Raw genomic sequence first — 49,887 nt, 5'->3', positions numbered from 1 at the left:
CAACGGCCCGGTGGTGAATGCGCCGATGCCTTATCCGGGCACGCCCGAAAGGTTGGATAACCTGTTGGTGCATCCGATTCCTTTGGGGCAGGAGACGGGGATTACGCACTATCCGGGAAGGGATGCTGAGGACGTTACCTGGCAGGATACGATCATCACGTTTCCTGCTGATTCGGGTGTGTCGCCGTTGTATTTGGTGTTTGCCAAGCCGGCGGTGAAGCCGTTGGAGGTAGATACTTACGGTGCATTCAGTGGGCGGCCCCGTAACGGATTGCATGTGGATCATATGCCTTCACAAGCAGCCATCAGACGGTATCTGATAAATAACTCGCTAGTGCTTATGGATGATGAGATCAATGAGTTACTCATGCAGGTCGCCAGTATTGCCATTCCTGCCCAGGTTCATCAGAGGTACAGCGAAACGTACGGCGGGCGCAACACCAAGGTCAAGCAGCTCCTTGATGCTGGGAACCTTCGTTCGGCGGTAGACAGCAACTATGATGTGATCCGGCCTTACTTGATTGAAGAGGGCTTCGTCACGGGGGACCTCGAAGAAGCACTCGCCAAGATGCATGAGATCAACCAGAAGCAGGGGTGGTACTGATGGATGTTGCAATGATCAATAATTTGGTTGCAGGGCTTGGTTGTACCTACAACAAACTTCTGGTTAGTGGTGCGATTTCGAATATCCCTCTAGAACCCTCTATAAAAGGAGGTGACAACGAGTATCTGATACAGAGACCTGAGCCGGGTGTTGAGCTATGGTTTTGGGCAGAAACAGCAACCCTTGAAAGAGTGCTCTTTTCGCTGATCAGGATGGTCGATGGTGCATCTGTTTATACCGGAGAGTTGCCCTCTCCATTCATGCATAACATGCATCGCCTAGGGGTTAAGGCGATGCTTGGAGAACCTTTTGAGTCGAAAGAGCCGATAAAGATACTGCGGTCCAGGGGGTATGGTGTTGGGGAAGCCTATCGTCTGACGTCTGCGCACTTAGTGAATACGAAAGTGGGCTTTCAATACCGTAATGACGATAAGGTTTGCTCCATGGGATTTTCGCTGATTAATTCTGGCCACTGACGTCAAAGAGCGCACATTTACTTGTGACGTGCAATGAAGCCTTACATGCTTGAAGAGGGTTTCTCTGAGGCAGACCTTGAGGCGGTACGGGCCAAGATGCATAAGATCAATACAGAACAGGGCTGGTATTGATGGACGCCCAAACCATTACACATTGGGTGAAGAATCTTGGTCGCCACTACGAGATCTTAGTGACTGAAGGAGCCATACCTGACGCCCCCTTAAGTGAGCTCTATACCGGGCGAGACTGGCTGACCCTTAAACCGGGAAAGGGGCTTGAGCTGCTTTTTTGGGCGCAGACCAAACGCTTGGAAACGCTCAATGTCGTCTTGCTTACGACGATGGAAGGCATGACATCTTACGAGGGCGAATTACCGGAGCCCTTTTTGCCTGTGATGGATCAATCAAGTGTGCGAGCGGCTTTTGGGCCTCCGATGGCTTCGAAGGGCTTTACGAGGCTCCCACTCAACACCGCTATCGGCGGTTGGGATGCCTACCTGCTTGACCCCGGCATGGCCCCTAATACCAAGTTGATACTTACTTATGCAGACACTATGCAGGTGAAAACACTGACATTCACCTTGGTCGATAGGGGGCATGACTGATTTGATCGTTCCCACGCTCCGCGTGGGAACGATCTTGGGTTAGGCCTTACGCGGATGCAGGCATTCAATGGAGCGGTCGACGGTGGTCCTGGCAATTTCCAGCAAGTGCCAAACCGCCAGGATCTTCGCCCGCTGTGGACTCTCCAGCAGTTCGCCGCAATCAAGCGCAGTGGCCGAGGCGCTGCTGAGCAGGCTGGCGGTGTAGAGCAGGGAATCTTCGAAGCTCAGGTCTTCGTTGATGGTGTGGAAACCTTGCGAGGGCAGGTAGTGTTCGAGGGCGCGATTGAAGGCGGCGCGGTCGTTGAGGAGGTCGCTGGGTGGGTCGGGAACAGGCTTATGCATGGTGTAACTCCACTAGTAGGTAAGGAGCTGACACCCGCGCGACTAAACGAGGGTGGCGGCTGTACGCAGGTTAGTCGACCGGCTAGTGGAACCCGGCGCACCCGAAGGTGCCCTGCGCACAGCCGCCATGAAGCATGGCGACAACTTGCGCTCACTAATTCCGGGCGACTAAACCCGATCACTGATAGGCAGTGAAGGAGCGAAGACTAGCCACCGGTCCGGGCAGGCACAAGGCTGAAAGATTGTCTCGGAAACGTCCCTCAAATTAAAGGGATTTGCCTTGCTGGCCCTTTATTAATGCACCACCCAACTGAGCACCCAGAGCCCGAGCATCAACCAGATAATCCCCATGATGATCGAAGCCCGCATAAAGGCGCGCACCGCCGAGTACAACAGCATCAAGCCGATAATCAGCATGAGGATGCTGATGATCGAGGTGTCCATCCCTAAGGATCTGGACAGCCCGTCGACAAAGTCGCCGCCCGCGTGGGACAGGGTGTTGAACAGCCCGGTGAACAACTCGACGATAAAGTGGATGATCTGGCCGATCTTGAGACCCAGCCATCCGAAAAAGTCTGTTTGCATGTGTGTGTCCTGATAAGACGGTGGGCGTAGCTGCCGAACCTGAGCCTTTGTTCGTTATTGGCCCAAGCTAGTTCCCTTCTAGCATAGAGGTTTACGGGCCGCAGGGATTCACTTGCCTTCGCGCCGCTTGCGCCCGAAGCTATACACCTTCAGGAGCGCCCCATGAATCTCGACCACCTCACCGAACGCCTGCACCGCATCCGCGATACCAACGACTGGAAGCAATTCCACAGCCCCAAGAACCTGGCGATGGCCGCCAGCGTTGAAATGGCCGAGCTGGTGGAGATATTCCAGTGGTTGAGCGAAGACCAGTCGCGCCAGTTGCCCGCCGACACACTCGCCCATGCCGGCCAGGAAGTGGGCGACATTGTGCTGTACCTGCTGCTGTTGTGCAGCGAATTGGGGTTGGACATGGATCAGGTGGTACAGGCCAAACTGGCCGACAGCGAACGGCGGTTTGCCAAATGAGTGACCGTCATTTCGACCAGTTGGCCACCCGTTTCGCCGAGAAGATCTACGGCGGTGCCAAGGGCGCGATTCGCCTGGCGGTGCTCCAGGCCGATTTGATCGAAGCGCTGCCGGATCGCCCATTGCGGGTACTGGATATCGGTGCCGGCCTGGGCCATATGTCACTGTGGCTGGCCGAGCGCGGCCACGACGTGACCCTGGCGGAACCCGCTGAGCCGATGCTCGAAGGCGCCCGCCAGCGTTTTGCCGAAGCCGGGCAGACCGCCACCTTCATTCAGGCCCCCTGGCAAGACCTGCTCGGCCAGCTCACCGAACCCTACGACCTGGTGCTGTGCCACGCCGTGCTGGAATGGCTGGCCGAACCCCACGCGATCCTGCCGGTGCTGCACCAGTTGACCGCGCCCGGTGGCTGGCTGTCCCTGGCCTTCTACAATCGCGATGCCTTGATTTACCGCAACCTGCTCAAAGGTCACTTCCGCAAAATGCGCAAGAACGACATGGCCGGTGAAAAGCAGAGCCTCACGCCGCAACAACCCCTGGACCCACGGGAGTTGGCGACGCAACTAGAGGGCCTGTGGCAGGTCGAAACCCAAAGTGGCGTGCGGGTGTTCCACGACTATATGCCGGTGGAATTCCAGGCCCGCGCCGAGTTGCAGGATGTGTTGGAGATGGAGCTCGCACACCGTCGTCACCCAAGCTTTGCCGGACTTGGGCGTTATTTGCACTGGATCTGCCGTCCGGTTTAAGCGGCCCAGTCTGCGGAGGTCGAAATGAAGCGCTGTCTTGGACTGATCCTGCTGGGCCTGGGCCTGGCGGGTTGCCAAAGCCCCAACCCGTATGTGGCGGCATCTGCCCCGATGCCGCCGGCCCCTGCCCAGGCGGCCAACACCTTTGATGCCAGCGCCTACCCGGCGCCGGTGCGCGACTATGGCGCCTATCGCAGTTGGGCCTGGCTCAACAACCAACTGCCGGCGGGTTCGGCCTGGGCCGATTCGGCGCAGATTGCCGAGGCCGTCAGCGGCGCCCTCGACCAGCGCGGCCTGCGCCCTTTGCATGACAACCGCGCCCCCGACCTGCTGGTGAGCGCCGATGTGCGCCTGGAAAAACGCCTGCGCCAGGTCCAGGACGACTATGGCTACGGCTACGGCGGCTATAACCGCTACGGCAACGGCTACGGCATGTACAACAGCGTGCCGGTGGTACGCACCTATGAAGTGACGGTGGCGGTGGCGCGCATCAGCCTGTTCGATGCCCGTACCCGCCAGCCGGTCTGGAGCACCAGCGCCGAAACCACGAGCCAGGGCAGCCTCAGCGAACGCGCCGACTCCCTGCGTGAGGCGATGCAAAAGGCAATGACTGCCTACCCACCCAGTTAGCCGCTATTCTCATCTCAGGCCCGGATCGTCTTTTGGAGAACAACCATGCTTCGTCGTATTGCTGCACTTGCTGTTGTTGTGTTGCTGGGCGGTTGCCAGACCAGCCAGGTCAACCATGATTTCGACGCCAGCCGGGACTTTGGCGCCTACCGCAGCTGGAGCTGGAAAGAGCCCGCATTGCAATACCGCCCGGATGACCCGCGGATCAAGAGTGACCTCACCGAACAGCGCATCCGCCAGGCCGTGGGCGAGCAGCTCGACCAGCGTGGTCTGCGCCCTGCGGCGCCGGGTACCAAGGCTGACCTGAATGTGCAGACCTACCTGATCGTCGAAGACCGCCAGCAGCAAGTCACCACCAACTACGGCGGCGCCTGGGGCGGCCCATGGAATGGCTACTGGGGCGCGCCGATGTATAACGAAACCCGCAACATTACCTACAAGGTCGCCACCATCCAGATCGACTTGCTCGACGGCAAGGACGGCAAACTGGTGTGGCGTGGCAGCGATGAGCAAATCCTCGCCAGCTCGCCTGACCCTCAAGACCGTAGCGCGGCGATTCGTGCAACGGTGACCAAGGTGCTGTCCAACTACCCGCCGCATTGATTCGTTAATCCGCCCTCCGCCAGTCGCCTGCCCATGGCGACTGGCCTGCAGCCCCCGCCGCTCTTGACTACACTCCCAGGCAACACAGGAGAGTAAGCGCTCGGCAGTGTGCCGGCAAAGGAGTGCTCGATGTCTCTTCGACTTCGTTCCGGTCGCCAGGGCGGGCCTGCAAGGCAACGCGGTGCGATTGGCCTGATGGCGGCCCTGACCCTGGGGATGGCCTTGCTATTCCTGTTGCTGGTCATCGACAGCAGCCGCCTGTACGTGGAAAAGCGCAAGTTGCAGTCCGTGGCCGATACGGCAGCCCTGGAAGCTGCCAATCGGGGCGGGCAATGCGCATCGAGCACCACGGCCAACGATTACGCCACGCAAAACGCCACGCGCAATGGCTTCACGATAGTCGCCAACACCCGGGCACTGGTGGTCACCTGCGGCACGTTGGTGACCAATGCCAGCAATCAGCGGGTGTTCAGCGCCAACGCCAGCCAAAACGATGCGATCCAGGTGGTGGCCTCCGAGACTGTGGCGACCAGCGTTGCCGGCGGCATATGGAATATGGTCAACGGTACCGCGGTGGCCGCACAGACGACGGTGAGTGCAGTGGCGGTCGCCGCATTGGGACCACCGCTGGCGTCATTGACCATTCGTAGCACGGCGTTGGTGGTGGATACGAATAACGCGCCCCTGCTTAACGCGCTGACCGGCGGATTGTTGGGTGGCGCTGTGAACCTCTCGGTGGCGGGCTGGAACGGCCTGATCAACACCAACATTTCTTTGCTGAGTTACCTGAACCAACTGAAGCTCGACCTGGGGCTGACGGCCGGTGGTTATACACAGGTACTGGGCAACACCATCGCGGTTGGCCAACTGATTCAGTCGGCAATCAATGTGCTGGACCCCACGCATACATTGTCGGCCACCGCGACCATTGCCAGCCTGCAGGCCCTTAAAGTCGCAGCGGGGGCGACCACGGTGGTGCTGGGCAATGTGCTGTCGGTGGAGAGTGGTGCCAGCGTCGCCGCCCTGGCGGTCAACATGCGGGTATTCGATCTGATTCAGGGGGTCGTGCAATTGGCCAACAAGCAAAACGGCCTGGTGGCCAGTTTTCCCATCAACTTGCCGGGGGTGGCGCAAATCACCGCCAGCGTCCAGGTGTTGCAGCCGCCACAACTGTCGGCCATCGGTAACCCGGCGCTTGCCACGGCGCCTGGGCAGAATCCTATGACCGGCCCAAACCGGATTTACGTCCAAACGGCTCAGTTACGCACGAAGCTGTCGGTTAACCTGCCGATACTCAACACCGTCTCCACGCTGACGAACGCGGTGAACGGGTTGGCGAGCCCGTTGCTGGGCACCCTGGATGCGCTGCTCAGCCTGAACCTGGTCGGGGTGATCAATTCGTTGACCTGCGCGGTCTCGTGTACGTCGCCGGTGTTGCAAGTGCTGCCGCCGCCGGTGGGTATCGATATCGAGCTGGATGCGGCAAGTGCCGCCAGTTGGGTCACCGGTTACAGCTGCGCCAGCCCGACCAGTAAAACCCTGACCACGGCCACCAACACATCACTGGTCAATCTGCGGATGGGCCAGATTGCCAGCAGCAGCGTTTTCGGCACTGGCCCTACACCCCCTACGGTGGTGGTGACGCCGTTGAAGATCGTCGATATCGGTACGAAGACCTGCACGTTAATTGTGTTCTGCAATCCGGTGGTCACGGGCGTAGGCGGTGGTTTGGGATTGTCGGCCAATATTCAGGTAGGCGGTACTTACAACATTCCCTACACCTACCAATCGCCGAATTTGCCGGAGATTTCCCAGCCGCCGTATTACTCCAGCTACAGCACGAGCAATATCGTCAGCGGCCTGACCGATCCGGTGAACGGCGTGACGGCCGGGCTTAACCTGAATATGTACGGGCCTACCCCCGGCAACGCGAACGTGCTGGGCAACCTGATCGGTGGGCTAGGATCCGTGTTGAGTGGTGTGACCACGCTGCTGCTCAACGTGTTGAATGCCACGCTGATACCCTTGATCAATTCGTTGGTGAATACCCTGTTGCTGGGGCTGGGAGTCGACCTTAACCAGGTCGGCGTGGGCGCCAACCTCAGTTGCCACTCGGGTAATGCGTACCTGGTGATCTAAACCTCGCTCACCACCGGCAACTCCACACAAAACTTCGCCCCATGTTCACTGTTGGCGACGCTCAACCGGCCGCCCATGTTCTCGACAATGCCATAGCTCACCGATAACCCCAGGCCGGTGCCCACGCCAATCGGCTTGGTGGTGAAGAACGGTTCGAAAATCCGCTCCAGCAGCCGTGGGTCAATCCCGCCGCCGTTGTCCTCGACCCAGATGCGCACATGACGGCTGTCGTGTTCGATCTGCACCGAGATCCACGGCCGCAGGTCGCGGTCGTGTTCGCGCTTGCTCAGCAGGGCATCGCGGGCGTTGACCATCAGGTTGATCAGCACCTGCTCCAGCTGGTCGACGTAGCCTTTGACCTGCACCGCAATGTCCTTCTGCGTCACCCGCAGTTCTATGCCTTTGCCACGCAGGCCTTCCGTGAGCAGCGACAAGGTGCCTTCCACCGCCTGCGCCGGGTTGAAGGGCTGTTGTTCGACTTCAGAGCGGCGGCCGAACACGCGCATATGGTCCACCACGCGGGCGGCTCGCTGGACCTGGGAATCGATGCGCTGGAGTTTTTCCGTCAGGTAGTCGATCTGTGCATCACCGTTGCTCAAGCGCTTGAGCACGTTGACGATGGCCATGCGCATCACATTCAGCGGCTGGTTGATCTCGTGGGCCAGGCCGGTGGCCATTTCGCCGAGGGTGGCCATTTTGGCGCTTTGGGTCAGTTGCTGCTGGGAGCGACGCACTTCGGTGTTGTCCCGGCCCACGGCCTGCACTTCCTGCAACTGGCCCTGTTCGTCGAATACGCCCCGGTCCGACCACACCCACCAGGCATGTGTGCGCCCCGGCAGTTGCAGGCTGATTTCGGCGGTGCTCACGGGGAACTCCGGGGTCAACTGCCGGATGCGCTGCACAAATGCCTCGCGTTGTTCTTCGGACAACCACTGGCTGAGGTTCATGCCCGGCAGTTGTTCAGGCAAGCACTCCATGTAATTGGCCAAGGGAGTATTGCCGAAGGTCAGGGTCAGGTCCGGGCGGTAACGGCAGATCATCGCTGGGGAGTCTTCCACCAGGATTCGATAGCGTTCCTCGCTCTCCTTGACCCGTTGCGCCGCCAGGGTGGTCTCGGTCACATCCAGCCACAGGCCCACGGCTTCCACGGGCAAGCCCAAGTCGTCGCGTAGCAGCCGGGCTTCATCCAGCAGCCAGTGGTAATCGCCCTGTTTGTCGAGCACCCGGTAGCGGCTGCGCACGCTGCCTTCGCGCAGCAGTCGGCGGGTACGGTCGAAGTAGAGGTCGCGGTCTTCGGGGTGGATCCATTGGTTCAGCGTCGCCGGGGTGAAGTCGGCCAGGGTGCGGCCAAGCAGCGGCAGCAGGCTGTCGCTGAAGAACACCGGTTGCAGCGTGCCTTCGACGTAGCGCTGCACGTAGATCACGGCCGGGGAGCTGGCGATCAGGTTGTCCAGGCGTGCGTGGGCGGCGGCGGCCTGTTGTGCCTGGTTTTTTATATCGCTGATGTCGAGCATGAAGCCCACCAGGCGGCGGTGCCCGCCCGAGCCCAGCGCTTGCCCCTGTACGCGGTACCAGATGGGGTTTTGCGTCGGGTCGGTGGGTTGCAGGCGAACGCTGGTGGACAGCGGCTTGCCCAGGGTCTTGAGGTCTTGCAGGCGGCTGGCGAGTTCTTCCCGGTCGGCCGGGTGAATCAGCTTGAGCCACATCGGCAACGAGAGCCGTGTGGTGGACTCGCCGTGGTTGAGGGTGTGCAGCAACTGCGGGGCGAGTTCAATGTCCTCACTGTGTGGGGGCAGTTCCCACCAGCCGGTGCCGAGCAGTCCTTGCAGGGCGTCGAGGCGCTCCAGTTGCTGCTGATGGTGCTGTTCGCGCAGGCGGCCGAGCAACGGTGCGGCGAGGGCGGCGGTCAGTTGCAGCCAGTCACGGTCGCTGGTGGGTTCCTGGCGGCTATAAAGGCCGCACAGCAACCATGCACCCACGCCATGACCATCGTGATAGGGCACCAGAAAACCATCGGTATTGCCAAACAGCCCTTGCAGGCGCGGGTGGTCACTGTGGCCTCGGTTTACCCCCAGGCTCACCGGCGCTGTACCGCCCAGGCTGTCGAGGCTGGCGCCCAGGGCTTGCCCGTTGCTCCAGAGTGCCGGAGCGTCGTGGGATGTGTAGCAGCCCTGGATGCACCACTCCTGGCCCTGCTCGTCCAGCAAGGCAATCGCAGTGCAGGGGATGTGCCAGTGCTGGGAGATGGTCTGGAGAGTGTCTTGCAGCACCTCGGGCAGGCGCGTCAGGCTGCAGACCCGCAGTTGCTCGCTGATCTGGTCGTTGACGCGCTGATTGTGTTCGCGTCGCTGAGTCAGTTGGCGATGGGCAATCAGGTCGCCAATGTCCAGCAATTGCAGGAGCCAAGCCTTGCCCTCGGGTTGAACCCAGCCGCGGGTATGCAGGGTTTGCCCGGCAAGCCCTTTGAACGCCAGGTCCAGGCTTTGCCCCTGCCAGTCGCCCGGCGTGCCTTCGATCACCAGGCTGCTCATCGGCGTGAGGTAGTCGAGCAGCAAGGCAGGCTGGTGCGGTTGCGCGGCGGGTTGTTCCAGTCGATGGCGCAGCGGGCCGTGGATGTCCAGCACCCGGCCCTGGCCGTCCAGGTAGAACAACAAGGCGGCGGTGGGGGGCAGCGCTGCGGGTGCGTCCGCATCCAGGTGGTTGCCACGGCCGAGCAGGCGGCCGAACAATTTATCCCCTGAGGTCAAAACTGCATGCTCGATTGGGCCGAAAGCGTGGGAGGCAGGGCGGGGACGGTCCCAAAGCCTGGCAGTATCAGAAACGGCAACACGTTCTGAAGGCTGGACGTTGGATAGTTGATTTGCACTGTCAGCAGCGAGCTCGCGCTATAGGTTGCCGTGACATACGTGGGCAGGAATTTGAACTGAGAAGGGATCCAGGACAATTGTGCCTGGGCCGCCGTGACGGCCTGCTGGGGCAGTGCCGTTGTGTAGCTTGGCGTGGAGGGATCCAGCGCGACGCTACGCCTTACGCCTTCAGCGGCGGCTTGGGTAAAGGACTGCATCAGCAGTAACGGCAGGCTGTAGCTGACCAGACCATAAAACACGGCAAAAAAAATCATAAAGACCATCGCGAACTCCAGCGCGGCGGCACCTTTTTGCTTTCTAGGGAGGCCTTTTTTCATGACTCGTCTACCCTGACTACCACTACCTGATATCAGCATAGAATCAATCAGCAAAAAGGGATTTTTTTTACGTGATTCAAAGCCTCGTCCTATTCGTTTGGCTGGCGCTGTGCGCTGTGCAAGATATCCGTCTACGTCAGATCTCCAACCGCTTGACCCTCGGCGCCGGCCTGCTGGCGCTGGTTTACCTGCTCTGGAGCGGTACCACCTGGCTCGGCGCACCTGCTGCCGAGGGTGGCGGGGCATTTGCCCTGGCGCTGTTGTTTACCCTGCCGGGGTACGCGCTGGGCCGTCTGGGGGCCGGTGACGTGAAGTTGATCGCGGCATTGGGGCTGGCGACCAATTACCTCTACGTATTGGGCACTTTTATCGGTGCAGGCCTCGCCAGCGCGGCTTGGCTGCTGCTGGCCCCGAGGCTGTGGCCGCTGATGAATCAAGGGCTTAAGAACACCTTGCAGTACCTGCACCCGGAACGCTCGGCCAGACAGCCGTTCGTGCCGTTTTTATGGGTCGGGTTTTGCCTGGCCTGGCTTTGGATCCCATTAGTCGCCACGTAGGCTATCGCTATGTACATAGTAGGAAAGTACGTCTACGTTTATGAGTATGTTGTATAGGAAAGTGGTCGGAATGGATTGGTCGGTCTTTGGCTTGCCCAGGCATGGAGTAGCGCGTGAACAAGCTTATATCTGAAGTGAAAGTGCTCGTTGTCGATGATCAGCCCCTGATCGTGGAAGAGCTTTGCGAATTTCTTGAAAGCAACGGTTACCGTTGCGTCCCTTGTGCCTCCAGCCAGCAAGCCATCGAGCGTTTTCGCGACGATGCCGAGATCGGCCTGGTGCTGTGCGATCTGCATATGCCGGACATGGATGGCATCGAACTGGTCCAGGCCCTGCAACGTCTGGCCGGCAAGCAACGGGTGTTTGAGGCCATCATGTTGACGGGGCGTGCGGACAAGCAAGACGTGATCAAGGCCCTGCGTGCCGGGATTGCCGATTACTACCAGAAGCCCATCAATCTGGGCGAACTGCTTGAAGGGTTGCAACGCCAGGTTGTGGCGCTGCAAGACCGGCAGAAAAACCTCGACCTCGGGCATCTGAACCAGAAGCTGCAGTTTCTCTCAGCGTCCATCGACGATCTTTATCATGACCTCGACAAGGTGCGCAGCAGCCCGCAATCGACCCTGTCGAATGAAGCCGATGGCGAAGTCAGCGACATTGACCGCGTTGAAATACCGGCGATCTTCAATCAGTTGTCCCCACGCCAACTGGATGTCGCCAGGCTGGTAGGCAAGGGCCAGACCAACTATCAGATTGCCTGTGAGCTGGGCATCACCGAAAACACGGTGAAACTCTACGTGTCCCAGGTGTTGCGCCTGACCCATATGCACAACCGCACCCAGTTGGCGCTGGCGCTATCGCCGAATAACTCACCGGCGCGCCAGCGCGTGACGGCCCACTAGTTACTGCTGCCGCCGCCAGGGTTGCTGCCACCCTGTTTCTGGTCGTAATACTCAGGAATAGGGTGTTTGTAACTCTCCAGCAGGCGTTGCATGGTCAGGTCGCGTTCAGCGGGCGTGGCCTTTTGCAGGAGGGTGGATGCCCGTTCGCCGCTGACCTGCATTTGCAGCCAGCCTTCGGTCTGTTTTTGCTGTGGCGAGGAAGGCCCAGGTTCAATAGCCAGCGCCGTCAACGGCAGGCTGGCGAACAGCAGAGTGGCGAGCCGTGTGAGTTTCATCCTGTGTACTCCCTTCAAACCTATTTGACCGGCGCTTGCAGTGCGTCGCTGACGGTTGCGACCTGATCTTTTGGCGGTGTCGTCGTTGAGGCCGGCGCCTTGAGTTGCTGCGCCCGGGCCTGGGCTTGCGTCACTTGTTCCGGGCTCAGGCCCATGCGGCTGGCCACTTGTGCGGCCTGTTCCCAGTTGTCCTGGTAGATCATCAGCGTCACCAGGTTGATGGCTGCCAATTGATCACTCTGCTTGAGCTCCATGGCTGTGAGGAATTCAAAGCGTGCGTCTTCCAGGCGTCGCTGATTGAGGTACACCACGCCCAGGTCGTTACGGATTTTCTCGTCGGTGGGCGACATCCTGGCCGCGCGTTGCAAGTGCGCCATGGCTTGGCCGTTGTCACCCCTGGCAGCTGCCAGCTGGCCAAGGCCGTGCTCGCCTTCGGCGGCCATGCAGGTGCCGAGCAGGCTGCGGTACAGCGGTTCGGCTTCGCTGCGGCCCAGCAGGCGGTACACCTTGGCCTGGCGCTGGCGCACCTGGGGCAGGTTGTCCGGCAGGTTTTGCAGGTTGGCCAGGCTGGCGTGAAGCTTGCCCTCGTTGGCCATGTCGTCGGCCAGGTTCAGTGACAACTCCTGATTGGAATTGGGCTTGGCACAACTGCCTTGCGCGCTGAAGCCCGCCCACGGCAGTTGCCCGTTGCTGGCACAACCGCCTAACAACAACAGGCTGCAGGCGATCATCAATCTCTTCATTGCATGTCCTCTCAAGGCGCGAAGGCCTTGGCAATGGCGATAAAGCCAGGGCCGGCCAATACGATCAGTAACGCGGGAAACAGGAACAGCATCATCACGACGGACATCTTGGCGGACATCTTGGAGATGTATTCCTGCAAGCGGGTCAGGCGCCGGTCATCCAGCAGTTGCTTGAGCGACTGCAGCGACTTCATCGCACCACCGCCCTGATGCAGCAGTTGCTGGAGGATCAGGCACGTGTCGCTGAGCTCATCGACGGCCAGCATCTCGCTGGCCTTGTTCAGTTCCTCGCCCAACTCCAACCCGGAATCGACGCGCGCCAGCACCAGGCGCAGTTCGGCGGTGAGCACCGGCAGCAGTTTCTGCGCGTCGTAGGCCATGACCCTGAGCGCCTGCTCTACGGCCATGCCTGACTCAAACAGAATGCGCACCAGGGGAATGAAGGTTGCCACTTCCCGGGCGATTTTGTCCTGGCGCCGTTTGGCGAGTGAAACCAGGATTCGCTTGGGCAGCAGGTAGCCGATGATCAGGGCCAGCAGGGGGATCACCCACCCATGCTCGGTGCCGGAAAAAAACAGCTCCAGTGCCAGCGCGGTCAGGCCCATCAGAAGTATCGGTGAAGTGATCTGGCAGGCGGCGAACATCGAACGCTGGCTGGCCTTTCTCCAGCCCATGCGGTTGAGCAGGGCTTGGGTTTCATTATCGAGGCTGACGGTGCGCTGGCCGATCCGGGTGCTGCCCAGCTGGTGCAGCCACTCACTCATTTTGTCGTTACGGCTTGGCTCGCCTTGCAGCCGTTGAGTGACCAGGCGTTGCTGACGACGACTGCTCAAGATATTGGCCACCAGCAGCAGTAGCGCGGCAAGAAACAATACGGCACTGATCACTATCGCCATCTCAGATACTCCGCAACATGCGCCACAGCGCCACGCAGCCGATGACTTGCAAGGCGAACGCACCGAGCATCAGGCGTTGGCCGCTGTGGTCATCCCACATGGCCATCAGGTACACCGGATTAACGATCAGGAAGTAGCCCGCAACACTCACCGGCAGCACGGCGAGCACCAATGCGGTCACCCGGGTTTCACCCGTCATGGCGCGTAATTGCCGCGCGCCCTGGTCGCGCTCGCGAATCATCTTGATCAGGTTTTCCAGCAGATCGCTGGCGTTGCCTCCGTAGCGGTGGTTGACCTTGAGGCCCAGGGCAAACAGGCGCAGTTCATCCTGTTCATAAAACTCGGCATAGTCATGAGCGGCCTCTGGCAGGCTGACACCCAGTTGCACATTGCGCTTGATACGGCCCATGGATTTTTTCAACGGGTCGTCACTGGCCTCGATGCCGCTCAGGATGGCGTCCGCCAGGGTGCGTCCGGATTTAAGGCTGCGCACCGCGTGGTCGAGCAACTGCGGCAATTGCTCGATCATTCGGCGCAGCCGGCGCTGGTAGCGTACGGCGATGTACAGGCGCAGTGCCAAGGGCGGTGCCGCCACCATGACAAACAGGCCTATCCACTCACCTGCCAGCCACCCCAGCAGGGCGCCGAAGGCCCAAAGGCTCAGCCACAGGCCCAGGCGTTCGGTCGGCCTGCCAAGGCCTGCACGGATAAAGGTGCGTTCCAGGCGGGTGGCCACTGTGTTGTCTTTCAGGGCCTGGGGTTGCCCTTCCGCCAGGCGTTCCAACACCCGGTCGGTCTGGGCCTTGCGCAAACCGTTGCGCATCAGGCCTATCCCCAGCACCAGAAGGGCCACAGCCAGCAGGGCGAGCAGAATCGGACCGATCATCGGATGGCCTCCTAAACCGGCAGGTGACTTTCTTGGCGCAACTTGTCGCCGGCCGGGTTGACCGCTTCCCGCAGGAAGCCGAAGCCGGTGCGCTTGTCGTGGCGGAACAGGGTATTGGTGACGTACACGTCCTCGCGTATGCCCACCACTTCCACCACTTCGCTGACACAGCGACGGCCATCGGGCAGGCGCGTCAGCTGGATCACCACATCCAGGGCCGCGCAAATCATTTGCCGCAGGGTTTTTTCCGCCACCACCCGGCCGGTGAGGCCCACCAGGGTTTCCAGCCGCAGCAAGGCGTCCTGGGCGTTGTTGGCGTGCACGGTACTCATCGAGCCGTCGTGGCCGGTGTTCATGGCGGTCAACACATCGATGACTTCCACGCCCCGGATCTCGCCGAGGATGATCCGGTCGGGCCGCATCCGCAGGGCGTTGCGGATCAAGTCACTGGCCTTCACCTCACCATGCCCCTCGGCGTTGGGCGGGCGGGTTTCCAGGCGCACAACGTGGGGATGGCCCAGTTGCAACTCGGCCACGTCTTCGATGGTGACCAGGCGCTCACGAGGGTTGATCAGTTGGCTGAGAATGTTCAGCAGTGTGGTTTTACCAGTGCCGGTACCGCCGCTGATCAGGATGTTGCAGCGCTTGCCGACGGCGTCCTGGAGGAATTCGAAAATCCCTTGGTCGATGGTTTGCATGGCCACCAGGTCGCTGCTTTTCAGCATGTCTTTGCGAAACTTTCGAATCGACAGGCAGGGGCCGTCCAGGGCAATCGGCGGGATGATCGCATTGACCCGGCTGCCGTCGGGCAGGCGCGCATCCACCATCGGCGACGACTCATCCAGCCGGCGTCCCAGGGGCGCAAGGATGCGCTGCATGACCCGCTCCACATGGTGGTCGTCAATGAAGCGCAAATCACTTTGTTGCAGCAGGCCATCGCGCTCGACGAACACCCGGTGCGGGCCGTTGACCAGGATTTCAGTGACCGTCGGGTCCCGCAGCAGCACCTCCAGCGGGCCGAAACCGGTCAGTTCATCGACGATCTCTTCGGCCAGGCGCTCCATTTCGTAGCGGGAAATCGCCAGGTGCATACGTGTGATGTATTCGGCCACCTTGTCGATCACGAACTGCGCCAGGGATTGGCGTGTGCTCTCCAACAGGTTTTTTCCCGACTCTTCGATGGCATCGATGATGTAGCGATGCAGCACCAGTTTCAGGCCGTCGTGATCGGTGTTGCCGGCGCTGCCACGCGGGGTAACGCCAAACAGCTTCTCGCCGTTCATTTGGTCCCCAGAAGGCGGTTAAGCCAGTTGGTGGAGGGTTTTGCCAGGCCTTCGGAGCGTTTTGCCAGGCGCTCGCCCAAGGCACGCAGCGCTTGCGTCAGGCTTTCCCGCGGGGCCAGGGAGAACAAGGTCTGCGCCTGGTTTTTGGCACTCAGGCGAACTTCCGGGCTCCAGGGCAACACGGCGATCACTTCCAGCCCGAAGCTTTTGCCCAGCGCTTCCGAGTCGGGGGCGGCACCTTTGAGGTAGCGGTCGACCAGCAGCCGGGCATGGTCCAGCTTCATGCCTTTTTCTCGCCACAGGTTAAGTACCGCCAGGTTGCGGCGGCAGTCCGGCACGCTTTGGTCGGTACACCACAGCAGTTTGTCGCAATGGCTGACAAAGGTGCGCAAGGCTTCGCTGTCGGGTTGGCCGGTCAGGTTCACCACGATGTGCTGGAAGTGCTGGCGCAGGGCACTGAGCAACATGTACAGCTCGGCTGCACTGGTACGGTCCAGCGGCTCATCGTTATTGTGATAGGCGAGGATGCGCAGGCCGGCTTCGGCCGAGGTGAAGGCGCTGTTGATCAGGGTGGAGTCCAGGCGTCGCAAGTGGCGCAGGGCGTCGCCGAAATGAAAGGAGCTTTCCAGCCCCAGCAGCGCCAGGCTGTCGGCGAGTGGCAGACCCAGGTCGAGCAACAACGTTTGCTGCCCGCTTTTTTGCACCACCAGCGCCAGGTGGCTGGCGATCAGCGCACCGTCGGCATTGCCTTGGGTGCCGTAGAGTACGGTCAGCCCGCCCAGGTGGGCATTCGGGGTGACGGCCGGCAAGCGTTTGCTCAGGCGCCGAACCAGGCCGGCAACCTCACTGGCGCGCGAGCCGTAGGCGACGAAATCCCGCGCACCGGCACGCATCGCGTTCAGCACAAGCTGGTTGTCCATGCCATCGCCCAAGGCCACGATGGCAAGCAGGGGCTTGGCCTCCAGGGCGCCTTCGATCAGCGCGCACTGGGTGGTCACGTGTTCACGGTCCAGGCCAATAAACACCAGGTTGGCGAACGTCACGTCCACCAGTGCCAGCAGTTCGTCGAGGCTGCCGGCGCCGGCGCTGACCACTTGTCCCAGGGGCGCGAGGGCCCCCTGAAGCCATTCCAGATCCGTGTTGTTGCGGGTAATTGCCAAAAAGGTCTGGCTCAGGCTTTCGCTCATTCGGACAGTCCACTGCGGCGATCGAAATTGCCGTTTTCGAGGAAATACAGGCGGTACCAGTTCGGGTCGTAATTGCGCAGTTTTTCTCCTGGCAATGAGGGCAGCTTGGCGTTGGCGGCCAGCGGCTGTACCAGGTGCGGAGTGACGATCATCAGCAGCTCTTTTTCCTGGCGGCTGACGTTGGAGTCGCGAAAGAACGCTCCGAGGATCGGGATGTCCCCCAGGCCGGGGAATTTGCTGACGCTTGAGGTGTTATTGGTGCTGATCAGGCCGCTGATCACGAAGCTTTCGCCGTCGGCCAGGGAGATGCTGGTGTCGGTGCGCCTGACCGTCAGCGCCGGCACCGAGATACCCTGGATGGTGACGGCGTTGCTGTAGTCCAGCTCACTGACCTCTGGCGCGACCTTCAGGGAAATTCGCCCATGGTCGATGACGGTCGGGGTCAGGGTCAGGCGGATGCCGAACTCCTTGTATTCGATGGAGATGGTGTTGCTGCCGCTGCTGGGCACCGGGATCGGCACTTCACCACCGGCGAGGAAGGTCGCACTTTGCCCGCTGAGCGCCACCAGGCTCGGACGGGCCAGGGTGTAGGCAAACCCGCTCCTTTCCAGGGCGTTGATCATGGCCGAGACACGGCCGCCGCCGAAGCCGATGTTGAAGGTGTCATTGTTCACCGGCAGCCCGCGAAATCCCGTGGCCGCCGCGTTGGCGACATTGTTGGGGGCGCCGAACAAAAAGTTGCCGCCCCGGCCAAAGATCGAGGTACTGGCTTCCTTGAGTTTGGTGCGGCTCACTTCCACAAAGCGGATGTCGGTTTGCACCTGGCTGGGTAGCGTCGGGTCATCGGACGGCGACAGGGCCAGGCTGGTCAGGGCCGACGTGGCCTTGCCCTGGACGAACACCATGCTCTGGCGCGGGCTGCTGGAACAGGCCGTCCAGACCATCAGGCTGGTGGTGCCTGAGGCGATGCCGGTGAGCAGGAACGCCTGGTTGCCATTGACCTGCACGTCGGCCACTTTTGGATCGCCAATGGCCAGCCGCGTAATCGGTACCGGCGATTGGATCGCCTGTTGAGCACCTTCACCCACCTCCAGTACCGCCGGCAGTTGGCCCAGGCCCGTGCAATTGCCAGGCGCCGCCAGCGCCACCTCCACAGGCAGGCTCAAGGTGAGGAGACCCCAGAATACTCGTGAAAAAAACCACACGGAACGACTGCTCATTCAAGGCATCCTTAGCTCTTTCAGGGCGTTTGTTGAGTCACCTGGTTGCCGCGTATCACCTCGACTCCCGAGCGTTTTGGAACACCATTGGCGGTGGCCGGGCCGAAACTGTTGAGAGGCGCCTGGCTGAAGGATAGTTGGTTGAACTGATAGAGATCGCGCTTTGTGTTTTCCAGGTTGATCGCGGACTCCGTTTCACCGGCCCAGTAGTGGCTCAGCAGTTGTTCGTCAGCACTGCGTACGGCCAGGCGCAATACGCCGGATTGGGCCGCGAGCATCAGCCGGCTCATGAGCTGCTCCGGTACGGCGAGGAGTACCGTGCGTGCACTGGCGCGACTCTGCTGGGCCTTGAGTTTTTCATCCGGGGTAGTCGGTGGTACAGAGCCGGGCTTGCCATCGTTGGTCAGCCCCAATTGGTCGCCCACACCCAGCAGACGCAAGGCGGGCACCACGACTTGTGCGGACTGCTGCGGGTTGCTGGCTTCCTGGCGCAGGAAGAGCAGGACGTCCACATAGTCGCCCGGGGTCAGTTGCCCGCCGGCACCGATTACTTCATCCACGGCGACGGCGAGGGCGCGCTCGTTGGGGCGGATCATCCGTGCCAAGGTGCCGCCGGAGCTGAAGCTTTCCTCTGTCAGCCAGGTGCCGGCCGACAACGGCCGCCAAGGGACCTTGCCCACCGCCTGGTCGAGGCGGGTGAGGCTGCCGGCGGGCACTGTGCGCAGTCTTTCCAGAGTCAGGTCGGCGGCAGTGAGCTCAACAAAAGCAGCGACGTCACGGGCCAGGACCACCACGGGTTGGCGCGTCTGGTCTTCGGCAACGGGTTGCGCCACTTCAGGTGATTGGGGCACGGGCGGTGCGACAGGGGCCGGGCGGCTGAGTACCAGGCCCCAGTAGCCTGCAATCAGTGCACCTACCAATAGCAGCCCGGCGAGGATCAAGCTAATCCGACTGTTCATGAAGGCTCTCCCTTTCCTGCTGCATCCACTGCGCTTTCCTACTAATGCCTGCGTATTCGGATCGCTTCGAGCGTCTAACTATTTCGCTATTTGAAGGTAGTTCAGCTAGGACAAAACGCCATTACCGGGCGAAAAATATCTCCAGAACCTCTGCAAAAGTTGATTTTTTGGCGTCAGCCTGCCGACTAATACTTTGTGATTAATCCGTTCTTACAGTTGTTGGTATGGGGTTTGTTGACAATGCTCTAGTGGCACACCGAAATCATTTTTGTGATGCCGCGATACCAGCGCCGTGAGCGCAAAGGAGAAGTCATTATGTTCCTTGATCTTATTCGCATGGGATTCATCAAAGTCCAGGTTTTTTTCTATTCGAAAGAGGGCGCGTCGGGTATCGAATATGCACTGGTTGCAGCGATGGTTGCTGTGGCGCTGGCGGCCTTTATTGCACCCATCAGGACGGCGATAACCGGCGTCTTTACTGCGATACAGGGCGCCATTCATACCTGACTCTGGTCCTCGCGCAAGCACGTGCAGGTTCCGCTGAATGATCTATTGCGTATCAGGCATTTCCCCATGAACGCCTCTTTGTCCCCCCGGCAACAAATCCTTTTGGTGGACGACGAAGAGGACGCCCTCATTGAGCTGGCCGAGTCGCTGGAGAATGAGGGCTTTGTCTGTTTTACCGCCACCTCGGTCACCTTCGCCTTGCAGGAGCTGACCCTGCACCCCGATATCGCCCTGGTGATCACCGACCTGCGCATGCCCGAGGAGAGTGGTATTTCCTTGATCAAGCGCCTGCGCGAACACACCGCTCGCCAGCATTTGCCGGTGATCGTCATGTCTGGCCATGCCGAGATGGATGATGTCAGCGACATGCTGCGCTTGCAGGTACTGGACCTGTTTCGCAAGCCGATCTATCTGGTGCGCTTGATCGACACCCTCAACAACCTCTTCCCCATCCCGAAAATCAGACTGATGTAGGAGCGAGCTTGTGTGGGAGCGAGCAAGCTCGCTCCCACAGGGTTCAGAGTTGGTAGCTGAAACTCAGCGTATACCGCGGCCGCCGATTGAAGCTGTCCAGGGCGATGTCCGACATTGGCTTGGCCGCTTCCAGCGCAATGTTGTAGTACTTGTTGTCCCCGAAACGCAGGCCCACCGCCGCCGATGACATGTTGTTGCCCTTGACCGGCAGCTCGTTGAACCAGGTCTTGGCCTTGTCCAGCACCACATACGGCTGCAGGATTTTTACCCACTCGCCACTGCGGTTGAAGCTGTAGTTGACCTCATACGCCACGCCCCAACCCTTGTCGCCCGAGCCCTGGTCATCCGGATAACCACGCCCGAAATTCTGCCCGCCGAAGGTCGCGCGTTCGCTGTCGGGCAGGGTGTCGTTGCTCCAGTAGAAGGCACCCGATGCCACGCCTTGCCAGTGGTCGAAGAACTTGTTGCTTTGCACCCCCGACAGACGCAGGCGGAAGAATTCCAGGTCCGGCTGCGTGCCTTCGATATCACTGTGGGTGCGTGCACCCAGGCCGTTGATTCCCTGGTACAGCCCGGCGCTGAGAATCCGCAGTTGGCGGTCGTCTGACTTGCGCCAGTCGCCCTCGAACGCAAGGGCTCGCAGGTCGGTTTCCACGTCGAAGCGCAGCGGGTAGCCCACCAGTTGATAGCGGGTGGTTTGGTCCACCGCGTAAAGGCGCGTGCCAAGGGTCAATGACTCCGTGGGGGAGGCGATCAAGGGGTGAGACAGGCCGATGGAGTAGCGGTCAATCGCCTGGTGCGGCTTGAGTTCGAAGCCACCGTCCAGTTGTACGTTGCTGTTGGGGTCGGCGCGGTAGCGTTCAGCGTTGAGTACCAACTGGCTGCCTTCGGCATTGATGAACTGGCTGTAGCCCAGGCGGTAGTAATGCTCATCATCCTTGCCCGGCGGGAACAGGCCACTGAGGCTCAATTGCTCGCCCATCGAGGTCTGGGAATTACTGGTGGCGGCCAGCAGCGCCTGCGTGCCGCTACGGTTGTCTTCGTTCAGGCTCATGCTGGTGGTGAACGGCTTGCGGCTGGCCTGGATCTGCATGTGCGTGCCGCCGTCGGTGGTGCCCGGTGGCGGTACTTGTGCCTGCAACGTCACACCCGGGATACGCCCCATCAGCGTGGTGTAGCGCTCGAAGGTCTTGCGGGTCAGCGGGCGTTCACCCAGCAGCTTGGCCGCCAGCTTGTCGACGTAGGCCGAGACTGCGCCGATGTCGCCCTGCACGTTGTAATCCTTGATGTAGCCCTCCACCAGCACCACGTGCACCAGGCCGTTTTCGAAGCGCTGGTCGGGCAGGTAGGCGTAGGACAACAGGTAGCCGTCCTGCTGGTAGCGGCGGGTGATGCCACGGGTGGCTTCGATCAGTTGGGCGAGGGTGGTTTCGTGGCCAATCAGCGGCTCGAAAACCTGGGCCACGTCCTTGAGTGGGTAGATCGTGCCGCCGTCGATTTGCAGCTTGCGGATGGTCACTTTGGTGTCCATCAACAGCGGCTGGTTCTGGGTGGCGGCCGGCTCGGGCAACTGGGTCTGCGGCGTGACCGGGCGATAGGCGTCGGCGGGGAGGTTGGGCACCGGCAGGTTGCGAATGGTGTCGTTGCTATTGAGGAAGCTGGGCAGGGTCTCGGCGTGGACACTGGCAGCAATCAGGGTGAGTAGAAACAAAGGCGTCAAGGCGCGCATAGGACACTCCATGGTCAAACTGCAGCAGCGTTTCGCGGATTCCCGCCGGGCTCTGGGGCTCGGTTCGGGAGGGCCTTTCACTGGCCAATAAAAAAGACGAGAGACTCATTGGAATCTCTCGTCTCAACCAAGCGTAGGCGCTGGAGGGGAGGCCGTCTAATGGCCAGGTGCAATTCTATTTTTTGCCGGTCAGCCCGCCGAGCAAGCCGCCCAGGCCTCCACCGGTGTTTGTGTTTGCAGTGCCTCCGGCGGAGGCGCTGGCACCCACGTTCAAGCCGCCGAGCAGGCCGCCACCGCTACTGCTGGTACCTCCGGTGACCAAGCCACCCACCGAGCCGACAGTATTACCCACTGCATTCAAGGTACCGCCTACGGCGTTGGTGATCGGGTTGGCATTGGCTGCCGTCAGGTTGGTGCCCAGACCGCTGACCGCGCCGCCGACTTGGGTCACCAGGCCGTTCACTGGTGCGCCGATACCCGTGCTGGTACCGATGTTTTGGGTCAGCCCGGCAACGCCCGTTGTCACTGGGTTCAGTGCGGCGCCGACATTGGTCGCCAGCCCCGCGACCGGAGCCGTGGCGCCGGTGTTGGCTACGCCGTTGCCGCCAATCAGGGTGCCGAGGGACGCGACGGTGTTGCCCACGGCACCCCCGGTTACGCCCGCAGCACTGACAGTGCCATTGGTGTTGCCGATGTTCAGGCCGTTGCCGACGTTGGCGACGAGGCCACCGACCAGTTCAGGCAGACCCGATTGCGGGGTCGTGGTTGCCGGATTGACGTAGCCACTCGACTTATCAAGGGTGGTGCCGACGCCAGTCAACACGCCACCGACGAGTGTCCCGACTGGGTTGCCTGCACCGCCGGCACTGGCCACCTGGCCACCCAGGCCGGTGACAGTGGCGCCCACTTTATCGATCAAACCACCGACCGGGTTGCCCAGGCCTGTCTTATTGCCCAGGTTACCCGTGGTGTTTTCCACCAGAGAGACGACGGGTACCAGTACGCTTTTACCGACCGTATTGGTCAAGCCGCCCAGTGGCCCGGTGGTGCTGGCCGTGCTCAAGGTGTCGCCGAGCATGGTCACGGTTTGGCCGACTTTATCGACCAGGCCACCTGCTGCGCCGCCTACACCGCCGGTCAAGCCACCGACCACGGGAATGCCGCCCAACGTAGTGCCCAGGGACTTGCCGGTGTTGGACACGCCGGTACCCAGGTCGGCCACGCCATCGGCCACACCGGCAACGGTGGTGCCCAAGGCGTTGCTATTGGTGCCCAGGGTGCCCAGGCCGTTAGTCAGGCCGCTGCCGATGCTGTTGACGGCAGTGCCCGTGGCGGTGACTAACCCGCCAGCGGTAGTACCGACAATTGGCACCGTGGTCAGGGTCGTACCCAGGTCGCCCACCGCGGTGCCGACATTACCGACGACACCGCCTACAGCGCCCACTACCTGGCCGGTGACCAGAGGAGTGGTCGAACCTGTGCCACCACCAGTGCCACCGCCGGTGCCACCACCTGTGCCGCCGCCCGTGCCACCGCCGGTGCCTCCTCCGGTGCCGCCACCAGTACCGCCACCAGTACCTCCGCCAGTACCGCCACCAGTACCGCCGCCGGTTCCACCACCAGTACCTCCATCTGTGCCGCCACCGGTACCACCGCCAGTGCCTCCGTCAGTGCCACCGCCGGTACCGCCACCCGTTCCGCCGCCAGTACCACTGCCACTGCCAGCATCCGGAGATGACGCCGCGACGCTACTGTGATGACCACCACCACCGCTGCTGCAGCCTCCGAGGCTAACTGCCAGAATCAGGGCCAGCGCGGTACTTGCTTTCCACAACACGACTTGAGTTTTCATGATTGAGTTCCTTGCACCAGGTACAGCCTTTGCTGTTATCGAAGTTCGCTGTTTCTATAGGCAGCGATACATTCGTCCGTTGTGGCTATAACAGACCCGGGTGCGTTATCTCGCAATGCTCAACTTGGTATTAACGATTTATATACAGATAGGGTTAGTCTGCTTAGCGACTAATACCAAGGGTGTAGTGGGGGAGGGTGTAGACGTTGCGAGGTGTTTAAAATCATGGGGTTAATAAAGATAGCGGGCTATTGATAGCCCGCTATAACTTAGGGTGTATATATACAATTTATCAGGAGATTGGCCGCCAACGCCCCGTCATGTGTTCAATATCCCCGGCGCCCTTTAGTTGTAACTCGCCACTGGAACCGGCGGCACTTGTCAATAAAGTTACTTCACTGGGTAAGCGCACCGGCTTTTTAAACTCGACGTCTATTTCGATATTGGCCGCAGGCAAATGTTCGCTCAGTGCTGCCAATGTGCGTGCCGTGTTCCATAACCCATGGGCGATGGCCTGGGGGAAGCCAAACAACTTGGCAGTGAGGGCACTCAAGTGAATCGGGTTGTAGTCGCCGGACACCCGGGCGTAGCGGCGGCCGATGTCGGCGGGGGCTTTCCAGCGGGTCAGCTCGCTGACGCTGGTAGGGGCTTGCAGGGTGTGGTCCGCCGCAGCGCCATCGAGTTTCACCCCGCGACAGAGCATCCGGCTTTCGGCTTCCCACAGCAGCCCCAGTGAATCCTCGACCGTGGTCACGATATCGAAGGTCGCGCCCTTGGCATGGGGCTGCAAGTTCTGCGCGTAGACACCGACGGTCAGCTCACTCACACCACCCAATGGGCGCAGGATGCGGATCCGGTTGCTCAGGTGGATCAACCCCAGCAGCGGGAATGGAAACGCCTTGTCGGTGAGCAATTGCATCTGCAGGCCGAACGCCAGGATATGGGGATAAGTGGCCGGCAGTACCGGGCTCTCGGCAAACCCGCAGACCTTGCGATAGGCGTCCACCTCCTTGGGGTTAACGCTGACCCGGCAGCGCAGCCCTTGTTGGGGCAACGTGGTACCGGTGATCTTGCGCTTGAGCGCCGCACGCCAATACAGCGGCGGCAGAAACGGGGTGCTGCCTAATGTGTGCCACTCCATGCTTACGCTCCCAATAGACTTTGCCCACACACCCGCAATGCTTGCCCGCTGACCGCACCCGAGCCCGGTTGGCCGAGCCAGGCCACCGCTTCGGCAACGTCCTGGGGCAAGCCGCCCTGGCCCAGGGAGCTCATGCGCCGCCCGGCCTCACGCAAGGCGAAGGGAATGTGTGCGGTCATCTGGGTTTCGATGAAGCCTGGGGCCACGGCGTTGATGCTGATCCCGCGTTCCCCCAGCAACGGCGCCCACGCCTGGGCCAGGCCGATCAGCCCGGCCTTGCTCGCGGCGTAGTTGGTTTGCCCGCGATTGCCGGCGATACCGCTGATGGACGCCAGCAGCACCACGCGGCCGTTGTCGTGCAGGGTGCCGCTGTCCAGCAGCGCCTTGGTCAGCACTTGTGGCGCGTTGAGGTTGACTGCCAATACCGCGTCCCAGTATTCGGGCGTCATGTTGGCCAGGGTTTTATCGCGAGTGATGCCGGCGTTGTGCACCACGATGTCGAGGCCGTCCGGCAGGTGTTCGATCAACTGGGTGGCGGCGTCTTCGGCGCAGATATCCAGGGCGATGCTGCGGGCGCCCAGGCGCGCGGCCAGGGCATCGAGGTCGGCCTTGGCTTGAGGCACGTCCAGCACGATCACTTCGGCGCCGTCACGGGCCAGGGTTTCGGCAATCGAGGCGCCGATGCCTCGGGCCGCGCCGGTCACCAGCGCCTTGCGCCCGGCCAGTGGTCGGGTCCAATCCTCGACCTGGGTCGGGCAGGCATTCAATCGAATCACTTGGCCGGAGATATAGGCGCTTTTGGGTGAGAGGAAAAACCGCAACGCACCTTCCAACTGGTCTTCGGCGCCTTCGCCCACATACAGCAACTGCAGGACGCCGCCGCTGCGCAGCTCTTTCGCCAACGAGCGGCTGAAGCCTTCAAGGGCGCGCTGGGCGCTGGCGGCGAACGGGTCGCTGAGGCTTTCCGGGGCGCGGCCAAGGATCACCAGGTGTGCGCTGTGATCGAGGTTCTTCATCAACGGCTGAAAGAATTCCCGCAGCTGCTTGAGTTGATCCGTGTGCTGCAACTGGCTGGCGTCGAACACCACGGCCTTGAGCTTGGGCCCGTGGCCGGGAATCCAGGTGGTTGCCGTCGACGATTCGGTGCCGTAGCTATAGATAGCGTCGGTCAGCTTATTGGCGAATGGCAGGATTTTCGTTGCCAGCGGGCCGCCGCCGATCAGCAGCGCACCCTCCACCGGGCGCAGGCGTCCGGCCTGCCAACGTTCCAGGCGCACCGGTGACGGCAGGCCAATGGCGGCGACCAGGCGATGGCCGAGGCTGGAGTTGGCGAAGTCGATATAACGGTCAGACATGGAACGCTCTCCGAGTGGTGGGGTTCAAACGGTGGACCATCAATAGGTGAAAGTCGTTCGATTGAGCCTAGGCTAGGCTCAGAGATTCACCCCATAACCTCAAGGGAGCTTTCCATGACTCAATTGCGCCGTGTAGCGATCATTGGCGGTAACCGCATCCCCTTCGCCCGCTCCAACGGCCCTTACGCCACGGCGAGCAACCAGGCGATGCTGACCGCCGCCCTGGAAGGCCTGATCGAACGCTACAACCTGCACGGCCTGCGCATTGGCGAGGTGGCCGCCGGGGCGGTGCTCAAGCATTCCCGAGACTTCAACCTGACCCGCGAGTGCGTGCTGGGCTCGCGCCTGTCACCGCAAACCGCGGCCTACGATATTCAGCAGGCCTGTGGCACGGGGCTGGAAGCCGCGTTGCTGGTGGCGAACAAGATCGCCCTGGGGCAGATCGAAAGCGGGATTGCTGGCGGCGTCGACACCACGTCTGATGCGCCGATCGGGGTGAATGAGGGGTTGCGCAAAATCTTGCTGCAAGCCAATCGCAGCAAATCCATGGCGGATAAACTAAAAATCCTGTTACAACTTCGTCCCCATCACCTCAAGCCGGAACTGCCGCGCAACGGCGAACCGCGCACCGGGTTGTCCATGGGCCAGCACTGCGAATTGATGGCGCAGACCTGGCAGATCCCCCGCGCCGAGCAGGATCAACTGGCGTTGGAAAGCCACCAGAAAATGGCCGCGTCCTACGCCGAAGGCTGGCACAACGACTTGCTCACGCCCTTTCTCGGCCTGACCCGCGACAACAACCTGCGCCCTGACCTGACCCTGGAAAAACTCGCCAGCCTCAAGCCGGCCTTCGAGCGCAGCGAAAAGGGCACCCTTACCGCCGGTAATTCGACGCCGCTGACCGACGGCGCCTCGTTGGTGCTGCTGGGCAGTGAAGCCTGGGCCAAGGAGCGCGGCTTGCCGATCCTCGCCTACTTGCGCGATGGCGAGGCGGCGGCGGTAGATTTCGTCAACGGTGCTGAAGGCCTGCTGATGGCGCCGGTGTACGCGGTGCCGCGCTTGCTGGCCCGCAATGGCCTGACACTGCAGGACTTCGATTACTACGAGATTCACGAAGCCTTCGCTGCCCAAGTGTTGTGCACGCTGAAAGCCTGGGAAGATCCGGAATACTGCAGGACCCGCCTGGGGCTGGACGCACCGCTGGGCTCCATCGACCGCAGCCGCTTGAACGTCAAGGGTAGTTCATTGGCCGCCGGCCACCCGTTTGCCGCCACTGGCGGGCGGATCGTCGCCAACCTGGCCAAGCTGTTGGACGCGGCCGGCAAGGGCCGGGGCCTGATCTCGATCTGCGCCGCCGGGGGGCAGGGCGTCACCGCGATTATTGAGCGCTGAATTACACTCTTGATGAACAACAACCCCTGTAGGCGCGAGCGTGCTCGCGAAGGTCGTAAACGATGACGCTGGCATACTGAATCAACGCGGCGCCCTCGGGGTTTTCGCGAGCAAGCTCGCTCCTACAGGGGATCGCAGATTAATCTGGCATATTGGATGCATTCTTAAGCGGTCAAAGGTCGGTACCCTCTCCCCGAGGCGAGAGGATTGCCGTATAACGAGTGCCATACGCGTGTTTGGTAATAAAGGACCCACAATAAAAGCTGATGAAGACTCCTAAACGCATTGAACCCCTGATCGAGGACGGTCTGGTCGACGAGGTGCTGCGCCCACTCATGAGTGGTAAAGAAGCAGCTGTTTACGTGGTGCGCTGCGGCAACGAGTTACGTTGCGCCAAGGTCTACAAGGAGGCGAATAAACGAAGTTTTCGTCAGGCGTCCGAATACCAGGAAGGCCGCAAGGTCCGCAACAGCCGCCAGGCCCGGGCCATGGCCAAGGGCTCCAAGTTCGGCAAGAAAGAAACCGAAGACGCCTGGCAGAACGCCGAGGTCGCGGCGCTGTTTCGTCTGGCCGGTGCGGGCGTTCGCGTGCCCAAGCCGTACGACTTCCTTGAAGGCGTGCTGCTGATGGAGCTGGTGGCCGATGAATACGGCGACGCGGCGCCACGTCTGAACGACGTGACGCTGGAGCCGGACCAGGCCCGTGAATACCACGCCTTCCTGATTACCCAGATCGTGCTGATGTTGTGTACCGGCCTGGTGCACGGTGACCTTTCCGAGTTCAACGTGCTGCTGACGCCGACGGGCCCGGTGATCATCGACCTGCCCCAGGCGGTGGACGCGGCGGGCAACAACCACGCGTTCACCATGCTGGAACGGGATGTGGGCAACATGGCTTCCTACTTCGGGCGCTTTGCCCCGGAGTTGAAGAAGACCAAGTACGCCAAGGAGATGTGGGCGCTGTACGAAGCCGGCACTCTGCACCCGGCCAGCGTCTTGACCGGCGAGTTCGACGAGCCGGAAGAGTTGGCTGACGTGGGCGGTGTTATCCGCGAGATCGAAGCGGCGCGGCTCGATGAAGAGCGTCGCCAGGCGATCCGTGCGGCCGATGATGCTCCACCGAGCAAAGCATCGGAAGAGCCTCCACCGCCGCCTTGGATGCAGTGATCCAATAATCGGGAAGGATCCCGGTCCATGTGGGAGCTGGCTTGCCTGCGATAGCATCACCTCGGTTTGGCTGACAGACCGAGGTGCCTGCATCGCAGGCAAGCCAGCTCCCACATTTGTTTTGTGCAGTCAGTAAAGTCTCGTCAGGCGCAACAACTGCCCGATGCCAATTCCTTGAGAATCGGGCAATCCGGCCGATGATCGCCCTGGCAGTGTTCCACCAGGTCCTGCAACGTATCGCGCAACTGCCCCAACTCGCGGATCTTCTGGTTCAGCTCATCGATATGCTGGCGGGCCAGCGCCTTCACGTCGGCACTCGCGCGCCCCCGGTCTTGCCAGAGGGCCAGCAGCTTGCCGACCTCCTCAAGGGAAAACCCCAGGTCCCGCGAACGCTTGATAAACGCCAGGGTGTGCAAATCATCGGCGCTATAGATGCGGTAGCCGCTGTCGGTGCGATGGGCGGCTTTCAACAAACCGATGGACTCGTAGTAACGAATCATCTTGGCACTCAGGCCGCTTTGGCGCGCTGCTTGGCCGATGTTCATGGACGCTCGTCCTCCAGATCCTTGGGTTTCCAGGTTTTCAACAGCAGCGCATTACTCACCACGCTGACACTGGACAGGGCCATGGCCGCGCCGGCCATCACCGGGTTGAGCAGGCCGAACGCCGCCAGTGGAATGCCGACCAAGTTATACACAAAGGCCCAGAACAGATTCTGTCGAATTTTCGCATAGGTCTTGCGGCTGATTTCCAGGGCGGCGGGCACCAGTCGTGGGTCGCCGCGCATCAGGGTGATCCCGGCGGCGTGCATGGCCACGTCGGTGCCGCCACCCATGGCGATACCAATGTCCGCGGCAGCCAGGGCCGGGGCGTCGTTGATGCCATCGCCGACCATCGCGACGACGCCGGTCTTTTTCAGCTCGGCGACCGTGGCGGCCTTGTCGGCGGGCAGTACTTCGGCGTGTACGTCATCGATGCCCAGGGCGTCGGCGACCACGCGGGCGCTGCCACGGTTATCGCCGGTCAGCAGGTGGCTGCTGATATGCCGCGCCTTGAGTGCTTGTATCGCTTGCAGGGCGCCCGGTTTAAGCGTGTCACCGAAGGCGAACAAACCCAGCACGCGAGGCTGCGGGCCTTGCTCGATCAGCCAGGACAAGGTGCGGCCTTCGGCCTCCCAGGCGCTGGCCGAGTCGGCGAGATCACCGGTGCTCAAGCCGGTTTCTTCCAGCAGGCGACGGTTGCCCAGCGCCAGTTGCCGACCGTCGAGAGTGCCTGCGATGCCGCGCCCGGTGAGGGACTGGCTGGCGCTGACATCAGCCACGTTCAAGCCCTGTTCGGCGCAGGCGTCCAGCACCGCCTTGGCCAGCGGGTGTTCACTGCCGCGTTGCAGCGCCCCGGCCTGTTGCAGCAGGGCGGCTTCATTGCCATCGACGGCGGCCAAGTGCGCGATTTTCGGGGTGCCGGAGGTCAGTGTGCCGGTCTTGTCGAACACCACGGCGCTGACTTCATGGGCGCGCTCCAGGGCTTCGGCGTCCTTGATCAGGATGCCGTGGCGGGCGGCGACGCCGGTGCCGGCCATGATGGCGGTGGGGGTGGCGAGGCCAAGGGCGCAAGGGCAGGCGATCACCAACACGGTCACGGCATTGATCAGCGCAACTTCCAAAGGCGCGCCATACAGCCACCAGCCGATCAGCGTGGCCAGGGCCAGCACCAGCACCACCGGCACGAACACCTGGCTGACTTTATCCACCAGCTTCTGGATCGGAGCCTTGGCGGCCTGGGCGTCTTCCACCAGGCGGATGATCCTTGCCAATACGCTTTCTGCGCCAAGGGCCAGGGTGCGCACCAGCAGCCGGCCTTCGCCGTTGATGGCGCCGCCGGTGACGGCATCGCCCGGCTGTTTCGGCACCGGCAGGCTTTCACCGCTGATCAGCGCTTCGTCGGCGTGGCTTTGGCCTTCGACGACTTCGCCGTCCACCGGGAAGCGTTCGCCGGGTTTGACCAGCACCAGGTCATTCAGCTTGAGGGCGGTGATGGCAACGTCCTGCTCGCGGCCGTCGATCACTTGAATCGCCCGCTCCGGGCGCAAGGCTTCCAGGGCGCGGATAGCACTGGCGGTCTGGCGCTTGGCGCGGCTTTCCAGGTATTTACCCAGCAGCACCAGGGCGATCACCACGGCCGAGGCTTCGAAATACAGATGGGGCATCGTGCCGGCGGACGCCGTGAGCCATTCATAGAGACTCAAGCCGTAACCGGCGCTGGTGCCGATGGCTACCAGCAGGTCCATATTGCCGGCCCCAGCGCGTACGGCTTTCCAGGCGGCGATATAGAAGCGTGCGCCGAAGATGAACTGCACCGGGGTGGCCAGGGCAAATTGAACCCAGGCCGGGAGCATCCAGTGCAGCCCGAACGGTTGCACCAGCATCGGCAGCACCAATGGCGCGGCGAGCAGGATCGCCAGCAGCAGCGACCAACGCTCATGGCTCAGGCGTTGTTCCTGGCTGGCCTGGGTGGCGGTTTCGCTTTGGGGCAGGGTGGCGGTGTAGCCGGCCTTGTCGACGGCGGCGATCAGCACGCGGGGGTCCATTTGGCCGAGCACTTCAATGTGGGCGCGTTCGTTGGCCAGGTTGACGCTGACGCTTTGCACCCCGGGCACTTTGCCCAGTGCCCGTTCAACCCGCCCGGCGCAGCTGGCGCAGGTCATGCCGCTGATCGGCAGGTCGAAGGTGGTGGATCCGTTCATGGGCAGTACTCCAGGAGAGATTGCCCCTAGGATCAACCTTGACCTGTGGGGAAGGTCAAGGCTTCAGATCAATGTTTCAATATTCCAATGCCGCCGGCTTCAGATACATGCCGTCCGGCCCTTGCGCAATACGCAGCTTGCGCACGTCACCCGCCTTCAACGTAATGTTTTGCGCCGGTGGCGCGAGCATGCCCGGCAAGCAGCCTTGGGATTGCCCCGGCAATAACTTCAGGCGCAACGACACATTCCCGGCCGGCAAGTTGAATGAGGTGGCCTGCTCCTGGAACAGCCGCCCGGCCAACTGGTCCTGGATGTACAAGCCAATCTCGCAGTTGGTGGGCACTTCCAGGCGCTCCCGGGAAATGATCAGCACCGCATAATCTTGATCTGCGCTGGCCGGTGGCACAGCAGCAAACAAGCCCAACAGGCTGACAAGGCCAAAAAATGACCAGCGCATGGCGAATTCTCCGAAGTTCACATCGTGGATAGGTGCAGCTTGGCCGAGGGCGCGAATGAATGCCAGCCCGGCCGATTTTTTCAGAACTTGACCTTGCCATCGTGGCAAGGTCAAAACTGTGGGCAACCTCATCAAAGGAGTCATGTCATGCAAGTATTCAGCGTTGAAGGAATGACCTGCGGCCACTGCGTTCGCTCAGTCACCCAGGCGGTGCAGGATAAGGACCCGGCGGCCAGCGTGCGCGTCGACCTCGCGGCAAAGCAAGTGTGCGTAGAAAGCAGCCTGCTGTCGCCGGCGGAGGTGATCAACCTGATCAGCGAAGAAGGCTACAGCGTCAAGCTCGCCTGATTTTCTGATAGTTAGCGAGCTAACTTAATGTTCAAGGCACCCATGCCCGGCTAGACTGTCGGGCTGCCGACTCACCTGGGTGCCTGATGAACCTTCGTATAATTCTGATCTTGGGGGCCTTGAGCGCGTTCGCGCCGTTGGCCATCGACTTCTACCTGCCGGGTTTCCCGGCCATGGCCGTGGCATTCGGCACCGACGAAAAACATATTCAGCTGACCTTGGCCGTGTACTTCACGGGCCTGGCAATCGGCCAGTTGATCTATGGGCCGCTGGCGGACCGTTTTGGCCGACGCGGGCCGCTGCTGAGCGGTGTCACCCTGTTTACCCTGGCGTCCTTTGCGTGTGCGTACGCGCCTTCCCTGGAATGGCTGATCGGTGCGCGTTTCGTCCAGGCCTTGGGTGGTTGCGCGGGTATGGTGATCTCCCGGGCGGTGGTCAGCGATAAATGCGACGCGGTGGGCTCGGCCAAGGTGTTTTCCCAATTGATGCTGGTCACCGGGCTGGCGCCGATCCTCGCACCGCTGGCGGGCGGGGTGATGGTCGGTGTGTGGGGCTGGCAGTCGATCTTCCTGGCGTTGACGGCATTCAGTGTGATGGCGGCCATCGCGGTGGCGGTCGGGCTGCCGGAAAGTTTCCCCGCCCATCAGCCGCGCCAGCCGCTGTCGGGTGCGCTGCGCCAGTACGGCCGGTTGCTGTCGGACCGGGTGTACCTGGGCTATGCCTTGACCGGCGGTATCTCGATTGCCGGTATGTTTGCCTACATCGCGGGCTCGCCCTTCGTCTTTATCAAGCTCTATGGCGTGCCCGCCGAACACTATGGCTGGGTATTCGGCTCCAATGCCGCCGGCTTTATCCTGGTGGCACAGGTCAACGCGCGGTTGCTCGCTTCTCGTGGCCCGGCATTCTTGCTGTCGCGCACGGTGTGGGTTTACCTGGCGGCGGGTCTGTCGTTGCTGGCCATTACTGCGCTGCGCACGGACGCTTTGTGGCCGCTGCTGGTACCGCTGTTTATCTGCATCGCCAGCCTGGGCTGCATTTTGCCCAATACCTCGGCCTGCGCCATGAGCGGGCAGGGCGCACGGGCGGGCAGCGCGTCGGCGTTGCTCGGTTGCATTCAGTTTGGTGTGGCAGCAGGCGCTGCATCGTTGGTCGGCGTGTTGCACGACGGCACGGCGATGCCGATGGCAATGGTCATCAGCTTGTGTGGCGTATTGGCCGTAACGTTCGCGATGCTGACCCGGCGCCTGCAGCGCCAACGGGCACTGCAAGCGGCGGACTGAGCAGGTCAGCCAGCAGAACGCTGCTGGCTTTCGGGGAATCGGTGAGGGGCCTGGATACGGGTTTGCAGGGTGTCGGCAAACGCGCGGGCTTCAGCCTCAGTGCGGAAGGTAAAGGCGTTGTGGTCGAGACGGACCTGCCATTTGTTGCCTTCGGATCTTGCTAGCGCTTTTATCAGGATCTTCATTGCTGACTTCCTCACGTAAATTGCGTGGCAAAGGCGGCCAATATAAACCCGAATACGCTCACAAATATGACAAGGATCAAGTCTCTGACTAGCGGTGTCGTCCATTACTCACATGAATAACAGACGACACTGACAGAACCTTTCGTTAGAACCCTTCCAGCACGATCTTGCCCTTGGCCTTGCCGCTTTCCAGCAGCTCGTGGGCGCGGCGCAGGTTGGTCGCGTTGATCACGCCAAAGTGCTCGCCCACTGTGGTTTTCAGGGTACCGGCGTCGATCAGTTCGGCGACGCGATTGAGCAGGTTGTGCTGCTCGATCATGTCACTGGTCTCGAACATCGAGCGGGTGTACATGAACTCCCAATGCAGCGACAGGCTCTTGCGCTTGAGCTTGCTGACGTCCAGCACCTTGGGATCATCGATCAGCGCCAGTTTGCCCTGGGGAATCAGCGCTTCCACCAGTTGGTCCAGGTGCTGATCGGTCTGGGTCAGGCTGGCGACATAGTTCACCTGCGGATGGCCGGCGTTTTTCAGCTCTTCGCTCAACGGTTTGCTGTGGTCGATCACCAGGTCGGCGCCCAGGTCCTTGGCCCACGCTTGGGTTTCAGGGCGGGAAGCGGTGCCGATGACTGTCAGGCCGGTGAGCTGTTTCGCCAGTTGGGTCAGGATCGATCCCACGCCACCGGACGCACCGACGATCAGCAGGCTTTGGCCTTCATCGGTCTTGCCTTCACGCACTTGCAGGCGTTCGAACAGCAATTCCCAAGCGGTGATGGCGGTCAGCGGCAGGGCGGCCGCGTCGGCGAAACCCAGGGTTTTCGGCATGTGGCCGACGATGCGCTCATCCACGGTGTGCAGTTCGCTGTTGCCGCCGGGACGTACCAGGGAGCCGGCGTAGAACACCTTGTCACCGACCTTGAACAGGCTGACTTCACTGCCCACGGCCTTGACCACACCGGCCACGTCCCAGCCCAGCACTTTGGCGGCACCGTTTTCCGGGGCGACGTTCTGGCGCACCTTGGTGTCCACCGGGTTCACCGAGATGGCTTTGACTTCCACCAGCAGGTCGCGAGGGCCGGCGATGGGTTCTGGCAGTTCGATGTCTTGCAGGGATTTTGGATCGTTGATGGGCAGTGCGGCGTAGTAGGCGATGGCTTTCATGATGGTTTCCAAAAAAGGGGTCGGTTGATCAGGCAAGAAATTTCAGGCGCTTGAGTTCGAAATGCTCGAGTACGTCGGCAGCCTTGGCGCGGAAATTCTGGATATGGGCGCTCTGGTCGTGGTCGGCCAGCGCGGCGTCGTCGCTCCAGCGCTCGAGCATGTAGAACGTCTCGGGGTGTTGCAGGTCCTGGTGCAGGTCGTATTGCTGGCAGCCGGCTTCGACGCGGGTGGGTTCCAGCAGCTCGCGCAGCAGGGTTTCCAGGGTGGCCTGTTGGCCGGGTTTGGCGATCAGCGTGGCGATGACGTTAAAGGCAGCGGACATATTCGACTCCAGACACGTGATGAACGGGATGAACAGATGATTGGCTATTTCTCTCGAAGATAAAACCCGCTAAAAGAGCAGTCTCTTTCAATGTTTTTTTGATAATTGGCGGTCAACGTGCTGCGTTTTGATGACTTGCAGTTGTTTGTGCGTGCGGCAGATCTGGGCAGCCTTTCGGCGGCGGCGCGGGTCATGGACATGTCGGCGGCGGTGGCCAGCGCGGCGTTGAAGCGTATCGAGCAGCAACTGGGTGTGCGGTTGCTGGCGCGCTCCACCCGCAGCCTGCGCCTGACGGCCGAGGGTGAAGGCTTTCTGGAATACGCCCGGGCCGCCTTGAGCAGCCTCGATGAAGGCCGGCGCTTATTGGCCAGTGGCCAGGACCAGGTCAGCGGGGTGCTGCAACTGTCGGCACCGTCGGACTTTGGGCGTAACCAGCTGCTGCCCTGGCTGGATGAGTTCCAGCGTGAATACCCCGGCCTGAGCGTACGCTTGCTGTTGGGCGACCGGATTGCCGACCTGTTCCGCCAGCCGGTGGATATCGCCCTGCGCTACGGTGAACCCGAAGATTCCAGCCTGATCGCGCTGCCCATCGCCCCGGACAACTACCGCGTACTCTGCGCCGCCCCCAGCTACCTGGCGCGGCATGGCGAGCCGCGCCATCTGGAGCAGCTCACCCAGCACAATTGCCTGCTGTACATGCTCGGCAGCCGGGTGCATGACCATTGGGGGTTCAACGATGGCAAGCGCGACGTCAGCCTGACGGTGACCGGCGACCGCTTCAGTGATGATGCGGATGTGGTGCGACGCTGGGCGGTGGCTGGGGTGGGTATCGCCTACAAGTCCTGGCTGGATGTCAGCTCAGATGTGCTGGCGGGGCGCCTGCGCCTGATCCTGCCGGAGCTGCGCGGCGAGCGTACGCCGCTCAACCTGTTGTGCGCCCATCGCGCGCAACTGAGCAAGCCGATCAATCTTCTGCGGGAAATGCTCGTTGCCCGATGTGCGACATTGACTGCGCAATTGCCGGAGCGATCAGCCTCTACACCATAACCCCGGGAATATCGGGAAATTTCCTTCAGCTTCTGTCCTTGGTTGCGCTGTAAGACGGCACGGAACCCGGCGTTTTCACGCTTATACTTTTCCGCCAGACGCAGCAGACAAATGATTCAACAGGGAGTGAATGAGCACATGGAACAGGCACCTTGCATCAGTCAGATCGCCACCTTGCTGGCCGACCCGAAACGTACCGCGATGGTCTGGGCATTGATGGACGGCTCGGCCAAACCCTCCGATGAATTGGCGGCACTTGCCGGGCTGTCGCCGGCCTCGGCCAATGCTCACCTGACGCGATTGACGGCCGGCGGCCTGCTGCGTGTCGAAGCCCGTAGCGGTAAACGCTTTTTCCGTGTGGCCGCTGCCGATGTGGGGGCCGCCGTGGATGCCTTGGCCTGCACCACGATGGCCAGCGTCGCCCGCAGCACGCCCATTCGTTCGCGGTCATTGACTGCGCCTGCGGCGTTACGGCGAGCGCGGCTGTGCCATGGTCACCTGGGGGGCGAACTGGCTGCGGGTTTGTATCAACGGATGATGGCGGCCGGGTGGATCGAGCGCGCGGAACAGCGTACGGATGTGACGCCTTCAGGTGCGCGCAAACTCGCAGCGCTGGGGATTTATACCCAGGCACTGGCCCAGCCGATCGTGTGCGATTGTTTTGATTGGAGCGAACAGCAGCCACACCTGGGCGGTGCGTTGGGGGCTGCGCTGTTGCAGCTGTGTTTGCAGTCGAACTGGGTCAGCATGATCAATGAGTCCCAGGCGTTGCAAGTCAGCGAAACCGGGCAATCGGAAATTGCCCGGCTCGCCACACCGGTCGGTGATTAAGGCTTCACCAACCGCGCATCCAGGCTGTTTTGCGCCAGGCGTTTGGCCTGGTCCTGGGTCATGCCCAGGGAGGTGTACAGCGCATGGAAGTTCTCGGTGACATAACCGCCGAAGTACGCCGGGTCATCCGAGTTCACCGTGACCTTCACGCCACGCTCCAGCATGTCGAGGATGTTGTGTTGCGACATGTCGTCGAACACGCACAGCTTGGTGTTGGACAACGGGCACACCGTCAGCGGGATCTGCTCATCGATGATCCGCTGCATCAGGCGTTCGTCTTCAATGGCGCGTACACCATGGTCGATACGCTGGATTTTCAGCAGGTCGATGGCTTCCCAGATGTACTCCGGCGGGCCTTCTTCACCGGCGTGGGCGACGGTCAGGAAACCTTCGTGACGGGCACGATCGAACACGCGCTGGAACTTGCTCGGCGGGTGACCCATTTCCGAACTGTCCAGGCCCACGGCAACAAACGCATCACGGAACGGCAGCGCCTGGTCGAGGGTTTTCTCGGCCTCTTCTTCGCTCAAGTGGCGCAGGAAGCTCAAGATCAAACCACTGGTGATGCCCAGTTGTTGCTCGCCGTCTTTCAACGCGGCAGCGATGCCATTGAGCACCACTTCGAAGGGCACGCCACGGTCGGTGTGGGTCTGCGGGTCGAAGAACGGTTCGGTGTGGATCACGTTCTGCGCCTTGCAGCGCAGCAGGTAGGCCCAGGTCAGGTCGTAGAAGTCCTGGGAGGTGCGCAGTACATCGGCGCCCTTGTAGTACAGGTCGAGAAACTCTTGCAGGTTGTTGAAGGCGTAGGCCTTGCGCAGGGTTTCGACGTCGTTCCACGGCAGCGCGATCTTGTTGCGTTCGGCCAGGGCGAACAGCAGCTCAGGCTCCAGCGAGCCTTCCAGGTGCAGGTGCAATTCAGCCTTGGGCAGGGCGTTGAGCCAATCGTACATTTATAAATTCTCATCAGGTGCAATGGCGGCATTCTACAGGCGCACGCCGAAATAATCGGCAAAACCTGACCAAGCGGTGAGCATCCGCGATCGTCGTGCAAGCGATGCATGAACTAAGGTGTAACGAAACGTTAGCGGCGCGGTGCAGTCTGTACCCCATCAATGACGGATTCACCGCGTTTAAAAGGCCTGCAATGCTCACATCTATCAAGCAAGAAAAATTCATGCTGCTGGCGCTGATTGCCGCCGTCGCCGCTTACCCGCTGGAGCACTGGATGCTCGGCAGCGGGCAGATGGTGGCGCTGCTCAGCGGCATCGCGCTGATCGGCTTTATCGTCGTGGCCTCGATGCGCGTGGCCCATCACGCCGAGCAACTGGCGGAAAAGGTCGGCGACCCCTACGGCACCATGATCCTGACCCTCGCCGCGGTGCTGGTGGAAGTGGTGATTTTGGCGATCATGATGAGCAACGAGCCGTCGCCGACCCTGGTGCGCGACACCATTTATTCGGCGGTGATGCTCGATATCAACGGCATCCTTGGCCTGGCGGCACTGATGGGTGGGATCAAGCATGGCGAACAGTCCTACAACGACGATTCGGCACGCACTTACAGCGTGATGATCCTTACCGCCATGGGCGTGTCGATGGTGGTGCCGGAATTTATTCCCGAGGCCGACTGGAAAATCTACTCGGCCTTCACCATCGGCGCGATGGTGGTGCTCTACACCCTGTTCCTGCGGATGCAGGTGGGGCCCCACAGTTATTTCTTCAGCTACAGCTATCCGGAAAAACGTCGTAAGAAACAGCCGGAAGAAGAGTCGCCACCGATCAACCTGGCGTTCTCCATCGGGACTTTGGTGTTTGGCGTGATCGTGATTGGCGCGTTGGCCGAGGTGATGTCCAAGACCCTCGACCTGGGCCTGGAAGGAACGGGTGCCCCGCCGGTGATCACGGCGATCATCGTGGCCGCGATTTCCGCCGCCCCGGAGATTTTGACCGCGTTGCGCGCAGCGCTGGCCAACCGCATGCAGTCGGTGGTGAACATCGCGCTGGGGGCTTCACTGTCGACGGTGATTTTGACCGTGCCGGTGATGGAAGCCATGGCCTTGTACACCGGCCAGCCGTTTCAGATGGCAATGACGCCGGTGCAGACGGTGATGGTCTTGATTACGCTGATCGTCAGCGCGATCAACCTCAACGATGGCGAAACCAATGCCATCGAAGGGATGACCCATTTTGTGTTGTTTGCGACGTTTATCATGCTGTCGCTGCTTGGGCTGTAACCAATCCTGGGTACACCGCTGATCAAATGTGGGAGCTGGCTTGCCTGCGATAGCATCACCTCGGTGCAACTGAAAGACCGAGGCGCCTGCATCTCGGGCAAGCCCGGCTCCCACATTTGATCTGTGCCTGGCTTAGATCCCGCTGATCAGCGCACGCGCCGCCTGGCTGTGATCGGCAATCAAGCCTTTCAGGTCCAGGCCTTCAACCTGCCCGTCGATCACCCGCCATTTGCCACCGACCATTACCCGGTCCGCCCGGTCGGCGCCGCACAGCAGCAGGGCTGAGATCGGGTCGTGGCTGCCGGAAAAGCGCAGCTCATCCAGTTTAAACAACGCCAGATCGGCCTGTTTGCCTACGGCCAGTTCGCCGATATCGCTGCGGCCCAGTAACTGTGCCGAGCCTTTTGTCGCCCAACCCAGCACCCGTTCCGGGGTGATCTTCTCTGCGCCGTAACGCAGCCGCTGGATGTACAAAGCCTGGCGTGTTTCCAGGATCATGTTCGACGCATCATTGGACGCCGAACCGTCCACGCCCAGGCCAATCGGTGCGCCGGCGGCGAGCAGGTCGAGGGTCGGGCATATTCCGGAAGCCAGCCGCATGTTCGAACTCGGGCAATGGCAGACTCCGGTACCGGCAGCACCGAGGCGCGCGATTTCTTCCGGGTTGAAGTGAATCCCATGGGCCAGCCACGTGCGTGGGCCGAGCCAGCCGACGCTGTCGAGGTAGTCCACCGTGCGTAGGCCGAAACGCTGCAGGCAGAAGTCTTCTTCGTCGAGGGTTTCTGCCAGGTGGGTGTGCAGGCGCACGTCGAGGTTGTTGGCCAGTTCGGCGCTGGCTTCCATGATTTCCGGGGTGACGGAAAACGGCGAGCAGGGCGCCAGGGCGATCTGGATTTGTGCGCCGTCACCGCGCTCGTGGTACTGCCGGATCAGGCGGCGGCTGTCTTCAAGGATCACCTCGCCCTGCTGCACGGTTTGTTGCGGTGGCAGCCCGCCGTCGGCCTCGCCCAGGCTCATGGAGCCGCGAGTCAGCATGGCGCGCATACCCAGTTCGCGCACGCTGTCGACTTGCACGTCGATCGCCTGTTCGAGGCCGTCCGGGAACAGGTAGTGGTGGTCTGCCGCGGTGGTGCAGCCCGAGAGCAGCAATTCAGCCAAGGCCACCTTGCTCGCCAGGGCGAGTTTTTCCGGGGTGAGTCGGGCCCAGACCGGGTACAGGGTTTTCAACCAGGGAAAGAGCGGCTGGTTGACCACCGGCGCCCAGGCGCGGGTCAGGGTTTGATAGAAGTGATGGTGGGTGTTGATCAGCCCTGGAAGGACGACATGCTTGCGGGCATCGAAGACTTGTCCGCAGGGCGTGGCAGGCTCTTGGCCGAGGCCAAGGACTTCGACGATCACACCGTCTTGCAGCACCAGGCCGCCCCGGGCGTCGAGGCCATTGGCAGTGAATATCGCGAGAGGGTTTTTTAACCAGATACGGGTCGCAGGCATTGGCCGGCTCCTCTGAATGATGGGTTCAGGTTTGCCAGCTCAGTGTTGCCCTGTCTGCTGATCCAGGGTCGCCGGGAAGGGCGAGGTGCGCAGTTTACGTGTGGATCGTTATCGACGGCAATCGGCCGATAACGATCCCGGGGTTTTTACCAGGCGATGGTGTCGCCTTTGTAGTCCACAAAGTGATGGCCGCCCTTGCCGCTGTAGGCATTCACCTGATCGATCAGGCCGCGCACGCTGGTGGGCACATCGATGTGTGCGTTTTCGCCGCCCATGTCGGTTTTCACCCAGCCCGGGTGCAACGACAGCACGGTCAGTTTCTGGTCGCCCAACTGGGTGACAAAACTGTTGGTCATGGAGTTGAGGGCGGCCTTGCTGGCTTTGTAGAGCGCCAGGTCGGAGCCGTCGGGGATGGTCACGCTGCCGAGGATCGAACTCATGAAGGCCAACACGCCAGTATCGGGGCGGATCTGCCCGACAAAACGCTGGGCCAGGTTGATTGGCGCCACGGCGTTGGTGAAGAACAGTTGGCCGACTTCAGCCAGGGTGGCGTGGCCCGGTTCCTGATTGGCCGGGCCTTTGACGCCGGCGTTGACGAACAGCAGGTCGAAGGTTTTTTCCTTGAGGCGCTGGCTCAGGGCGATCACGGCCTGTTGGTCATCCATGTCGAGCTTTTCGATCTGCACCGGGCCCAGGGCCTTCAACGCATCGGCCTTTTGCGGATCGCGCACGGTGGCGATTACGTCCCAGCCGTCCGCCAGCAGTTGCTTGGCCAGGCCAAGGCCCAGGCCCCGGGAGGCGCCGATAATCAGTGCGGTTTTTGAAGTGGACATGAATGGCTTCCTTTGACGGTGGAGGTTCACGGGTTCAGTGGACAACGCTGGCCGAGCCTTTGCTGCAACTCCTGGCGCAGTTGGTCGAGTTCGGCGATGCGGGTTTCGATCAGGTTAAGCTTGTCTTGCAGCAGTTGGGTTACGGCGCTGTCGGGGTCTGGAGCTTGCCATAGTGCGCCGACGCTGTTGCCGATTTCACCCAGGCTGAAGCCCAGGCGCTGGGCGGTCTTGATGTACAGCACCAACTGCACCATGTCGGCGGGATAGTCACGGTAACCGTTGGCACTGCGTTGCGCGGCAATCAACCCGCGTTGTTCGTAGAAGCGCAGGGTGTCGCGGCTGACCTGGCTGGCCTGGGCTAATTCGCCGATACGCATGCAGAGGGCTCGAAGGGGCTTGACCCTGGAGCATACTCCAGGCTTTAGCGTGCTGGCTTCTTGAATTGAAGGAGCTTGCTGCTATGTGGACTGCACACCAATACCGTCAACTGGTTCGGGCCAGCGGCTGGTACGACTTGATCGTCACCGCGGCGCTGGTCACCCCCTGGACCTTTGTTCTGCTGCACAACGCCTTGGTGGCGTTGAATCTGCCCGGCGAACTGCCACCGTTCGCGCCTGTGCATATGTTGATGGCCAACCTGATGGGCTCGATTGTGTGCGTGTGGTCAGTGCTGCGAATCCGCGATCCCCAAGCGATATTTGGCCGCTATGACGCGGCCGGCCGGGTGTTATTTGCCACTTGGCAGATTTACGCGCTGGCCCACGGCGCAAGTTTAGTGCTGGTGATTGTCGTGGTGTTTGAAGTGCTGTGGGCGGTAGCGCAGTTGATGCCGGTGCGCCGGGCGGCAAATTGATCAAAAAATGCTCAGTTACGCCGGGGCGTTGCGGGCTCTGCCGCCGGCTCACTCTTGCACGGGTTATCCACAGGTTGCTCCACAGTAATTGTGCGCAAGCGTGTTCGGTGGATATAAGCGCTGCGGCCCTTTGTTCTAAAGGACATAACCCGCCTAACTGACTGTTTTTGAGCCGGATTAATACTTTAGTGTGGCGGGCTGAGCAAAAACTGAACAACCGCCTGAAAGCCTTGTGACAGAAGGGTTACAGGCGAGTGTGCTCAGGTTATCCACAGGCAGGTGCACAGCAGATGTGGGCAGTTTCAGCGCTCTAGCAGAATGCGCCCGCGGCTCAGGTCGGCGAGCTGAGTTTGCAAGGTGTCGATATGCGCTTCGCCGAGGGCCAGTTGCAGGTCGACGCCATTGGCGGTGAAGGTTTCTTCCATCACCAGCCCGCCCAGTTCGGCCACCCGTAGCTTCACCAACTGCAGCTCGGCAAAACCACAGGAGCAACTCAGTGGCACACGTTTGATCAGCTCCACGCGTTCGGCAGCTTGCAGGCATTTGTTGGCGCCGCCGCCATAGGCCCGGGCCAGGCCGCCGGTGCCCAGCTGGATGCCGCCGTACCAGCGGATCACCAGCACTACGACCTGGTCGCAGTCCTGCGCTTCGATCGCGGCCAGGATCGGGCGCCCGGCCGTGCCGCCGGGCTCGCCGTCATCGTTACTGCGGTATTGATCCCCCAGTTTCCAGGCCCAGCAGTTGTGCGTGGCATTCAGGTCGCTGTGCTGGTCGATGAAGGCCTGGGCGTCCTGGGGGCTGCTGATGGGGGCGGCGAGGGTAATGAAGCGGCTTTTGCGAATTTCTTCGCGAAACTCGCAAAAGCCGATAAGCGTGAAAGGCATGGGTAACTTCGTTTAGAGGGCCGGCTTGATGCCACAGCCTTTGAGAATGATGTGGATAAGGTTGGTGCCAGCGTCTTCCATGTCCTGCTTGGTCAGCTTGGTGCGCCCGGTCACGCGGCAGATTTGCGTGGCAAAGTCGGCGTAATGCTGGGTGCTGCCCCACAGCAGGAAGATCAGGTGCACGGGGTCGATGGGGTCCATCTTGCCGGCGTCGATCCAGGCCTGGAACACCGCCGCACGGCCGCTGAACCAGGCGCGGTAGTCCTGGCTGAAATATTCGGTCAGGCATTCGCCGCCACTGATGATCTCCATCGCAAAGATCCGCGAGGCTTGTGGCTGGCGGCGGGAGAATTCCATCTTGGTGCGGATGTAGCGGGTCAGTGCTGCAGCCGGGTCATCCTCGGCGGTCAGGGTGTTGAAGGTGCTGTCCCAGAGTTCGAGGATGTTACTGAGCACGGCAATGTACAGGCCCAGCTTGTTGGTGAAGTAGTAGTGCAAGTTGGCTTTCGGCAACCCGGCACTCGCCGCGATGGTGTTCATGCTGGTGCCTTTGTAGCCATGACGGGCGAACTCGTCTTCGGCAGCCTGCAAAATCGCTTGTTCGTTCTTTTGCCGAATGCGGCTTGCAGGTTTTCCGGCGTGGTTGCTGTGGGCAGGAACTTCGAGGCTCATGGAGGTTTCCGTGCAGATCGATGAATACGACGTGTGCACAGATAACCCACCCTCAAGCCCCAGACAAGTCCCGATACGATAAAACCGTCAAAGCGGCTCCAGAGTGTCGCTTTCCAGGGCCCGGTTTGCGGCATCTGCGGTGGCCTTGGGTTCAGGCAGTAACAAGCACAACACAATGGCAGTCAGGCCGCCGCTGGTGATGGCGGAGTCGAACAGGTTCTGCACCAGCGTTGGCATCAGGTGCAGCAGGTTCGGTTGGGCCGCGATCCCCAGGCCGACGCCAAACGAGGTGGCGATGATCAGCATGCTGCGCCGGTCCAGCGGGGCCTGGGCGAGGATGCGCACGCCGGCGGCGGCGACGCTGCCGAACATCACCAGGGTTGCCCCACCGAGTACCGACTTGGGGATTTGTTGCAGCACCGCGCCAATCAGCGGAAACAGCCCAAGGCAAAACAGCACCACGCCGATGTACAGGCCGACGTAACGGCTGGCGACGCCGGTCAGTTGGATCACGCCGTTGTTCTGGGCGAAGGTGGTGTTGGGGAAGGCGCTGAAGGTGGCGGCGATCATGCAACTGATGCCGTCCCCCAGCACGCCGCCCTTGAGCCGGCTTATATAGGAAGGGCCGCTGATGGGTTGGCGGGCGATCATGCAATTGGCGGTGAGGTCGCCGACGGTTTCGATGGTGCTGATCAGATAAATCAGCGCCACCGGCAGGAAAGCGCTCCAGTCGAAGTTGAAACCGAAGTGGAACGGTGTGGGCAGGCTGATCAATGGCAAGTCAGGCAGCGCTTGGGGCACCAGTTTTCCGCTGAACCAGGCGGCGAGGCTGCCCAATGCCAGGCCGATGATAATGGCGCTGAGGCGTACCCATGGGGTGTTCGAGCGGTTGAGCAGGATGATGGTCATTACCACGAACACACCGAGTGCCAGGTTGGTCGGGGCGCCGAAGTCCGGGGCGTTGAAGCCGCCGCCCAAGTCGGTGATACCGACCTTGATCAGGCTGATGCCAATCAGGGTGATGACGATGCCGGTGACCAGGGGCGTGATCACTCTTCTCAGTTGGCCGATAAACCGGCTCAACACCACCTGCACGGCTGCACCGAAGAAGCACACGCCAAAGATCATCGCCAGGATGTCTTCCGGGCTGCCGCCGCGTTGCTTGACCAGAAAACCTGCCGACAAGACCGCACCGAGAAACGCGAAGCTGGTGCCTTGCAGGCAGATCATCCCGGCGCCAATGCCAAACGGCCTACGCGCCTGAATGAAGGTACCTACACCGGAAACCATCAATGCCATGCTGATCAGGTAGGGCAGGTGAGCGGTCAGGCCGAGGGTGGAGCCGATGATCAGTGGGGGAGTGATGATGCCGACAAACGCGGCCAGTACATGCTGCAACGCAGCAAGCAAGGCGGGCAAAGGTTTGGGCCGATCGTTGAGGCCGTAGATCAGGTCACTTGGGTTTTCGGATTCTGGCGACATGGTGGGGAGCTCATGGCTGATGGTTCGAGATCCCCTTGTCTTGCAAAAAGCTGTCCAGGTGCTCAGGTTTTTCTGTAAGGCCCGTGTTAGCGCGTTGCGGCCAGACTTTCGAGGAAGCTTTCCAGCACCAAATGAGGGCGACGGCCCTTGCGCGTGACCGAAGCGAGGCTCAAATCGTAAAAGCGTGTAGCGGGTTTCAGCGCGCGCAGTCGGCCTTGTTGTACCCACAGACTGGCGTAGTGGTCGGGCAGGTAGCCGATGTAGCGGCCGGTCAGGATCAGGAAGGCCATGCCTTCGCGGTCCGAGGCGCTGGCGGTGCAGTTGAGTGCCTGGTAGTGCGCCTGGATATCCGCGGGCAGGCGGAAGGTCGGGGCGATGGCGTCCTGGCTGTTGATGCGTTCGTCGTCCAGTTGCTTGTCGTCGGCATAAAACAGCGGGTGGCCGACTGCGCAGTACAGCAGCGAGCGCTCGCTGTACAGCGGCTGGTATTCAAGGCCGGAAAGGGCGCTGGCCTGGGGGACTACGCCGACGTGCAGGCGGCCATCGAGTACGCCTTGTTCGACCTCATTGGGGGCGATCATGCGGATCTGGATCTGTACGTCCGGGCCGCGCTCCTTCAATTGCGCCAAGGCGTGGGTGATGCGCATGTGGGGCAGCGTGACCAGATTGTCGGTCAGGCCGATGATCAGCTCGCCGCGCAAGTGCTGGTGCAGGCCGTTGACCTCGGTGCGGAAACTTTCCAGGGCGCTGAGCAGCTGCAACGCCGACTGGTACACCTCGCGTCCTTCCTCGGTCAGGGAAAAACCTGCACGCCCGCGCTGGCACAGGCGTAGGCCGAGGCGTTGCTCAAGATCACTCATTTGCTGGCTGATGGCTGAGCGACCAATCCCCAGGACGGTTTCCGCTGCCGAGAAGCCGCCGCATTCCACCACGCTGCGAAAGATGCGCAACAGACGGATATCGAAGTCGCTGACTTGGGCCAGTGGGTCGGGTCGACGGCTGCTCATAGTTTAGTGAAGGTCTGACTGAAGGTTAGAAGAGTTGGATTTCACCGACTTTATCCCCGTGGCAATTTAGCTGCAACAACGCTTTTCAAATCCCTACGCTGCCTTTCGCCTTGCGAGGTTTTGCTCATGAACATGCCCGAAAACGCTCCGTCCACCCTGGCCAGCCAACTGAAGCTGGACGCGCACTGGATGCCGTACACCGCCAACCGTAACTTCCATCGTGACCCGCGCTTGATCGTGGCGGCCGAAGGCAGCTGGTTGACCGATGACAAGGGGCGCAAGGTGTATGACTCGTTGTCGGGTCTGTGGACCTGCGGCGCCGGGCACACCCGCAAGGAAATCCAGGAAGCGGTCTCCAAGCAACTGGGTACGTTGGACTACTCGCCGGGCTTCCAATACGGTCATCCATTGTCGTTCCAACTGGCGGAAAAGATTACCGACCTGACCCCGGGTAACCTGAACCACGTGTTCTTCACCGACTCCGGCTCCGAGTGTGCCGATACCGCCGTGAAGATGGTGCGTGCGTACTGGCGCCTGAAAGGCCAGGCGACCAAGACCAAGATGATCGGCCGTGCCCGTGGTTACCACGGTGTGAACATCGCCGGTACCAGCCTGGGCGGCGTGAACGGCAACCGTAAGATTTTTGGTCAGGGCCTGATGGATGTTGACCATCTGCCTCACACCCTGTTGGCGAGCAATGCGTTCTCCCGTGGCATGCCGGAGCTGGGCGGTATTGCCTTGGCGGATGAGTTGCTCAAGCTGATCGAGTTGCACGATGCGTCGAACATCGCCGCAGTGTTTGTTGAACCGATGGCAGGCTCTGCTGGCGTGCTGGTTCCGCCACAGGGTTACCTGAAGCGTCTGCGTGAGATCTGCGATCAACACAACATCCTGTTGGTCTTCGACGAAGTGATCACCGGCTTCGGTCGTACCGGTTCGATGTTTGGTGCGGACAGCTTCGGTGTGACCCCGGACCTGATGTGCATTGCCAAGCAAGTCACCAACGGCGCGATTCCGATGGGCGCGGTGATTGCCAGCACTGAGATTTATCAGACGTTCATGAACCAGGCGACGCCTGAGTACGCGGTGGAATTCCCACACGGCTACACCTACTCGGCTCACCCGGTGGCGTGCGCGGCCGGCCTGGCAGCACTCGACCTGCTGCAGAAGGAAAACCTGGTGCAGAGCGTGGCCGAAGTCGCACCGCATTTCGAGAATGCGCTGCACGGCCTGAAGGGCAGCAAAAACGTGATCGACATCCGTAACTATGGCCTGGCCGGTGCGATCCAGATTGCCCCGCGTGATGGTGATGCGATTGTGCGTCCATTCGAAGCAGGCATGGCTTTGTGGAAAGCCGGCTTCTACGTGCGCTTTGGCGGCGATACCTTGCAGTTCGGGCCAACCTTCAACAGCAAGCCGCAGGACCTGGATCGCTTGTTCGATGCGGTCGGTGAAGTGCTGAACAAGATCGACTGATTTCTCCTTCTATATAGAACAACTTTTCAGGAGCCCTGCATGAGCCTCATCCAGCATTTGATCAACGGCCAACTGGTGACCGAGAACGGTCGCACGGCTGACGTGTATAACCCGTCGACTGGCCAGGTGATTCACCAAGTGCCGTTGGCCAGCCGCGAAACCATTCAAAGCGCCATCGACTCGGCCAAGGCGGCCTTCCCGGCTTGGCGCAACACGCCACCGGCCAAGCGTGCCCAGGTGATGTTCCGTTTCAAGCAATTGCTGGAGCAGAACGAAGCGCGTATCTCCCAGCTGATCAGCGAAGAGCACGGCAAGACCCTGGAAGATGCGGCGGGCGAACTGAAGCGCGGGATCGAGAACGTGGAGTACGCGTGCTCGGCGCCGGAAATCCTCAAGGGTGAGTACAGCCGTAACGTTGGCCCGAACATTGACGCATGGTCTGACTTTCAGCCGTTGGGTGTGGTGGCGGGTATTACGCCGTTCAACTTCCCTGCAATGGTGCCGCTGTGGATGTATCCACTGGCGATCGTCTGCGGTAACTGCTTCATCCTCAAGCCGTCGGAACGTGATCCAAGCTCGACGCTGCTGATTGCACAACTGTTGCAGGAAGCCGGTTTGCCTAAAGGTGTGTTGAGCGTGGTGCACGGCGACAAGGGCGCGGTGGATGCGCTGATCGAAGCGCCGGAAGTCAAAGCGTTGAGCTTTGTGGGTTCGACGCCGATCGCCGAGTACATCTATTCGGAAGCTACCAAGCGCGGCAAGCGTGTGCAGGCGCTGGGCGGGGCGAAGAACCATGCGGTGCTGATGCCGGATGCGGACCTGGATAACGCGGTCAGCGCCTTGATGGGCGCGGCCTATGGTTCGTGCGGTGAGCGTTGCATGGCGATCTCTGTTGCCGTGTGTGTCGGCGACCAGGTGGCGGATGCGTTGATTGCCAAGTTGGTACCGCAGGTCAAGGCGCTGAAGATTGGTGCGGGCACTTCCTGCGGGTTGGACATGGGGCCGCTGGTGACTGGCCAGGCGCGGGATAAAGTCAGTGGCTATATAGAAGACGGCGTTTCTTCGGGCGCTGAGTTGGTGGTCGACGGTCGTGGGTTGAGTGTTGCGGGCCATGAAGAAGGTTTCTTCCTGGGCGGTAGCTTGTTCGATCGCGTGACCCCTGAGATGCGTATCTATAAAGAAGAGATCTTTGGGCCGGTGCTGTGCGTGGTTCGGGTGAGCAGCCTGGAAGCGGCTATGCAACTGATCAACGATCACGAATATGGCAACGGTACCTGCATCTTCACCCGTGACGGTGAAGCGGCGCGGTTGTTCTGTGACGAGATTGAAGTGGGCATGGTTGGCGTCAACGTGCCGTTGCCGGTGCCGGTGGCGTATCACAGCTTTGGTGGCTGGAAGCGTTCGCTGTTTGGCGACTTGCATGCCTATGGGCCGGATGGGGTGCGTTTCTACACCCGTCGCAAGGCGATTACCCAGCGCTGGCCGCAACGGGCCAGTCATGAGGCGTCGCAGTTTGCCTTTCCTAGCTTGTAAGTTCGGTCAGTAGAAGGCCGGCCCCTTGGGGCCGGCCTTTGCTTTTCAGGGCTTTTTTGACCGATATGACAGTATTGTGAAAAAAGGTGTTGACGGCAGATTCTGGACGTCTATAATTCGCCCCACTTCCGGCGCAGTCGAAACG

The 49,887-nt window shown here is 61.1% G+C and carries 52 protein-coding genes; 22 read left to right on the top strand and 30 right to left on the bottom strand.

Going from position 1 to position 49,887, the window contains the following annotated elements; translation table 11 throughout:
- The 3 genes from LIY45_RS27440 to LIY45_RS27430 form a co-directional block, all read left to right on the top strand.
- A partial coding sequence (locus LIY45_RS27440; protein ID WP_226478234.1) for an S-type pyocin domain-containing protein occupies window positions 1-604 on the top strand: 604 nt, incomplete at its 5' end.
- 11 nt (window positions 605-615) lie between these two features.
- Window positions 616-1,080 (top strand): DUF6392 family protein, encoded by a 465-nt coding sequence (locus LIY45_RS27435; RefSeq protein ID WP_226478233.1) that lies wholly within the window; start codon window positions 616-618, stop codon window positions 1,078-1,080.
- A gap of 131 nt (window positions 1,081-1,211) precedes the next feature.
- Complete coding sequence (locus LIY45_RS27430; protein ID WP_226478232.1) at window positions 1,212-1,685, top strand: DUF6392 family protein; 474 nt, start codon at window positions 1,212-1,214, stop codon at window positions 1,683-1,685.
- 39 nt (window positions 1,686-1,724) lie between these two features.
- On the opposite strand, the gene LIY45_RS27425 is transcribed toward LIY45_RS27430, so the two are convergent.
- Together LIY45_RS27425 and LIY45_RS27420 are read right to left on the bottom strand one after the other, a co-directional pair.
- Window positions 1,725-2,027, bottom strand: coding sequence for a hypothetical protein (locus LIY45_RS27425; protein WP_226478231.1), 303 nt, complete (start codon window positions 2,025-2,027; stop codon window positions 1,725-1,727).
- A gap of 294 nt (window positions 2,028-2,321) precedes the next feature.
- Window positions 2,322-2,612 carry a hypothetical protein gene (locus LIY45_RS27420; protein ID WP_226478230.1) on the bottom strand — a complete coding sequence of 97 codons (291 nt, stop codon included), beginning with the start codon at window positions 2,610-2,612 and terminating at the stop codon, window positions 2,322-2,324.
- Window positions 2,613-2,774: 162 nt separating this feature from the next.
- On the opposite strand from LIY45_RS27420, the gene LIY45_RS27415 reads away from it, so the two are divergent.
- The 5 genes from LIY45_RS27415 (at window position 2,775) to LIY45_RS27395 (ending at window position 7,198) form a co-directional block, all read left to right on the top strand.
- Window positions 2,775-3,080: a MazG-like family protein gene (locus LIY45_RS27415; protein ID WP_226478229.1), complete on the top strand. Its 306-nt coding sequence runs from the start codon at window positions 2,775-2,777 to the stop codon at window positions 3,078-3,080.
- Window positions 3,077-3,826, top strand: a complete 750-nt coding sequence (locus LIY45_RS27410) for a methyltransferase domain-containing protein (RefSeq protein WP_226478228.1) — start codon at window positions 3,077-3,079, stop codon at window positions 3,824-3,826. The genes LIY45_RS27415 and LIY45_RS27410 overlap by 4 nt, the downstream gene beginning before the upstream one ends.
- Window positions 3,827-3,850: 24 nt before the next feature.
- Complete coding sequence (locus LIY45_RS27405; RefSeq protein ID WP_063033315.1) at window positions 3,851-4,456, top strand: DUF4136 domain-containing protein; 606 nt, start codon at window positions 3,851-3,853, stop codon at window positions 4,454-4,456.
- A gap of 45 nt (window positions 4,457-4,501) precedes the next feature.
- Window positions 4,502-5,059, top strand: a complete 558-nt coding sequence (locus LIY45_RS27400) for a DUF4136 domain-containing protein (RefSeq protein ID WP_017478438.1) — start codon at window positions 4,502-4,504, stop codon at window positions 5,057-5,059.
- A gap of 129 nt (window positions 5,060-5,188) precedes the next feature.
- The gene (locus LIY45_RS27395; RefSeq protein ID WP_226478227.1) at window positions 5,189-7,198 is read left to right on the top strand and encodes a pilus assembly protein TadG-related protein; all 2,010 of its coding nucleotides are present in this window, start codon (window positions 5,189-5,191) and stop codon (window positions 7,196-7,198) included.
- Here LIY45_RS27395 and LIY45_RS27390 read toward each other — a convergent pair.
- Together LIY45_RS27390 and LIY45_RS27385 are read right to left on the bottom strand one after the other, a co-directional pair.
- Entirely contained in the window at window positions 7,195-9,945 is a 2,751-nt protein-coding gene (locus tag LIY45_RS27390; protein ID WP_226478226.1) for a PAS domain-containing sensor histidine kinase, read from the bottom strand. The two genes, LIY45_RS27395 and LIY45_RS27390, sit on opposite strands and share 4 nt — an antisense overlap.
- Window positions 9,942-10,382 carry a TadE family protein gene (locus LIY45_RS27385; RefSeq protein ID WP_226478225.1) on the bottom strand — a complete coding sequence of 147 codons (441 nt, stop codon included), beginning with the start codon at window positions 10,380-10,382 and terminating at the stop codon, window positions 9,942-9,944. Before LIY45_RS27385 ends, LIY45_RS27390 begins: the two co-directional genes overlap by 4 nt.
- Window positions 10,383-10,453: 71 nt before the next feature.
- On the opposite strand from LIY45_RS27385, the gene LIY45_RS27380 reads away from it, so the two are divergent.
- Window positions 10,454-10,939, top strand: coding sequence for a prepilin peptidase (locus LIY45_RS27380; protein ID WP_026078099.1), 486 nt, complete (start codon window positions 10,454-10,456; stop codon window positions 10,937-10,939).
- Between the two features lie 113 nt (window positions 10,940-11,052).
- Window positions 11,053-11,841 carry a response regulator transcription factor gene (locus LIY45_RS27375; RefSeq protein WP_017478443.1) on the top strand — a complete coding sequence of 263 codons (789 nt, stop codon included), beginning with the start codon at window positions 11,053-11,055 and terminating at the stop codon, window positions 11,839-11,841.
- Here LIY45_RS27375 and LIY45_RS27370 read toward each other — a convergent pair.
- Genes LIY45_RS27370 through cpaB form a run of 8 tightly spaced genes read right to left on the bottom strand, consistent with a single transcriptional unit; the run spans window position 11,838 to window position 19,290 of the window.
- Window positions 11,838-12,116 carry a DUF3613 domain-containing protein gene (locus tag LIY45_RS27370; protein WP_226478224.1) on the bottom strand — a complete coding sequence of 93 codons (279 nt, stop codon included), beginning with the start codon at window positions 12,114-12,116 and terminating at the stop codon, window positions 11,838-11,840. The genes LIY45_RS27375 and LIY45_RS27370 overlap by 4 nt on opposite strands.
- Before the next feature lie 20 nt (window positions 12,117-12,136).
- Entirely contained in the window at window positions 12,137-12,859 is a 723-nt protein-coding gene (locus LIY45_RS27365) for a tetratricopeptide repeat protein (RefSeq protein WP_026078100.1), read from the bottom strand.
- 11 nt (window positions 12,860-12,870) lie between these two features.
- Complete coding sequence (locus tag LIY45_RS27360) at window positions 12,871-13,755, bottom strand: type II secretion system F family protein (RefSeq protein ID WP_226478223.1); 885 nt, start codon at window positions 13,753-13,755, stop codon at window positions 12,871-12,873.
- 1 nt (window position 13,756) lies between these two features.
- The gene (locus LIY45_RS27355) at window positions 13,757-14,641 is read right to left on the bottom strand and encodes a type II secretion system F family protein (RefSeq protein WP_017478447.1); all 885 of its coding nucleotides are present in this window, start codon (window positions 14,639-14,641) and stop codon (window positions 13,757-13,759) included.
- A gap of 11 nt (window positions 14,642-14,652) precedes the next feature.
- Window positions 14,653-15,924 carry a CpaF family protein gene (locus LIY45_RS27350; protein WP_226478222.1) on the bottom strand — a complete coding sequence of 424 codons (1,272 nt, stop codon included), beginning with the start codon at window positions 15,922-15,924 and terminating at the stop codon, window positions 14,653-14,655.
- Entirely contained in the window at window positions 15,921-17,111 is a 1,191-nt protein-coding gene (locus LIY45_RS27345) for a protein TadZ (RefSeq protein ID WP_017478449.1), read from the bottom strand. Before LIY45_RS27345 ends, LIY45_RS27350 begins: the two co-directional genes overlap by 4 nt.
- A complete protein-coding gene (locus LIY45_RS27340; RefSeq protein ID WP_226478221.1) occupies window positions 17,108-18,331 on the bottom strand; it encodes a type II and III secretion system protein family protein in 1,224 nt (407 codons plus the stop codon). Before LIY45_RS27340 ends, LIY45_RS27345 begins: the two co-directional genes overlap by 4 nt.
- A gap of 20 nt (window positions 18,332-18,351) precedes the next feature.
- Complete coding sequence (gene cpaB / locus LIY45_RS27335) at window positions 18,352-19,290, bottom strand: Flp pilus assembly protein CpaB (RefSeq protein ID WP_226478220.1); 939 nt, start codon at window positions 19,288-19,290, stop codon at window positions 18,352-18,354.
- 315 nt (window positions 19,291-19,605) lie between these two features.
- On the opposite strand from cpaB, the gene LIY45_RS27330 reads away from it, so the two are divergent.
- Both LIY45_RS27330 and LIY45_RS27325 read left to right on the top strand, forming a co-directional pair.
- On the top strand, window positions 19,606-19,797 hold the full coding sequence (locus tag LIY45_RS27330; RefSeq protein WP_226478219.1) for a Flp family type IVb pilin: 192 nt from the start codon (window positions 19,606-19,608) through the stop codon (window positions 19,795-19,797).
- Window positions 19,798-19,863: 66 nt separating this feature from the next.
- A complete protein-coding gene (locus LIY45_RS27325; protein ID WP_017478453.1) occupies window positions 19,864-20,271 on the top strand; it encodes a response regulator in 408 nt (135 codons plus the stop codon).
- 43 nt (window positions 20,272-20,314) lie between these two features.
- Here the strand turns inward: LIY45_RS27325 and LIY45_RS27320 are convergent, their stop codons facing one another.
- The 4 genes from LIY45_RS27320 to LIY45_RS27305 all read right to left on the bottom strand — a co-directional run bounded on the left by LIY45_RS27320 (window position 20,315) and on the right by LIY45_RS27305 (window position 26,348).
- A complete protein-coding gene (locus LIY45_RS27320; protein ID WP_226478218.1) occupies window positions 20,315-22,000 on the bottom strand; it encodes a POTRA domain-containing protein in 1,686 nt (561 codons plus the stop codon).
- Window positions 22,001-22,175: 175 nt separating this feature from the next.
- A complete protein-coding gene (locus LIY45_RS27315; protein ID WP_226478217.1) occupies window positions 22,176-23,852 on the bottom strand; it encodes a collagen-like triple helix repeat-containing protein in 1,677 nt (558 codons plus the stop codon).
- Between the two features lie 292 nt (window positions 23,853-24,144).
- A complete protein-coding gene (locus tag LIY45_RS27310; protein WP_226478216.1) occupies window positions 24,145-24,993 on the bottom strand; it encodes a MaoC/PaaZ C-terminal domain-containing protein in 849 nt (282 codons plus the stop codon).
- A 2-nt stretch (window positions 24,994-24,995) separates the two neighbouring features.
- Window positions 24,996-26,348, bottom strand: a complete 1,353-nt coding sequence (locus tag LIY45_RS27305) for a 3-oxoacyl-ACP reductase (RefSeq protein WP_218263909.1) — start codon at window positions 26,346-26,348, stop codon at window positions 24,996-24,998.
- A 114-nt stretch (window positions 26,349-26,462) separates the two neighbouring features.
- Between LIY45_RS27305 and LIY45_RS27300 the strand changes: the two genes are divergently transcribed.
- Window positions 26,463-27,740: an acetyl-CoA C-acetyltransferase gene (locus tag LIY45_RS27300; RefSeq protein ID WP_226478215.1), complete on the top strand. Its 1,278-nt coding sequence runs from the start codon at window positions 26,463-26,465 to the stop codon at window positions 27,738-27,740.
- A 266-nt stretch (window positions 27,741-28,006) separates the two neighbouring features.
- Entirely contained in the window at window positions 28,007-28,906 is a 900-nt protein-coding gene (locus tag LIY45_RS27295; protein WP_017478460.1) for a PA4780 family RIO1-like protein kinase, read from the top strand.
- 143 nt (window positions 28,907-29,049) lie between these two features.
- Here the strand turns inward: LIY45_RS27295 and cueR are convergent, their stop codons facing one another.
- The 3 genes from cueR to LIY45_RS27280 form a co-directional block, all read right to left on the bottom strand.
- Complete coding sequence (gene cueR, locus LIY45_RS27290; protein ID WP_226478214.1) at window positions 29,050-29,451, bottom strand: Cu(I)-responsive transcriptional regulator; 402 nt, start codon at window positions 29,449-29,451, stop codon at window positions 29,050-29,052.
- The gene (locus tag LIY45_RS27285) at window positions 29,448-31,649 is read right to left on the bottom strand and encodes a heavy metal translocating P-type ATPase (RefSeq protein ID WP_226478213.1); all 2,202 of its coding nucleotides are present in this window, start codon (window positions 31,647-31,649) and stop codon (window positions 29,448-29,450) included. Before LIY45_RS27285 ends, cueR begins: the two co-directional genes overlap by 4 nt.
- Before the next feature lie 76 nt (window positions 31,650-31,725).
- Entirely contained in the window at window positions 31,726-32,106 is a 381-nt protein-coding gene (locus LIY45_RS27280; RefSeq protein ID WP_226478212.1) for a hypothetical protein, read from the bottom strand.
- A 147-nt stretch (window positions 32,107-32,253) separates the two neighbouring features.
- Here LIY45_RS27280 and LIY45_RS27275 point away from each other — a divergent pair, with 147 nt between their 5' ends.
- Both LIY45_RS27275 and LIY45_RS27270 read left to right on the top strand, forming a co-directional pair.
- Complete coding sequence (locus tag LIY45_RS27275) at window positions 32,254-32,454, top strand: cation transporter (RefSeq protein ID WP_017478464.1); 201 nt, start codon at window positions 32,254-32,256, stop codon at window positions 32,452-32,454.
- 86 nt (window positions 32,455-32,540) lie between these two features.
- Window positions 32,541-33,734, top strand: a complete 1,194-nt coding sequence (locus tag LIY45_RS27270) for a multidrug effflux MFS transporter (RefSeq protein ID WP_003211152.1) — start codon at window positions 32,541-32,543, stop codon at window positions 33,732-33,734.
- Window positions 33,735-33,739: 5 nt separating this feature from the next.
- On the opposite strand, the gene LIY45_RS27265 is transcribed toward LIY45_RS27270, so the two are convergent.
- The 3 genes from LIY45_RS27265 to LIY45_RS27255 all read right to left on the bottom strand — a co-directional run bounded on the left by LIY45_RS27265 (window position 33,740) and on the right by LIY45_RS27255 (window position 35,400).
- Window positions 33,740-33,919 carry a hypothetical protein gene (locus LIY45_RS27265; protein ID WP_017478465.1) on the bottom strand — a complete coding sequence of 60 codons (180 nt, stop codon included), beginning with the start codon at window positions 33,917-33,919 and terminating at the stop codon, window positions 33,740-33,742.
- Between the two features lie 145 nt (window positions 33,920-34,064).
- Window positions 34,065-35,078, bottom strand: a complete 1,014-nt coding sequence (locus tag LIY45_RS27260; RefSeq protein ID WP_226478211.1) for a zinc-binding alcohol dehydrogenase family protein — start codon at window positions 35,076-35,078, stop codon at window positions 34,065-34,067.
- A 28-nt stretch (window positions 35,079-35,106) separates the two neighbouring features.
- Complete coding sequence (locus LIY45_RS27255; RefSeq protein ID WP_010174107.1) at window positions 35,107-35,400, bottom strand: putative quinol monooxygenase; 294 nt, start codon at window positions 35,398-35,400, stop codon at window positions 35,107-35,109.
- A gap of 117 nt (window positions 35,401-35,517) precedes the next feature.
- Here LIY45_RS27255 and LIY45_RS27250 point away from each other — a divergent pair, with 117 nt between their 5' ends.
- The gene (locus LIY45_RS27250) at window positions 35,518-36,447 is read left to right on the top strand and encodes a LysR family transcriptional regulator (protein ID WP_226478210.1); all 930 of its coding nucleotides are present in this window, start codon (window positions 35,518-35,520) and stop codon (window positions 36,445-36,447) included.
- Window positions 36,448-36,585: 138 nt separating this feature from the next.
- The gene (locus LIY45_RS27245; protein WP_226478209.1) at window positions 36,586-37,278 is read left to right on the top strand and encodes a helix-turn-helix transcriptional regulator; all 693 of its coding nucleotides are present in this window, start codon (window positions 36,586-36,588) and stop codon (window positions 37,276-37,278) included.
- Here the strand turns inward: LIY45_RS27245 and LIY45_RS27240 are convergent.
- Window positions 37,275-38,228: an adenosine deaminase gene (locus LIY45_RS27240; protein WP_008430770.1), complete on the bottom strand. Its 954-nt coding sequence runs from the start codon at window positions 38,226-38,228 to the stop codon at window positions 37,275-37,277. The genes LIY45_RS27245 and LIY45_RS27240 overlap by 4 nt on opposite strands.
- Window positions 38,229-38,422: 194 nt before the next feature.
- Between LIY45_RS27240 and LIY45_RS27235 the strand changes: the two genes are divergently transcribed.
- Complete coding sequence (locus LIY45_RS27235) at window positions 38,423-39,511, top strand: calcium:proton antiporter (protein WP_226478208.1); 1,089 nt, start codon at window positions 38,423-38,425, stop codon at window positions 39,509-39,511.
- A 132-nt stretch (window positions 39,512-39,643) separates the two neighbouring features.
- Here the strand turns inward: LIY45_RS27235 and LIY45_RS27230 are convergent, their stop codons facing one another.
- From LIY45_RS27230 to LIY45_RS27220, 3 genes are all read right to left on the bottom strand, one after another.
- Window positions 39,644-41,002 (bottom strand): 8-oxoguanine deaminase, encoded by a 1,359-nt coding sequence (locus LIY45_RS27230; RefSeq protein WP_226478207.1) that lies wholly within the window; start codon window positions 41,000-41,002, stop codon window positions 39,644-39,646.
- Window positions 41,003-41,148: 146 nt separating this feature from the next.
- Window positions 41,149-41,835, bottom strand: a complete 687-nt coding sequence (locus tag LIY45_RS27225) for an SDR family oxidoreductase (protein WP_017478472.1) — start codon at window positions 41,833-41,835, stop codon at window positions 41,149-41,151.
- A gap of 26 nt (window positions 41,836-41,861) precedes the next feature.
- Entirely contained in the window at window positions 41,862-42,212 is a 351-nt protein-coding gene (locus tag LIY45_RS27220; protein ID WP_003211171.1) for a MerR family transcriptional regulator, read from the bottom strand.
- A gap of 83 nt (window positions 42,213-42,295) precedes the next feature.
- Between LIY45_RS27220 and LIY45_RS27215 the strand changes: the two genes are divergently transcribed.
- The gene (locus LIY45_RS27215; RefSeq protein ID WP_226478206.1) at window positions 42,296-42,688 is read left to right on the top strand and encodes a hypothetical protein; all 393 of its coding nucleotides are present in this window, start codon (window positions 42,296-42,298) and stop codon (window positions 42,686-42,688) included.
- A 302-nt stretch (window positions 42,689-42,990) separates the two neighbouring features.
- On the opposite strand, the gene LIY45_RS27210 is transcribed toward LIY45_RS27215, so the two are convergent.
- From LIY45_RS27210 to LIY45_RS27195, 4 genes are all read right to left on the bottom strand, one after another.
- A complete protein-coding gene (locus LIY45_RS27210; protein WP_226478205.1) occupies window positions 42,991-43,572 on the bottom strand; it encodes a YigZ family protein in 582 nt (193 codons plus the stop codon).
- A 12-nt stretch (window positions 43,573-43,584) separates the two neighbouring features.
- The gene (locus LIY45_RS27205) at window positions 43,585-44,244 is read right to left on the bottom strand and encodes a TetR/AcrR family transcriptional regulator (RefSeq protein ID WP_003211175.1); all 660 of its coding nucleotides are present in this window, start codon (window positions 44,242-44,244) and stop codon (window positions 43,585-43,587) included.
- Window positions 44,245-44,331: 87 nt separating this feature from the next.
- Window positions 44,332-45,726 (bottom strand): nucleobase:cation symporter-2 family protein, encoded by a 1,395-nt coding sequence (locus LIY45_RS27200; RefSeq protein WP_226478204.1) that lies wholly within the window; start codon window positions 45,724-45,726, stop codon window positions 44,332-44,334.
- Between the two features lie 86 nt (window positions 45,727-45,812).
- Window positions 45,813-46,733: a LysR family transcriptional regulator gene (locus LIY45_RS27195; protein ID WP_010174131.1), complete on the bottom strand. Its 921-nt coding sequence runs from the start codon at window positions 46,731-46,733 to the stop codon at window positions 45,813-45,815.
- A 126-nt stretch (window positions 46,734-46,859) separates the two neighbouring features.
- On the opposite strand from LIY45_RS27195, the gene LIY45_RS27190 reads away from it, so the two are divergent.
- Together LIY45_RS27190 and LIY45_RS27185 are read left to right on the top strand one after the other, a co-directional pair.
- Window positions 46,860-48,209, top strand: a complete 1,350-nt coding sequence (locus LIY45_RS27190) for an aspartate aminotransferase family protein (protein WP_008430786.1) — start codon at window positions 46,860-46,862, stop codon at window positions 48,207-48,209.
- Window positions 48,210-48,248: 39 nt separating this feature from the next.
- Window positions 48,249-49,742, top strand: a complete 1,494-nt coding sequence (locus tag LIY45_RS27185) for a CoA-acylating methylmalonate-semialdehyde dehydrogenase (protein ID WP_017478478.1) — start codon at window positions 48,249-48,251, stop codon at window positions 49,740-49,742.
- Window positions 49,743-49,887 lie beyond the last annotated feature (145 nt).

It is taken from the genome of Pseudomonas sp. MWU16-30323 (assembly GCF_020515595.1).
Taxonomy (GTDB): domain Bacteria; phylum Pseudomonadota; class Gammaproteobacteria; order Pseudomonadales; family Pseudomonadaceae; genus Aquipseudomonas; species Aquipseudomonas yamanorum.
The sequence above is the reverse complement of the archived record's forward strand: the minus strand, read 5'-3'. Positions and strand labels throughout refer to the sequence as shown.

Excerpts from the sequence above, each read along its gene's own strand:
- LIY45_RS27435 (WP_226478233.1), top strand. The coding sequence starts at position 616 with ATGATCAATAATTTGGTTGCAGGGCTTGGTTGTACCTACAACAAACTT.
- LIY45_RS27430 (WP_226478232.1), top strand. The coding sequence starts at position 1,212 with ATGGACGCCCAAACCATTACACATTGGGTGAAGAATCTTGGTCGCCAC.
- LIY45_RS27425 (WP_226478231.1), bottom strand. The coding sequence starts at position 2,027 with ATGCATAAGCCTGTTCCCGACCCACCCAGCGACCTCCTCAACGACCGC.
- LIY45_RS27420 (WP_226478230.1), bottom strand. The coding sequence starts at position 2,612 with ATGCAAACAGACTTTTTCGGATGGCTGGGTCTCAAGATCGGCCAGATC.
- LIY45_RS27415 (WP_226478229.1), top strand. The coding sequence starts at position 2,775 with ATGAATCTCGACCACCTCACCGAACGCCTGCACCGCATCCGCGATACC.
- LIY45_RS27410 (WP_226478228.1), top strand. The coding sequence starts at position 3,077 with ATGAGTGACCGTCATTTCGACCAGTTGGCCACCCGTTTCGCCGAGAAG.
- LIY45_RS27405 (WP_063033315.1), top strand. The coding sequence starts at position 3,851 with ATGAAGCGCTGTCTTGGACTGATCCTGCTGGGCCTGGGCCTGGCGGGT.
- LIY45_RS27400 (WP_017478438.1), top strand. The coding sequence starts at position 4,502 with ATGCTTCGTCGTATTGCTGCACTTGCTGTTGTTGTGTTGCTGGGCGGT.
- LIY45_RS27395 (WP_226478227.1), top strand. The coding sequence starts at position 5,189 with ATGTCTCTTCGACTTCGTTCCGGTCGCCAGGGCGGGCCTGCAAGGCAA.
- LIY45_RS27385 (WP_226478225.1), bottom strand. The coding sequence starts at position 10,382 with ATGAAAAAAGGCCTCCCTAGAAAGCAAAAAGGTGCCGCCGCGCTGGAG.
- LIY45_RS27370 (WP_226478224.1), bottom strand. The coding sequence starts at position 12,116 with ATGAAACTCACACGGCTCGCCACTCTGCTGTTCGCCAGCCTGCCGTTG.
- LIY45_RS27365 (WP_026078100.1), bottom strand. The coding sequence starts at position 12,859 with ATGAAGAGATTGATGATCGCCTGCAGCCTGTTGTTGTTAGGCGGTTGT.
- LIY45_RS27360 (WP_226478223.1), bottom strand. The coding sequence starts at position 13,755 with ATGGCGATAGTGATCAGTGCCGTATTGTTTCTTGCCGCGCTACTGCTG.
- LIY45_RS27355 (WP_017478447.1), bottom strand. The coding sequence starts at position 14,641 with ATGATCGGTCCGATTCTGCTCGCCCTGCTGGCTGTGGCCCTTCTGGTG.
- LIY45_RS27350 (WP_226478222.1), bottom strand. The coding sequence starts at position 15,924 with ATGAACGGCGAGAAGCTGTTTGGCGTTACCCCGCGTGGCAGCGCCGGC.
- LIY45_RS27345 (WP_017478449.1), bottom strand. The coding sequence starts at position 17,111 with ATGAGCGAAAGCCTGAGCCAGACCTTTTTGGCAATTACCCGCAACAAC.
- LIY45_RS27340 (WP_226478221.1), bottom strand. The coding sequence starts at position 18,331 with ATGAGCAGTCGTTCCGTGTGGTTTTTTTCACGAGTATTCTGGGGTCTC.
- cpaB (WP_226478220.1), bottom strand. The coding sequence starts at position 19,290 with ATGAACAGTCGGATTAGCTTGATCCTCGCCGGGCTGCTATTGGTAGGT.
- LIY45_RS27330 (WP_226478219.1), top strand. The coding sequence starts at position 19,606 with ATGTTCCTTGATCTTATTCGCATGGGATTCATCAAAGTCCAGGTTTTT.
- LIY45_RS27325 (WP_017478453.1), top strand. The coding sequence starts at position 19,864 with ATGAACGCCTCTTTGTCCCCCCGGCAACAAATCCTTTTGGTGGACGAC.
- LIY45_RS27320 (WP_226478218.1), bottom strand. The coding sequence starts at position 22,000 with ATGCGCGCCTTGACGCCTTTGTTTCTACTCACCCTGATTGCTGCCAGT.
- LIY45_RS27315 (WP_226478217.1), bottom strand. The coding sequence starts at position 23,852 with ATGAAAACTCAAGTCGTGTTGTGGAAAGCAAGTACCGCGCTGGCCCTG.
- LIY45_RS27310 (WP_226478216.1), bottom strand. The coding sequence starts at position 24,993 with ATGGAGTGGCACACATTAGGCAGCACCCCGTTTCTGCCGCCGCTGTAT.
- LIY45_RS27305 (WP_218263909.1), bottom strand. The coding sequence starts at position 26,348 with ATGTCTGACCGTTATATCGACTTCGCCAACTCCAGCCTCGGCCATCGC.
- LIY45_RS27300 (WP_226478215.1), top strand. The coding sequence starts at position 26,463 with ATGACTCAATTGCGCCGTGTAGCGATCATTGGCGGTAACCGCATCCCC.
- LIY45_RS27295 (WP_017478460.1), top strand. The coding sequence starts at position 28,007 with ATGAAGACTCCTAAACGCATTGAACCCCTGATCGAGGACGGTCTGGTC.
- cueR (WP_226478214.1), bottom strand. The coding sequence starts at position 29,451 with ATGAACATCGGCCAAGCAGCGCGCCAAAGCGGCCTGAGTGCCAAGATG.
- LIY45_RS27285 (WP_226478213.1), bottom strand. The coding sequence starts at position 31,649 with ATGAACGGATCCACCACCTTCGACCTGCCGATCAGCGGCATGACCTGC.
- LIY45_RS27280 (WP_226478212.1), bottom strand. The coding sequence starts at position 32,106 with ATGCGCTGGTCATTTTTTGGCCTTGTCAGCCTGTTGGGCTTGTTTGCT.
- LIY45_RS27275 (WP_017478464.1), top strand. The coding sequence starts at position 32,254 with ATGCAAGTATTCAGCGTTGAAGGAATGACCTGCGGCCACTGCGTTCGC.
- LIY45_RS27270 (WP_003211152.1), top strand. The coding sequence starts at position 32,541 with ATGAACCTTCGTATAATTCTGATCTTGGGGGCCTTGAGCGCGTTCGCG.
- LIY45_RS27265 (WP_017478465.1), bottom strand. The coding sequence starts at position 33,919 with ATGAAGATCCTGATAAAAGCGCTAGCAAGATCCGAAGGCAACAAATGG.
- LIY45_RS27260 (WP_226478211.1), bottom strand. The coding sequence starts at position 35,078 with ATGAAAGCCATCGCCTACTACGCCGCACTGCCCATCAACGATCCAAAA.
- LIY45_RS27255 (WP_010174107.1), bottom strand. The coding sequence starts at position 35,400 with ATGTCCGCTGCCTTTAACGTCATCGCCACGCTGATCGCCAAACCCGGC.
- LIY45_RS27245 (WP_226478209.1), top strand. The coding sequence starts at position 36,586 with ATGGAACAGGCACCTTGCATCAGTCAGATCGCCACCTTGCTGGCCGAC.
- LIY45_RS27240 (WP_008430770.1), bottom strand. The coding sequence starts at position 38,228 with ATGTACGATTGGCTCAACGCCCTGCCCAAGGCTGAATTGCACCTGCAC.
- LIY45_RS27235 (WP_226478208.1), top strand. The coding sequence starts at position 38,423 with ATGCTCACATCTATCAAGCAAGAAAAATTCATGCTGCTGGCGCTGATT.
- LIY45_RS27230 (WP_226478207.1), bottom strand. The coding sequence starts at position 41,002 with ATGCCTGCGACCCGTATCTGGTTAAAAAACCCTCTCGCGATATTCACT.
- LIY45_RS27225 (WP_017478472.1), bottom strand. The coding sequence starts at position 41,835 with ATGTCCACTTCAAAAACCGCACTGATTATCGGCGCCTCCCGGGGCCTG.
- LIY45_RS27220 (WP_003211171.1), bottom strand. The coding sequence starts at position 42,212 with ATGCGTATCGGCGAATTAGCCCAGGCCAGCCAGGTCAGCCGCGACACC.
- LIY45_RS27215 (WP_226478206.1), top strand. The coding sequence starts at position 42,296 with ATGTGGACTGCACACCAATACCGTCAACTGGTTCGGGCCAGCGGCTGG.
- LIY45_RS27210 (WP_226478205.1), bottom strand. The coding sequence starts at position 43,572 with ATGCCTTTCACGCTTATCGGCTTTTGCGAGTTTCGCGAAGAAATTCGC.
- LIY45_RS27205 (WP_003211175.1), bottom strand. The coding sequence starts at position 44,244 with ATGAGCCTCGAAGTTCCTGCCCACAGCAACCACGCCGGAAAACCTGCA.
- LIY45_RS27200 (WP_226478204.1), bottom strand. The coding sequence starts at position 45,726 with ATGTCGCCAGAATCCGAAAACCCAAGTGACCTGATCTACGGCCTCAAC.
- LIY45_RS27195 (WP_010174131.1), bottom strand. The coding sequence starts at position 46,733 with ATGAGCAGCCGTCGACCCGACCCACTGGCCCAAGTCAGCGACTTCGAT.
- LIY45_RS27190 (WP_008430786.1), top strand. The coding sequence starts at position 46,860 with ATGAACATGCCCGAAAACGCTCCGTCCACCCTGGCCAGCCAACTGAAG.
- LIY45_RS27185 (WP_017478478.1), top strand. The coding sequence starts at position 48,249 with ATGAGCCTCATCCAGCATTTGATCAACGGCCAACTGGTGACCGAGAAC.